Source organism: Rhizobium nepotum 39/7, from assembly GCF_000949865.1.
GTDB lineage: Bacteria > Pseudomonadota > Alphaproteobacteria > Rhizobiales > Rhizobiaceae > Agrobacterium > Agrobacterium nepotum.
In genome coordinates this window covers 56,383-112,468 of the sequence record NZ_JWJH01000002.1, presented here as the reverse complement: position 1 = coordinate 112,468, position 56,086 = coordinate 56,383, and the positions used below count along the sequence as shown (strand labels likewise).

General features: G+C 59.5%; 53 protein-coding genes and 1 other annotated feature (2 of these 54 running past the window's edge). Of the genes, 19 read left to right on the top strand and 34 right to left on the bottom strand.

Annotated elements, in window-relative coordinates; genetic code table 11:
- Positions 1-566 carry the 3' portion of a guanylate kinase gene (gene gmk / locus RS75_RS02130; protein WP_045016890.1) on the top strand. It extends 100 nt beyond the left edge of the window, so 566 of the gene's 666 nt are visible here — the last part of the coding sequence; its start codon lies beyond the left edge, outside the window; the stop codon is at positions 564-566.
- A 14-nt stretch (positions 567-580) separates the two neighbouring features.
- Here the strand turns inward: gmk and RS75_RS02125 are convergent, their stop codons facing one another.
- The 8 genes from RS75_RS02125 to RS75_RS02090 form a co-directional block, all read right to left on the bottom strand.
- A complete protein-coding gene (locus RS75_RS02125) occupies positions 581-1,030 on the bottom strand; it encodes a type II toxin-antitoxin system VapC family toxin (RefSeq protein WP_045016888.1) in 450 nt (149 codons plus the stop codon).
- Positions 1,023-1,277, bottom strand: a complete 255-nt coding sequence (locus RS75_RS02120; protein WP_045015831.1) for a type II toxin-antitoxin system Phd/YefM family antitoxin — start codon at positions 1,275-1,277, stop codon at positions 1,023-1,025. Before RS75_RS02120 ends, RS75_RS02125 begins: the two co-directional genes overlap by 8 nt.
- Before the next feature lie 90 nt (positions 1,278-1,367).
- Positions 1,368-2,198, bottom strand: a complete 831-nt coding sequence (gene rsmA / locus RS75_RS02115; RefSeq protein WP_045016886.1) for a 16S rRNA (adenine(1518)-N(6)/adenine(1519)-N(6))-dimethyltransferase RsmA — start codon at positions 2,196-2,198, stop codon at positions 1,368-1,370.
- Positions 2,198-3,220 carry a 4-hydroxythreonine-4-phosphate dehydrogenase PdxA gene (pdxA, locus tag RS75_RS02110; RefSeq protein ID WP_045016884.1) on the bottom strand — a complete coding sequence of 341 codons (1,023 nt, stop codon included), beginning with the start codon at positions 3,218-3,220 and terminating at the stop codon, positions 2,198-2,200. The genes rsmA and pdxA overlap by 1 nt, the downstream gene beginning before the upstream one ends.
- A 20-nt stretch (positions 3,221-3,240) precedes the next feature.
- Positions 3,241-4,188 carry a SurA N-terminal domain-containing protein gene (locus RS75_RS02105; protein WP_045016881.1) on the bottom strand — a complete coding sequence of 316 codons (948 nt, stop codon included), beginning with the start codon at positions 4,186-4,188 and terminating at the stop codon, positions 3,241-3,243.
- Positions 4,189-4,487: 299 nt separating this feature from the next.
- Positions 4,488-6,869 (bottom strand): LPS-assembly protein LptD, encoded by a 2,382-nt coding sequence (locus RS75_RS02100; RefSeq protein ID WP_045016880.1) that lies wholly within the window; start codon positions 6,867-6,869, stop codon positions 4,488-4,490.
- On the bottom strand, positions 6,869-7,957 hold the full coding sequence (lptG, locus tag RS75_RS02095; RefSeq protein WP_045016878.1) for an LPS export ABC transporter permease LptG: 1,089 nt from the start codon (positions 7,955-7,957) through the stop codon (positions 6,869-6,871). The genes RS75_RS02100 and lptG overlap by 1 nt, the downstream gene beginning before the upstream one ends.
- Positions 7,954-9,123: an LptF/LptG family permease gene (locus RS75_RS02090; protein ID WP_045016876.1), complete on the bottom strand. Its 1,170-nt coding sequence runs from the start codon at positions 9,121-9,123 to the stop codon at positions 7,954-7,956. Before RS75_RS02090 ends, lptG begins: the two co-directional genes overlap by 4 nt.
- A 314-nt stretch (positions 9,124-9,437) precedes the next feature.
- Between RS75_RS02090 and RS75_RS02085 the strand changes: the two genes are divergently transcribed.
- Both RS75_RS02085 and RS75_RS02080 read left to right on the top strand, forming a co-directional pair.
- The gene (locus RS75_RS02085) at positions 9,438-10,931 is read left to right on the top strand and encodes a leucyl aminopeptidase (protein WP_045017298.1); all 1,494 of its coding nucleotides are present in this window, start codon (positions 9,438-9,440) and stop codon (positions 10,929-10,931) included.
- 26 nt (positions 10,932-10,957) lie between these two features.
- On the top strand, positions 10,958-11,407 hold the full coding sequence (locus RS75_RS02080; protein WP_045016875.1) for a DNA polymerase III subunit chi: 450 nt from the start codon (positions 10,958-10,960) through the stop codon (positions 11,405-11,407).
- A 115-nt stretch (positions 11,408-11,522) separates the two neighbouring features.
- Here RS75_RS02080 and RS75_RS02075 read toward each other — a convergent pair whose 3' ends face one another.
- Positions 11,523-12,449 carry a Gfo/Idh/MocA family protein gene (locus RS75_RS02075; RefSeq protein WP_045016873.1) on the bottom strand — a complete coding sequence of 309 codons (927 nt, stop codon included), beginning with the start codon at positions 12,447-12,449 and terminating at the stop codon, positions 11,523-11,525.
- A 310-nt stretch (positions 12,450-12,759) separates the two neighbouring features.
- Here RS75_RS02075 and RS75_RS02070 point away from each other — a divergent pair, with 310 nt between their 5' ends.
- Together RS75_RS02070 and RS75_RS02065 are read left to right on the top strand one after the other, a co-directional pair.
- Entirely contained in the window at positions 12,760-13,971 is a 1,212-nt protein-coding gene (locus RS75_RS02070; protein WP_045016871.1) for a GGDEF domain-containing protein, read from the top strand.
- 109 nt (positions 13,972-14,080) lie between these two features.
- Positions 14,081-16,018, top strand: coding sequence for an EAL domain-containing protein (locus RS75_RS02065; protein WP_045016868.1), 1,938 nt, complete (start codon positions 14,081-14,083; stop codon positions 16,016-16,018).
- Positions 16,019-16,085: 67 nt separating this feature from the next.
- On the opposite strand, the gene RS75_RS02060 is transcribed toward RS75_RS02065, so the two are convergent.
- Both RS75_RS02060 and RS75_RS02055 read right to left on the bottom strand, forming a co-directional pair.
- Positions 16,086-17,969: an ABC-F family ATP-binding cassette domain-containing protein gene (locus RS75_RS02060; protein WP_045017297.1), complete on the bottom strand. Its 1,884-nt coding sequence runs from the start codon at positions 17,967-17,969 to the stop codon at positions 16,086-16,088.
- Positions 17,970-18,039: 70 nt separating this feature from the next.
- Positions 18,040-19,086, bottom strand: coding sequence for a GGDEF domain-containing protein (locus tag RS75_RS02055; RefSeq protein ID WP_045016865.1), 1,047 nt, complete (start codon positions 19,084-19,086; stop codon positions 18,040-18,042).
- 257 nt (positions 19,087-19,343) lie between these two features.
- Here RS75_RS02055 and RS75_RS02050 point away from each other — a divergent pair, with 257 nt between their 5' ends.
- Positions 19,344-20,039 carry a glutathione S-transferase family protein gene (locus RS75_RS02050; protein WP_045016863.1) on the top strand — a complete coding sequence of 232 codons (696 nt, stop codon included), beginning with the start codon at positions 19,344-19,346 and terminating at the stop codon, positions 20,037-20,039.
- Between the two features lie 101 nt (positions 20,040-20,140).
- Positions 20,141-20,563 carry a nucleoside-diphosphate kinase gene (gene ndk, locus RS75_RS02045; RefSeq protein WP_003502118.1) on the top strand — a complete coding sequence of 141 codons (423 nt, stop codon included), beginning with the start codon at positions 20,141-20,143 and terminating at the stop codon, positions 20,561-20,563.
- A 97-nt stretch (positions 20,564-20,660) separates the two neighbouring features.
- On the opposite strand, the gene RS75_RS02040 is transcribed toward ndk, so the two are convergent.
- Positions 20,661-21,173 carry a hypothetical protein gene (locus RS75_RS02040; protein ID WP_045016861.1) on the bottom strand — a complete coding sequence of 171 codons (513 nt, stop codon included), beginning with the start codon at positions 21,171-21,173 and terminating at the stop codon, positions 20,661-20,663.
- A complete protein-coding gene (locus tag RS75_RS02035) occupies positions 21,170-21,721 on the bottom strand; it encodes a CGNR zinc finger domain-containing protein (RefSeq protein ID WP_045016859.1) in 552 nt (183 codons plus the stop codon). The genes RS75_RS02040 and RS75_RS02035 overlap by 4 nt, the downstream gene beginning before the upstream one ends.
- 62 nt (positions 21,722-21,783) lie before the next feature.
- On the opposite strand from RS75_RS02035, the gene RS75_RS02030 reads away from it, so the two are divergent.
- Entirely contained in the window at positions 21,784-22,680 is an 897-nt protein-coding gene (locus RS75_RS02030) for a branched-chain amino acid ABC transporter permease (protein WP_045016857.1), read from the top strand.
- Between the two features lie 9 nt (positions 22,681-22,689).
- Here RS75_RS02030 and RS75_RS02025 read toward each other — a convergent pair whose 3' ends face one another.
- The 5 genes from RS75_RS02025 to RS75_RS02005 all read right to left on the bottom strand — a co-directional run bounded on the left by RS75_RS02025 (position 22,690) and on the right by RS75_RS02005 (position 26,940).
- Positions 22,690-23,157, bottom strand: coding sequence for a molybdenum cofactor biosynthesis protein MoaE (locus RS75_RS02025; RefSeq protein WP_045016854.1), 468 nt, complete (start codon positions 23,155-23,157; stop codon positions 22,690-22,692).
- A gap of 4 nt (positions 23,158-23,161) precedes the next feature.
- Positions 23,162-23,416, bottom strand: a complete 255-nt coding sequence (gene moaD, locus RS75_RS02020; RefSeq protein ID WP_045016852.1) for a molybdopterin converting factor subunit 1 — start codon at positions 23,414-23,416, stop codon at positions 23,162-23,164.
- Complete coding sequence (gene pgsA / locus RS75_RS02015) at positions 23,416-24,003, bottom strand: CDP-diacylglycerol--glycerol-3-phosphate 3-phosphatidyltransferase (RefSeq protein ID WP_045016850.1); 588 nt, start codon at positions 24,001-24,003, stop codon at positions 23,416-23,418. The genes moaD and pgsA overlap by 1 nt, the downstream gene beginning before the upstream one ends.
- Positions 24,004-24,103: 100 nt before the next feature.
- Positions 24,104-26,155 (bottom strand): excinuclease ABC subunit UvrC, encoded by a 2,052-nt coding sequence (gene uvrC, locus RS75_RS02010; RefSeq protein WP_045016848.1) that lies wholly within the window; start codon positions 26,153-26,155, stop codon positions 24,104-24,106.
- Positions 26,152-26,940, bottom strand: a complete 789-nt coding sequence (locus RS75_RS02005; protein WP_045016847.1) for an SDR family oxidoreductase — start codon at positions 26,938-26,940, stop codon at positions 26,152-26,154. Before RS75_RS02005 ends, uvrC begins: the two co-directional genes overlap by 4 nt.
- 347 nt (positions 26,941-27,287) lie before the next feature.
- On the opposite strand from RS75_RS02005, the gene RS75_RS02000 reads away from it, so the two are divergent.
- The gene (locus RS75_RS02000; protein ID WP_045016845.1) at positions 27,288-27,944 is read left to right on the top strand and encodes an outer membrane protein; all 657 of its coding nucleotides are present in this window, start codon (positions 27,288-27,290) and stop codon (positions 27,942-27,944) included.
- Positions 27,945-28,060: 116 nt separating this feature from the next.
- Here RS75_RS02000 and RS75_RS01995 read toward each other — a convergent pair whose 3' ends face one another.
- The 4 genes from RS75_RS01995 to RS75_RS01980 all read right to left on the bottom strand — a co-directional run bounded on the left by RS75_RS01995 (position 28,061) and on the right by RS75_RS01980 (position 30,221).
- On the bottom strand, positions 28,061-28,657 hold the full coding sequence (locus RS75_RS01995; RefSeq protein ID WP_045016843.1) for a glutathione S-transferase: 597 nt from the start codon (positions 28,655-28,657) through the stop codon (positions 28,061-28,063).
- Between the two features lie 32 nt (positions 28,658-28,689).
- Positions 28,690-29,463 carry a ribonuclease T2 family protein gene (locus RS75_RS01990; RefSeq protein WP_045016841.1) on the bottom strand — a complete coding sequence of 258 codons (774 nt, stop codon included), beginning with the start codon at positions 29,461-29,463 and terminating at the stop codon, positions 28,690-28,692.
- A 135-nt stretch (positions 29,464-29,598) separates the two neighbouring features.
- Positions 29,599-29,988, bottom strand: coding sequence for a type II toxin-antitoxin system HicB family antitoxin (locus RS75_RS01985; protein ID WP_045017296.1), 390 nt, complete (start codon positions 29,986-29,988; stop codon positions 29,599-29,601).
- Positions 29,989-30,035: 47 nt separating this feature from the next.
- A complete protein-coding gene (locus RS75_RS01980) occupies positions 30,036-30,221 on the bottom strand; it encodes a type II toxin-antitoxin system HicA family toxin (protein ID WP_045017294.1) in 186 nt (61 codons plus the stop codon).
- Positions 30,222-30,469: 248 nt separating this feature from the next.
- Between RS75_RS01980 and RS75_RS01975 the strand changes: the two genes are divergently transcribed.
- A complete protein-coding gene (locus RS75_RS01975) occupies positions 30,470-31,417 on the top strand; it encodes a lysylphosphatidylglycerol synthase domain-containing protein (protein ID WP_045017291.1) in 948 nt (315 codons plus the stop codon).
- A gap of 4 nt (positions 31,418-31,421) precedes the next feature.
- On the opposite strand, the gene RS75_RS01970 is transcribed toward RS75_RS01975, so the two are convergent.
- Complete coding sequence (locus RS75_RS01970; RefSeq protein WP_045016839.1) at positions 31,422-32,285, bottom strand: 23S rRNA (adenine(2030)-N(6))-methyltransferase RlmJ; 864 nt, start codon at positions 32,283-32,285, stop codon at positions 31,422-31,424.
- Positions 32,286-32,313: 28 nt separating this feature from the next.
- Here RS75_RS01970 and RS75_RS01965 point away from each other — a divergent pair, with 28 nt between their 5' ends.
- Together RS75_RS01965 and RS75_RS01960 are read left to right on the top strand one after the other, a co-directional pair.
- Positions 32,314-34,533, top strand: a complete 2,220-nt coding sequence (locus RS75_RS01965) for a molybdopterin-containing oxidoreductase family protein (protein ID WP_045017289.1) — start codon at positions 32,314-32,316, stop codon at positions 34,531-34,533.
- Between the two features lie 66 nt (positions 34,534-34,599).
- Complete coding sequence (locus RS75_RS01960; RefSeq protein WP_045016837.1) at positions 34,600-35,217, top strand: NUDIX domain-containing protein; 618 nt, start codon at positions 34,600-34,602, stop codon at positions 35,215-35,217.
- Between the two features lie 17 nt (positions 35,218-35,234).
- Here RS75_RS01960 and RS75_RS01955 read toward each other — a convergent pair whose 3' ends face one another.
- The 5 genes from RS75_RS01955 to purM form a co-directional block, all read right to left on the bottom strand.
- Complete coding sequence (locus tag RS75_RS01955) at positions 35,235-35,633, bottom strand: type II toxin-antitoxin system VapC family toxin (protein WP_045016835.1); 399 nt, start codon at positions 35,631-35,633, stop codon at positions 35,235-35,237.
- On the bottom strand, positions 35,633-35,872 hold the full coding sequence (locus RS75_RS01950; RefSeq protein ID WP_045016832.1) for a type II toxin-antitoxin system Phd/YefM family antitoxin: 240 nt from the start codon (positions 35,870-35,872) through the stop codon (positions 35,633-35,635). The genes RS75_RS01955 and RS75_RS01950 overlap by 1 nt, the downstream gene beginning before the upstream one ends.
- A gap of 110 nt (positions 35,873-35,982) precedes the next feature.
- Entirely contained in the window at positions 35,983-36,918 is a 936-nt protein-coding gene (locus RS75_RS01945; protein WP_045016831.1) for an omptin family outer membrane protease, read from the bottom strand.
- A 132-nt stretch (positions 36,919-37,050) separates the two neighbouring features.
- Positions 37,051-37,725 (bottom strand): phosphoribosylglycinamide formyltransferase, encoded by a 675-nt coding sequence (gene purN, locus RS75_RS01940; RefSeq protein WP_045016829.1) that lies wholly within the window; start codon positions 37,723-37,725, stop codon positions 37,051-37,053.
- Entirely contained in the window at positions 37,722-38,795 is a 1,074-nt protein-coding gene (gene purM, locus RS75_RS01935) for a phosphoribosylformylglycinamidine cyclo-ligase (RefSeq protein WP_045016827.1), read from the bottom strand. The genes purN and purM overlap by 4 nt, the downstream gene beginning before the upstream one ends.
- 295 nt (positions 38,796-39,090) lie before the next feature.
- Here purM and RS75_RS01930 point away from each other — a divergent pair, with 295 nt between their 5' ends.
- The 4 genes from RS75_RS01930 to ppx all read left to right on the top strand — a co-directional run bounded on the left by RS75_RS01930 (position 39,091) and on the right by ppx (position 44,808).
- Entirely contained in the window at positions 39,091-40,248 is a 1,158-nt protein-coding gene (locus RS75_RS01930; RefSeq protein ID WP_045016824.1) for an AI-2E family transporter, read from the top strand.
- 2 nt (positions 40,249-40,250) lie between these two features.
- Positions 40,251-40,991: a DnaA regulatory inactivator HdaA gene (hdaA, locus tag RS75_RS01925; RefSeq protein ID WP_045016822.1), complete on the top strand. Its 741-nt coding sequence runs from the start codon at positions 40,251-40,253 to the stop codon at positions 40,989-40,991.
- A gap of 98 nt (positions 40,992-41,089) precedes the next feature.
- The gene (locus tag RS75_RS01920; RefSeq protein ID WP_084686375.1) at positions 41,090-43,288 is read left to right on the top strand and encodes an RNA degradosome polyphosphate kinase; all 2,199 of its coding nucleotides are present in this window, start codon (positions 41,090-41,092) and stop codon (positions 43,286-43,288) included.
- Positions 43,285-44,808 carry an exopolyphosphatase gene (gene ppx / locus RS75_RS01915; RefSeq protein ID WP_045016819.1) on the top strand — a complete coding sequence of 508 codons (1,524 nt, stop codon included), beginning with the start codon at positions 43,285-43,287 and terminating at the stop codon, positions 44,806-44,808. Before RS75_RS01920 ends, ppx begins: the two co-directional genes overlap by 4 nt.
- 128 nt (positions 44,809-44,936) lie before the next feature.
- Here the strand turns inward: ppx and RS75_RS01910 are convergent, their stop codons facing one another.
- The 6 genes from RS75_RS01910 to RS75_RS01885 all read right to left on the bottom strand — a co-directional run bounded on the left by RS75_RS01910 (position 44,937) and on the right by RS75_RS01885 (position 51,408).
- Entirely contained in the window at positions 44,937-45,284 is a 348-nt protein-coding gene (locus tag RS75_RS01910; RefSeq protein WP_045016817.1) for a hypothetical protein, read from the bottom strand.
- A 195-nt stretch (positions 45,285-45,479) separates the two neighbouring features.
- Positions 45,480-45,827 carry a YunG family protein gene (locus tag RS75_RS01905; protein WP_045016816.1) on the bottom strand — a complete coding sequence of 116 codons (348 nt, stop codon included), beginning with the start codon at positions 45,825-45,827 and terminating at the stop codon, positions 45,480-45,482.
- Positions 45,828-45,989: 162 nt separating this feature from the next.
- Positions 45,990-47,348: an esterase-like activity of phytase family protein gene (locus tag RS75_RS01900; protein WP_045016813.1), complete on the bottom strand. Its 1,359-nt coding sequence runs from the start codon at positions 47,346-47,348 to the stop codon at positions 45,990-45,992.
- A 122-nt stretch (positions 47,349-47,470) separates the two neighbouring features.
- Entirely contained in the window at positions 47,471-48,499 is a 1,029-nt protein-coding gene (locus RS75_RS01895) for an adenylate/guanylate cyclase domain-containing protein (protein ID WP_045016811.1), read from the bottom strand.
- A 394-nt stretch (positions 48,500-48,893) separates the two neighbouring features.
- Positions 48,894-50,054, bottom strand: a complete 1,161-nt coding sequence (rnd, locus tag RS75_RS01890; protein ID WP_045016810.1) for a ribonuclease D — start codon at positions 50,052-50,054, stop codon at positions 48,894-48,896.
- A gap of 82 nt (positions 50,055-50,136) precedes the next feature.
- Positions 50,137-51,408 carry an MFS transporter gene (locus RS75_RS01885; RefSeq protein WP_045016808.1) on the bottom strand — a complete coding sequence of 424 codons (1,272 nt, stop codon included), beginning with the start codon at positions 51,406-51,408 and terminating at the stop codon, positions 50,137-50,139.
- A gap of 179 nt (positions 51,409-51,587) precedes the next feature.
- On the opposite strand from RS75_RS01885, the gene aspS reads away from it, so the two are divergent.
- From aspS to RS75_RS01870, 3 genes are all read left to right on the top strand, one after another.
- Positions 51,588-53,375 (top strand): aspartate--tRNA ligase, encoded by a 1,788-nt coding sequence (gene aspS / locus RS75_RS01880; RefSeq protein ID WP_045016805.1) that lies wholly within the window; start codon positions 51,588-51,590, stop codon positions 53,373-53,375.
- A gap of 360 nt (positions 53,376-53,735) precedes the next feature.
- Positions 53,736-55,841 (top strand): methyl-accepting chemotaxis protein, encoded by a 2,106-nt coding sequence (locus RS75_RS01875; protein ID WP_045016803.1) that lies wholly within the window; start codon positions 53,736-53,738, stop codon positions 55,839-55,841.
- Between the two features lie 75 nt (positions 55,842-55,916).
- Positions 55,917-55,972 (top strand) — a sequence feature (sul1 is cis-regulatory element that is thought to sense ions involved in sulfur or methionine metabolism; They are found in Alphaproteobacteria).
- A gap of 74 nt (positions 55,973-56,046) precedes the next feature.
- Positions 56,047-56,086: the beginning of a SulP family inorganic anion transporter gene (locus RS75_RS01870; protein WP_045016801.1), read on the top strand. It continues 1,442 nt past the right edge of the window; the window shows 40 of its 1,482 coding nt (coding positions 1-40); its start codon is at positions 56,047-56,049; its stop codon lies beyond the right edge, outside the window.

The following is a 56,086-nucleotide window of genomic DNA, read 5'->3' as shown; positions in this document are numbered from 1 at the left end:
ACCTGCTCGACAAGGACAAGAATATCAGCCTGTCCGTCAGCGTGACAACGCGTCCGCGCCGGCAGAGCGAGATCGAAGGCATCCACTATCACTTCATTTCCAAACGCGACTTCGAGCGTCTGCGTGACAGTGACGAGCTTCTGGAGTGGGCCGAGGTTCACGGCAATTTTTACGGCACGCCGCGCGAGCCGGTGGAAGTGGCGATGGCGGCCGGACGCGACATGCTGTTCGACATCGACTGGCAGGGCGCCGAGCAGCTTCAGGACAAGATGAAGGCGGATGTCGTTTCGATCTTCATCCTGCCGCCGACCATGACCGAACTGCAATCGCGCCTGCACCGCCGCGCCGAAGACACCGAAGCCGTTATCCAGACTCGGCTCATCAATTCCCGCGCCGAAATCGAGCATTGGCGCGACTATGACTACGTCATCCTCAACGACGACCTGCAGGCGGCCTTCGAAGCCGTCGAGGCGATCGTCAAAGCCGAACGCGTCCGCCGCGACCGCCGCCACGGCATGTTCGATTTCGTGCGCGAACTGCTTGCGGAAGAGCCGCAGCTCGGCTGAACACCGTTTTTGTTCTACTTCTGGAGTGACGACGGCAAATCGACTTGAATTCCCAACGGAAGGAAGTGCTTCAAGTTTTCGGTTATGACAGTCAGACTATAGACCTGAGCGGTGGCGGCAATGATCAGGTCGCCAAGCCCGGGATGACGGCCTTTGCTGTTTGCCATATCTTCCATCGCGCCCGCTATACGGGCAACCACGATATCCATTGGTAGTATTCGATCCCCGAAGTTTTCGGTCAGCGCGTTTAACCAGTCATTCAGTCGTTTGGCGCGACCGACCGCGCCTTTGCGATCAAGATATCCTATTCCCTTTTGGATTTCCGCAACGGTCATTGCTGACAGATAAAGTGCATAGGCCTCGCCTTGCACATGGAACCATGCGCGGGTGGCTTCGGAGGGTGTAGGTTTGTCGGGGGCAAGCCGGGATATGATATTGGTATCGAGCAGAAAGCCGTTACTCAAAATCGATTTCCCGCATGGTCGATGGATTGCGCGCCAAATCCACACCGCCTGGATAGGTCAGCAGAAAATCCCCGAAATTGGGGCGCGGCGTCTTCAGCGCCTTTTTTGCGGCTTCGGCCGCCTCAACGGAAACGAGCACCGCGGCCGGTTTGCCGTGACGTGTGATCGTCACGAACTCGCCTTTCGCTGCTTCATCAATCAGTGTGGCAAAACCGGCTTTTGCTTCGGCGACGCTCATGCTCGACATGTCTGCCTCCAAAAATGACCATATATGGACACAATAGTAGACCGCAGGCTTGCAAGCAACCGATGTCGTAACCGTCTGCCCAACCTGACCTTACAGGCAATTGGCCAGCGTCACGAATTCCTCGACCGAGAGCGTTTCCGCCCGTCGTGTCGCGTCGATGCCCGCTTTTTCCAGCAGGGTTTCACCCCCGAGGCTCTTCACGCTCTGGCGCAGCATCTTGCGGCGCTGGCCGAAGGCGGCTTCCGTTACCTTTTCGAGCTTGGAGGCATCGCAGGGCAACGGCTTTTCCCTCGGCAGCAGGTGCACGACGGTCGAGGTGACCTTAGGCGGCGGGCTGAAGGCTTGCGGCGGGACGTCGAAGGCCATTTCCGATACCGTGCGCCAGCCGGTGAGAACGCCGAGGCGACCGTAATGGTTGTCGCCTTCTTCCGCCACGATGCGCTGGCCGACTTCCTTCTGGAACATCAGCGTCATGGAGAGCCAGAAGGGCGGCCATTCCTTCGGCAGCAGCCAGTTGACCAGTAATTGCGTGCCGACATTGTAAGGCAGGTTGGCGATGATCCGCACAGGCTCGCCGGCCGGAACCAGAGCCTCGAAATCGGTCTTCAGCGCATCGCCCTCGATGACTTCGAGACGTCCGGGATAATGCGCTTCGATTTCCGCCAGCGCAGGCAGGCAGCGGCTGTCCCGCTCAATGGCGATCACCTTCTTGGCGCCGAGCGAAAGAATGGCGCGGGTAAGGCCACCGGGACCGGGGCCGACCTCTATCACCGTGACGCCTTCGAGCGGTCCGGCCGTTCTGGCGATCTTCTGGGTGAGATTGAGATCGAACAGGAAATTCTGCCCGAGCGACTTCTTCGCATCGAGCCCGTGGCGCTGGATGACATCGCGCAGCGGCGGCAGTCCATCTATTGCGGCCATTATGTGTTGACCTTGCTGCGAAGGGAAATCTCCGCCGCCATCTTCAGTGCGGCGACAAGGCTGGTCTCGCTGGCAATGCCCTGGCCGGCAATGCCGAAGGCGGTGCCGTGGTCGGGCGAGGTGCGGATGAAGGGCAGACCGAGCGTGACATTGACGGAATCATCAAAGCCGAGCGCCTTGGCCGGGATGAGCGCCTGATCGTGATACATGCACACGGCGACATCGTAGCGCCTGCGGGCGGCATCGTGAAACATCGTATCGGCGGGCAGGGGACCGAAAGCGTCGATCCCGTCTTTCCGCAATCTCATGGTCGCGGGGTGAACCACGTCGCGGTCCTCGATCCCGAGCGCGCCGTCTTCACCCGCATGCGGATTAAGCCCGGCAACAGCCAGACGCGGCGCCTCAATGCCGAATTTCTGCCGGAGATCCGCATCGATGATGCGGCAGGTCGCAACGATCAGCTCTTCCGTCAGTGCCGCTGGCACGTCTTTCAGGGGAATATGGATCGTCACCGGCACGACACGGACCTTGGGTCCGGCAATCATCATCACCGGCGTTACCTGCTTGCCGGTTAGGCGCAAGGCCAGATCGGCGAGAAATTCCGTGTGGCCGGGGAAACCGAAGCCCGCTTCGTAAAGCACGGATTTCGCAATCGGATTGGTGACGACGGCGGAAGTCTTGCCCTCGACAGTCAAGGCAACGGCGGTTTCGATCGCCTTGATTGTCGCATGGGCGGCTCCGACATGCGGCTGGCCCGCCTGAACCTCAAACCCGACGGGAAGGGGAAGGACGGGAAAAGCACGGTCGAACAGGCCGACGGCGTCCGCTGGATTGCAGGTCTCGATATTGACCGGGATACCGATCAGCGCCGCACGGCTCGCCACCACATCGGGATCACCGATGAAGATGAAGGGCGCTACGCCGTTCTCCCGGCGTCTGGCCCAGGCGGCGATGGCGATATCGGGGCCGATACCGGCTGGGTCTCCCTGTGTCAGGGCAAGCGGCAGGGATGCATGTGTCACGGAAAGGCCGGGCTCTCGTATCAGGTGTTGACGATCTGCGCCTTCTTGCGCAGTTCATCCATATATTTCTTTTCGTTGGGGTTCTCGCCGTCCTTGGCCTTCATCAGGTCTTCGGACTTGAACACCATTTCCGCCGCATAGTCGTCCGAAACCTGACGCTGCTTGCAGATCGCCAGATATTCGACGCCCTTCTCGGTCACGCGCGTTCCGGTGGTGCCGCCTTCCTTGGTCTTTTCCACCAGCGCCTTCCAGTCATCCGGCAGCTCAGGCGCCAGCATCCGGCCGAGATCCTTGATCGCGACGTCGCGCATGGTCGCGGCGAAGGTCATGGCCTGCTCGCAGCCGGGATAACGCTTGCGCGAGGCTTCAGCCTCGGCCTTGCGCTTGCCGGTAATGGCGTTGCGCTTCGATTCGGGGATGACGAAGATCACCTGCTGCAGGAAATATTCCGTCACGACCGGCTTGTCGCCGCGCTCTTTCAGGCGGGTGACGAGATCCTGCGTCGACATCTTGCCGCGCGCGCCGTAACGGGCGTTCACGAGACGCGGCCAGCTCATCTGCACGGCGATGAAGGATTTGAAATGATCGGCGCCGACACCGGCCTTGGAAAGGACCTGCGACAGCTGCTCCGGTTTCATCTTGTTGTTGCCGGCAAAGCGCGCGAAAGCCGCATCGACTTCTTCGGTGCTGACAGACATTTTCACCCGGCCGATTTCCTCGCGTTTCAGCGCCTCGTCGACCAGCTGCTCGCGCGCCTTTTCGTTGAGATTGCCCGACTGGCGCTGCAATTTCAGAAAGGCGACACGCTTTGCAATATCGTCATTGGTGATGGGGGTCTTGTTGACGACGATCTTGACCGTGCTGTCGGCGAGGGCCTGGCCGGTATAGGGCAGAACGGCCATGGGAACGGCGAATATCGCAAAGGCGAACGCAGCGCCACGCAAAGCCGTCTTTCCGAAATTCATCATATCCTTCTCCCTTTCGTCGGGCAGGGTCCTGTTCCCCGTCCCGGCAATCTGTTCTGTCTGGCGATGGGGAGTAATTCCGCACCCTTGGTCTTTCAGACCCACATTTGTCCATCCGCACCGCGAATTTGCCACGTATATATCATCGCGATCTGCAAAACGGCAATGTCGGTCTGTTGAAAGAAAACCCGATACGGTTTTTACACCGGCAGGACACTGGCGCGATGTTGCGGCAAAACCGTGACTTTTACTGTTCGAATAGCAAAAAGGCAGGCCGTGATGCTGTGGGCCTGCCTTTAAACTCAGTAATTGTTCGGCTTCCAGCCGATATCCATGTCGGCCCAGTCCTCGTTTGCAGAACCGACGCTGACATCGCCGAGCGTACGGAACGCCAGTCGGGCATTGACCGACCAGTCATTGGCGGCCTGGCGGCTGGAATTGATATTGCCCTCGTCGGAATAGCTGACCGTCAAGATCGTGCATTCATCCTGATAGGCGATGCCAATACGGCGCTCGGCGGCAAATTTTCCGTTCAGATCGTAGTTGATCGAGCCGAACAGCGACCAGTTGTCGTCCATGCGCAGCGAACCGGAGGCCTGAACGATATCGCGGTCTTCGTTGTAGCCGTATTTCGGCTGTTCCTTGACCTGCGTATAGCTGAGCTTGCCCGTGATGCGGCGATCCGAATAGCTGATGCCCGTTTCCGACCGGTTGATGTCGAAATCGTCCTTGTCGAGACGGATGCTGGACGAAAGCGACAGGCCGATCGGTGCATCGAAAGCAGCCATGGCGACGTAATCCGAACGGTCGGATTCGAGGCCGGAATCGGCGCCGGCATTGACGAGATCGTAGGAGGCGAAAGAGTTGTCGCCCGCCAGATGGAACGACTGGCCGGCAATGGCGCGAATGCCGTAGCCATTGTCGAACGTGCCGTTATAGCGGAAGCCGATATTCGCGCGTGTGCCGCCCTCGATCCGGTCGAAACCGGAGAACTTGTCGCGCTCGAACAGATTGGTCGCATCGAACACGAAAGCCTGCGCATCCTCGTTGGGGAAACGACCGGCATATTGCTCGTTCGGACGCACGAATATCTGCGCGATCGGCTCGATCACATGGCTGCTGTTCAGCGCCGTGAAGAGCCAAGGGTAACGCACTTCGATCCCGCCTGTCACCATGCCGCGCAACGTCGCATCGTCACGCATCATGCCGTCATAGGCATAGGAAGTGCCACCCGAGGTGAAGCTTGCCGGAGACATGTCCGTCCAGAGCGCGTCGCCGCGCGCCGCAAGGATCGGTGTGATCTGCAGGCCGCTGTCCATCGTGAAGGTGCGCTTCCACTCGGCTTCGGTGGAAAGACGCGTATAGTCGCCTTCAAGTCCGTTGAAGCGGGGATAGCCGCCCATCGCATAGGAATCCTGCGTCACGCGGGTGATGCTGGTGAAGTTGGTCGTCAGCGAAAGTTCGCCGCCATAAATCGGATCCGGCACGAAGTAGCGGTAATCCATCACCGGATGGACGATCGCCTGCTTGCGTTCCTTGAGTTCGGAATTGTCCGTATCCTGAACGTTGAAATAATAACCGCGGGCATCGAAGCTGTTTCGCTCGCCCATGCCGCTCAGATAGATCTGGTTGGTCTGGACGTCGTTTTTATAGCCCTTCAGATTATAGGTGCGCGAAAAGTTGTTGTCCGTCTGCACCATAGCGTCCCAGCCGAACGCCCAACGCGGATTGATGCTGAAGTTGCCCTTGCTCGCGATCATGCCGCGCTCGTCGTTCAGCGCGTCGCTGGTGCCAGCGGTAAACGTATCGGAGGATTGCTGGCTGATGCCGGCAATCGTCAGCGTATGCATGCCGGTCTCGAAGCGCTGACGCAATTCCGCCTGCAGAAGCAGACCCTGCGTCGTGTAATAGGTCGGCGTGACGGTTACATCCGATGTGTCGGAAAGAACCTGGAAATAGGGCACACCGATGCCGAAACCGAGATTGCTGGTAATGCTCATCTGCGGGAACAGGAAACCCGACTTCCGCTTTACCGTATTATCAGGAACGGTCAGGAACGGCACATAAGCGATCGAATGGCCGAAAAGCTGCAGACGCGCTTTTTCGAGCCGGATCGTATGGGTCTTTCCATCCTGAATGACGCGCTCCGCTTTCACCTGCCACAGGGGCGCCTTTTCGGGGCGCTCGGCGCAGGGCAAACAGGCGGTATAGACGCCGTTGTTGAGGACCATCCGGTCGCCTTCGAGCCGTTCGGCGCTCTCGCCCGCAATGCGGGTATTGTCCGGGGTCTCGACGCGCAGCGCATTGACGAAGCCCTGACCGAAATCGTCGGTGACATCCATCTCGTCGGCATAGATCTTGTTGCCGCCTGGCTCTATCAGTTCGATATTGCCATGGGCGATCACGCGGCCGGTCTGCTGATTATATTCCACTTGCTGGGCCACCATGCGGTAGCCCGAATAGTGCATGCGAACCACGCCCTTCGCGATGACGCGCTGGGCGTCGCGATTATAGGTCAGTTCATTTGCCGTAAGCAGGAGTTTCGAATCGTCTTGGCTTCCGGGCGCAAGCAAGCCACCCTGGCCGAAAGCGACCGGGCTGGATGCCAAATATGCGCACACAGCGGCACCTGTCAGAAGGGCCGTCCAAAGCCGCCTGATATTCCCGCGGTCATATACCGCCACTAGCCGTCCTCCTGATGAAGCAGAATGGTTGCCCCCAAAGCCAACGCCACGACGACTGGAACCCAGACCGCGACGGTGGGAGGGACAACGCCACCACTCCCGAATGCCCTTACGAGCACGGTTACTACATAAAGCACGAAGCCGGAAACGATTCCACCCAGAATCACGGAGCGCGATTGGGCGAAGCGGCTGAACTTTAATGAAACGGTCGCGGCGATCAAGGTCATCGCAACCAGAAGCAGGGGCGTCGATAGCAGGAAATGATACTGCGTCTCAAGCGCTTTTGAAGACAGTCCAAAAGACTTTGCAACTTCGATCTTGTGGGAAAGATCAAAGAAAGCAACGGTTTCCGTCTGCGTCATACGTTCCTGGACGAATTCTCGTCTCAGATTGGTACTGATCCGCGTGCTCTCTTGCCGAACTGGCACATGTCCGGCGCGGGTTTCCGTAACCCCGTTAAGAAGCCAGTAACCATCTTCCAACTTTGCCGACTTCACGTCCTGCCGCGAGACGATGTTTCCGTCCTTGTCGAGGTGGATCAGAACCACGTCGAGAAGCAGCCTGCCATTGTCCTCGAAGCTCTTGGCGCCAATGATCGTATCCTGGCCGCCGCTTGATTGGCGCATCCACGGAATGATGTCCTGCTGACGGCCGCCGCTGCCTTCGTTACGCCAGCCGGCCTCCATCGACAGCGACCGGTTCTGGCCCCATGCCGCGATAGGGTTGAGGACGACGACGGAGAGGACGCCGAGAATGACCGCTCCGAAAACGAAGGGAAGGATGAATTGCCAGGCGGAGACGCCCGCCGCGCGCGTGACAACCAGCTCGTAACGCCGGTTGAGCGAGATCAGCGTCGTCATGCCGACGAAGAGGGCGATGAAAGGAACGGTCTGCTGCAGGATCAGCGGCAGGCGAAGCGCGGTCAGGCCGAGCGCGCCCGGCACCGAATAGCCCGGCACGCCGGACATGCGCCGCGCCGTCTCGCTGAAATCGGCGAGATAGATGATCGACGACACGCCGAGCAGGAACCAGATGGCCGTGATCAGGTATCGTTTGAGGAAATACCGGGCGAGGGTGTTGAAAATCACGTGTTGCCGCTCCCGGTGCTGCGCGCCAGCCGGCTGGAGAAAACACGGCGTATCCGGCCTGCCGCATCCGCGATGACATTCGGCATTCTCGGCTTGCGGCCGGTGAGCAGAAAGAGGGCGGCAGCGCCGCCGCTGAGACCCGGCACGGCATAGACCAGCGGAATGAACGCCGCGCTCTGCTTGACCTGATTGGTGACGTAAAAACCGAGCCAGCGCAGCATGAACGCTGTCACAAGTGCTGCGACCATCGGATGCATGCGCGCTTCGCGATGCGAGCGCGCGTCGGCGGCGATGACCAGCGAGATCAGCGCAAAGGCGAAGGCGAACATCCAGTCCGAGAGGCGCTTGTGCAACTCGCTGCGGAAGCTCTCCGGAGACCGCTTGTAGCTCGCATTGTTCTCATCGGGCGAGAGAAGGAAACCGAGGCTGGCATCGCCCGGAGAAAGCGACGGTTCGGAATCCTGCTTTTCCGACATGGTCGAAAGGTCGAAAGCGTAGGACAGGAACTTGACCACCGATACCTTGCCATCGGGCGTCTTCTGCTGCACCTCGCCGTCGCGCATGGTCAGCGACGTGCCGCTTTCATCGATCATGCCTTCCTTGGCGTAATAGATGAGATCGAAATTCGGATCGCGGCGGTCGGCGACGAACAGGCCCTTGAGGATACGGCCCTGCCGCTGGGCGATCTGCACGTAAAGGCCGTCCTGAACGGCGCGGAAGGTCTTTTCCTCGATCACCGAGGACAGGAGGTCGGCATAGGCAGCCGCCACCATCTGTCGGGCCGAGCTGCGGGCAGGCGGCTCGATGAAGTTGGTGATGGTGAAGGAAAACGCGCTTAGAACCGCGGCCAGAATGAGAACCGGGCGAAACATGATCGAACGGGGCGATCCGGCCGCGTCGATGATGGCGAGCTCCGAATCGTTGTTCATCGCCGTGAATGTCTGGGTGATGCCGATGACGAGGGCGAAAGGCAGGACGACAGGGATCAGCGTCGGCAGGATCATCGTGGCGAGCGCCATGAAGGAGCCCATCGACTGGCCGGTATCGGTGACGAGATTGATTCTCTGGAGAACCTGGATGGTCCAGATGATGGCCAGCACCGGCAGCAGCGCGACCAGAAACATCTGCGTTGTCCGCCGCAGGATATAGTTCTCGAGAAGCTTCATACTGCCCTTGTCGACATTGTTTTTCCGCGTGGTAGCCCGCCGGATTTCAGCCTATCTAATCGCATCGTTTGCAATTGGCTATTCCGGCTCGCTCACAAATATGTTTTGCGCGACGATTTTTCCACTGCCTGTGTCTTTTTGTGGAACAAGCTGTCAGTTTCATGACGCAGCTGAGCATTCCGCAAAAATACCTTTCCTTTAAAGAATATGGCCCTTTAAAGAATGCAGACTTTGAAAAATGTAGGGTTGCGCCGGGGGCCGAAAAGGCCATGATCGTGCGCATCATGCAAGTCGTCCACGAAGAGCAGGAAAACATGTCCGCCAAATTCGATATTTCTTTCGCCAATTCCGCCTCGCTTGAAAATGCCCTTGCCGTTGTGCTGCAAGCCTCGGGTGAGGCGCAGGCCGCAGCCGGTCAATCGGAGGCCGATCCGGACGGCGTGATTGCCAGGGCGGCAAAGATTTCGGGCTTTTCCGCAAAGTCGATGGCAACGCTCGACGTGATCGCGCCGCAGGGTTCGAGCGCCGACAGGCTGCTCGTCATCGGTCTCGGCAAGCCGGCGAAACTCAACGCTCATGACTGGCTGCGCGCCGGCGGCACCGCCGCCGCCAATTTCAGGAAGGCGGACAAGGTCGCCGTCTACCTCGATGCTCCGGGCGTCGAGGTCGGTGCGCAGGCGGCTGCGGATTTCGCGCTTGGCCTTCTGCTGCGCGGCTACAGTTTCGATGCCTACAAGACCAAAAAGAAATCCGACGACGAAAAGTCGCCGAAGAAAGTCGACGTCGTCATCGTCACGGCAGCCCATCAGGAAGCGGAAAAGGCCTTTGCCGTGTCCGAGGCTGTGGCGGGCGGCGTTATTCTGGCGCGCGACCTCGTCAACCTGCCGCCGAACGTTCTCGGCCCCGTTGAATTTGCCGAAAAGGCCGATGAGCTGAAGAAGCTGGGTGTCGAAGTCGAAATTCTCGGTGAGAAGGAGTTGAAGAAGCTCGGCATGAATGCGCTTCTCGGCGTGGCGCAGGGTTCTGCGCGTCCGCCCCGGCTTGCGGTGATGCAGTGGAATGGCGGCTCCAAGAAGGATGAGCCGATCGCCTTTGTCGGCAAGGGCGTCGTTTTCGATACCGGCGGCATTTCGCTGAAGCCCGGCCTCAGCATGGAGGACATGAAGGGCGATATGGGCGGCGCTGCGGCCGTGACCGGCCTCATGCATACGCTTGCTGCGCGCAAGGCGAAAGCCAACGTCATAGGCGTCATCGGTCTGGTGGAGAACATGCCTGATGGCAATGCCCAGCGTCCGGGTGACATCGTCACCTCCATGTCCGGCCAGACCATCGAGATCATCAATACCGACGCCGAAGGCCGGCTGGTTCTGGCCGATGCGCTCTGGTACACCAAGGAACGCTTCAGCCCGAAATTCATGGTCAATCTCGCCACTTTGACGGGAGCGATCACGGTTGCGCTCGGCAATCTCCAGGCCGGTCTTTTCTCCAATGACGACGAGCTGGCCGCGCGTCTTTCGCAGGCGGGTGACGTGACGGCCGAAAAGCTGTGGCGCATGCCGCTCGGCAAGGATTACGACAAGATCATCGATTCCAAGTTTGCCGACATGAAGAACAGCTCCGGCCGTCTGGCGGGCTCCGTCACCGCCGCGCAGTTCCTCAAGCGTTTCGTGGGCGAGACGCCGTGGGCGCACCTCGATATCGCCGGCACTGCCATGGGATCGCCGCTGACCGAGATCAACCAGTCCTGGGGATCGGGCTACGGTGTGCGGTTGCTGAACGAACTCGTTCGCGCCCATTACGAAGATTGACGCGACCGGAGCTTAAAAGTCTGCGGATGACTGAAATTCTGTTCTACCATCTGACGGAATCGAAGCTGGAGGATGCGCTGCCGCCTTTGCTCGAAAAATCGCTGGAACGCGGCTGGAAGGTCGCGATCCAGACGGTGGACGAGGAGCGGCGCGATTTCCTCGATGCGCATCTGTGGACCTTTCGTGACGACAGTTTTCTGCCGCACGCTACGGACACCTCCTCTGCGCCGCAGAGCCAACCGATTCTTTTGACCGCGTCGGATGCGAACGGCAACGAGGCCAATGTCCGCTTTCTGGTCGATGGCGCGGAACCACCGGCGGTGGAAGGTTATGAGCGCATCGTGTTCATGTTCGACGGATATGACGCCTACCAGCTCGAAATGGCGCGAAATCACTGGAAAAGGCTGAAGACCGAAGGTCATGCCCTGACCTATTGGCAGCAATCGCCGGAAGGCCGCTGGCAGAAGAAGGCCTGATCGCGGCCAACCAGCAGATATTGCCTGTGGGCAAAGGCCCAAACAAATAAGGGCGCGGCTGTTTCGTCAGCCGCGCCCTTTTTGATGTAATTCCGCCGCAAAGCGTTTCGGTGTCTCAGTCGTAGAAGGAATCCACGAATTTGTGGCGGCCGAGCAGGAAGGCGTCGGCCACATGGGTCAGCGGCGCAAGATCGACATCCGAGCGACCGGCCTTGATGATTTCCGCGAAACGCGCGTAAAGCGCCGGATATTCCCGCTCCGGCTCCGACAATGCCGGCTCGCCGTTGATCGACAGCTTCGCGCCACCCTCCGAAAGCACCATCTGTCCGGCCGCCGTTTCGGCAACGATATCCCAGCTCTGCTTGCCGGTCTGGCGCCAGTCGAATTCGGCGTGCACGGGCATTTTCGTCACGTCGGAGAAATGCAGCTCGGCGGCGATCGGGGCGTCGCGGTTTTCCGGAAACTCGAGCGTCGCCTTGGTCAGGAACAACGCGCGGGGCAGGATATGGGTGATGATGGACAGCGCGTTGATGCCCGGATCGAACACACCGAGACCGCCCGCCTGCCAGATCCATGCCTGGTTGGGGTGCCAGTGGCGCACATCCTCTTTCCAGATGACGTGCACGCTGTCGATTTTTGTCGAGGCCAGAAACGCCTTTGCAGCTTCCACGCCAGGTGCATAACGCGAGTGCCAGCTGGCAAACAGCGAAAGGCCCTTCGAATCCGCGAGGCGGACGAGATCCTGAACTTCCGAAAGCGTCGCGCCCGGCGGCTTTTCAAGGAAAACATGCTTGCCGGCATTCAGCGCCGCGTAAGCAGCCTCGTAACGGTATTGCGGCGGCATGCAAAGCGACACGGCGTCGATATCCTTTACCGCCTCCAGCATGGCCTCGATGGTGCTGTAGGAAGCGACGCCATCCACGGTGCCGTGGCGGCTGGCCGTGCAGATCAATTCGAAATCCGGATTGCCTGCGATGGCGGGAAGGTGCTGGTCGCGAACGATTTTGCCGACGCCGACGATGGCAAGCTTGGTGGCTGACATGGAGTGGAACCCGTTTAAGTGATGCGTGGGATAAAGTGTGATTTTACAAGTTTTTAGCAGAATCGCTCGAAGGAGCAAGGCGATCGTCCTTGCCGCCCCGTTCTTTTTTCGTGGTGCGCTACATCCTGATAGAACGTGGTGCGCCTGTTCCAGAACTGTGTAACGTTTGAATTTTACGAATATTTTCTGAAATTAAAAGCATTGTTTTTCGTAAATCAGTGGTTTTAATGGCAGAATTTTAAGTTATTATGGAGGAATATTCGCATGTAACTTTAGGTTTTGCTTGATTTCGATTTTGAAGAGCAAGTGCATGGTAGTTTTACTTAAGGATGATCGTTCGTCTGGCTTCGTTCGGAAAATCAACGAAAGCAATCATCAGTTCAATACATACGGTTTGATTTTCGGCGTCGCCGTCTACAATCTATACCTGTTCGTCGATACGAAACTGGTGCCGGAGATACTCTGGCTGGATGTGGTCGTCCGGTTGTTCGTCGTCACGCCGCTTTTGTTTCTTTATTTTCCCGCGCGCTATTATGCGGTGAAGGCGCGTCCGGATGCGATCGTGCATGAGGTTGTTCACGCGTTCGGTTGCATGCTTGTCGTTGCGTCGCTGATGTTCGTTTACGCCAAAGCGCAGACCTCGATGGCGAGCGAATATTACATGGGCATCGTCACCGTCATTCTTTATATGAACACGGTGCATCGCAAATCGTTTCTGCTCTCGGTCTTGGGAACGGTCGGTTGCCTGGGCGTTTTCATCGTCGGCATGCAATATGTGACGGTTACGAGCGAGGTGGCCAAGCTGCCGGCGATCATGTGCTCGGTCGGTGTCAGCATCGTTTCGCTGTTTGCGGCCTATCGCATCGAGCAGGTCGAACGGCGGGACTATCTGGCGTCGCTGCGCGAGAAGATGTTGCTGCAACGGATTCAAAACGCCAATCAGGAACTTCAGCAGCTTTCGAACACCGACCAGCTGACCGGGATTCGCAACCGCCGCAGCTTTGACGAGGCGGCGCGCGAGGCTTCCGGCGGCAATGGCAGGCCGCGGGCGCTTATCCTTGTCGATGTCGACTATTTCAAGAATTACAATGATTCAGAAGGGCATGTGGCTGGCGATGATTGCCTGCGCATGATCGCCGGCAAACTGCGCGGCGCGCTGCGCAAGGATGACGACAGGAGTTTCGTCGCGCGCTACGGCGGCGAGGAATTCGTGGTTTTGCTCGATAATTGCGGCGTGTCCGCAGCGCTTGCCGTTGGTGAGAGGCTGAGACTGGCTGTGTCCGAGGAGGCCATAGCCCACCCGAACCGCCCTGACGGGCGGACGATTGCCACAGTCAGTCTGGGCGTGGCGGTTTCCACCGACGGCAGGGAAATAATATACGAGATGTTGAACCAGGCCGACGTGGCGCTTTACGAAGCGAAGCGTCAGGGGCGCGACCGGCTGGTGCTTGCCTCCGGGCATCCGGGAGCGCTCGCTGCTCCAACGGATATCGTCGGCGTCGAAGCCGCGTCTGCAATATAGGCCGGCCGGAACGGTTGGCGATGTGTTTCGTCCTGCGTCAAAGCAGGATTTGTAAAGACCAGGCACCGGAACTCCGGTGCCTGAAAAATAATGACCGGGGGTTCTGCAGATGATGGAATTGATCGCCGCCCAAGCGGCCGCGTCGGCCGCCGAGCTTCCATTTCTGTTGCTCCAGGCAGCCGCCGTCGTCGGCATGGTATCCGTGCTGATCCTTCTGCGGCGAAACATAGCGCTCGATGATCCGCGTTATAAAATCTATTACGGCATCGTCTTTGGAGCGACCGGCTTTCTCTTGACGCTGCTGGTTTCCGAATTCATCAAATTGCCCTCCAAACCCTATATCCGTTCGGACCTGCTGTTTCTGGCCGGCGTATTGGGGTCCTGGCAGGGCGGGTTGATCAGCCTGGCGCTTATCTCCGCCGGTCGCCTTCTCTTCGGTGGCGTCACCCTGTTTTGGGCCGCCTTTCTGGATATGAGCGTCATCTCGGTTTTCGGGATTGTCATGTATGGCTGGATGCGCAGGCGCAGTCTCACCCAACTCGGAATTCGGGATATTTTCGGAGTTTTCGCCGTCAGGATTTTTGCAGCGTTGCTTGCCATTTGTTTGTTGTTCGGCTTGGGCATGGTGGACCAAACGCTGTTTTTAAGCGGCATCGGCCGCCGCACTGTCGGCGCGGTCGTCGGCCTGCCGATGATCGTCTGTCTGTTTCTTTTACTGCGCGGCGAGGCGCGGGCGCGTGAAGAGGTCAGGAAACGCGAAGCTGCGGCGCTGACGGATTCGCTGACGGGCCTGCCCAACAGGCGCGCCCTCAAGGATCATATCGAAACGGCGACGCGGCGGGAGCCGGCTGTTCCGCATGCTCTGGTTCTCATCGAAATCGTCAATATTGCCGACATCGCTGCCTGCGAGGGCGAAGACTGGGGCGATCTCTTCTGGCCAAGGCTGGCGCAGGAGGTCTGCGACGAGGATAACGGCCTGCTGTCAAAGGCCAATATGCCGCGCAGCTTCATGTTCGGCGACACGACGCTTGCAGTCGTCATCGAGGGGGTCGCGCTGGAGAGGTCGGAAAGTGCGAGGCTCATGATGCGTCTCCACGACGGGTTAAGTGCGTTTTGCCGGTCCACGGAAGCGGGTCCGGCGCCGCATCTGAAAATCGGTGCGGCTAATCTGGATATGCTCTCCCGGCAGAACGTGGCCTCTTTCCTCAGGCACCTTAGCCTGGCGCTGAAAGGAAGCGAAAATCCGGTGCAGATTTTCCCTTTTTCCTTCGCCGAGAAAGCGACACGGGACGAGGGTGTGCGGCAGATGCTGGTCAACTGGATCAAATGCGGCACCCCGCCAATATATTATCAGCCGAAATTCGAAATGCACAATCGCCGCATGATCGGCGCGGAAGCTCTTTTGCGGGCGGTCGATGCGCGCGGACAGCCGCTATCGCCCTATTATGTGCTGGAGATTGCCGAGCGGCACCGTCTGCTGGTGGAGTTCGAGTGGTCGACGATCGAAGCCGTGGTCCGCGACCTCAGCGGTCTGCGGGGTCTCGATCCGGACTTTCATCTGGCGGTGAATGTTTCCGCCTCGTCTCTTGCGACTACACATTTCGGAGACCGGGTCGTGTCGTTTTTGAACGAGATGGCGGTTCCGGCGCATCGCCTGTCGATCGAGGTGACGGAGATGAGCAGGATACCGGCGACCGACATCGTGCAGCACAATTTCGATAGGCTGAGCGAAGCGGGCGTCCGGCTGGCGCTGGACGATTTCGGCACCGGTTATGCGGCGCTTACCCTGCTTGCGCGGTTCCCCTTCGAGGAGGTCAAGATCGATCACTGGATGACGTCCCGGCTCGGACAATCACGGTTCAGGGACGCCATCGCGCTCGCCTTCGAAAGTGCCGAGCGCTATGGCGCGAAGCTCGTGACCGAGGGCATAGAAACGGAGGAGCAGAGCAGGCTCCTCATGCAGATGGGCATCCGCTTCGGCCAGGGATATCTTTATTCTCCCGCCGTACCGCTGGAGCGGTTGCAGCCTCGCAGGGAGTGCGCCTAGCACAGCGACGGGGAAACTCAGGTTCGTCCGACTATCGTTCCGGTTTCCGCACCACCATCGCCACGCATCACTGCGCCATCGCATCCTCATATTCGCTTGAAAGCAGCAGCCATTGCTCTTCCGCGTCCGAAAGTTTGCTGGCGGCCTCGCCGCGCTCTTTCACTTTCAGCGCGGCCTTGGCGGGTGCTTTTTCGTACAAGGCAGGATCCGCCAGTTCGGTGTCGAGCGCCTGAATCATTTTCTCAAGCTTCGTCGTCAGGGATTCGATTTCATTGATCTTTTTCTTCAGCGGGGCAAGCTGGGCGCGTTTTTCGGCATTGGCCTTGCGCTGGTCGGCTTTCGACGTCTGGTCGGCGGCGGCCTCCGTCTTCTCTTCCTTCTTTTTGCCGGAAGAAACGACGAGGTCGCGATATTCCTCCATGTCGCCTTCGAAGGTCTTCACCGTGCCGTCGGCCACCAGCCACAGGCGGTCCACGGTCGCCTCGATGAGGTGCCGGTCGTGGCTGATGAGGATGACGGCGCCGTCATAGTCGTTCAGCGCCTCGATCAGCGCCCGGCGGCTGTCGATGTCGAGATGGTTTGTCGGTTCGTCGAGGATGAGCAGGTTGGGCGCGTGAAAGGCCGCAAGCCCCATCAGCAGCCGGGCCTTTTCGCCGCCGGAGAGATCCTTCGCCGCCGTCGCCATCTTTTCCGTTGCAAGGCCCATCTGCGCCACCCGCGCCCGCACCTGTGCTTCCGACGCCAGCGGCATCAGCTTGCGCACATGTTCGACTGGCGTTTGGTCCGGCACGAGATCTTCGAGCTGGTGCTGCGCGAAGAAGCCGATCTTCAGTCCGGGAGCAATGCGAAGGTCGCCCGCCTGCGGGGCAAGCCGGCCGGAGATGAATTTCGCGAAGGTCGATTTGCCGTTGCCGTTGGAGCCGAGCAGAGCGATGCGGTCGTCATTGTCGATCCTGAGATTGAGCTGCTTCAGGATGGATTTGCCCGGCTCGTAGCCCACGGCACCGCCATTGATGGCGACGATGGGCGAGGCGGGCTGCTTTTCCGGCTCGGGGAATGTGATCGGCTGGACGTGATCCTCGATCACGGCGGCGACGGTGCCCATGCGCTCCAGCGCCTTGATACGGCTTTGCGCCTGGCGCGCCTTGGTGGCCTTGGCGCGAAAACGGTCGATGAAGCTTTGCAGGTGCTTGCGCGCGGCGTCGTTCTTGACCTTCGCCTTCATCTGCAATTCGTCGGCCTCGGCCTTCTGCCGCTCGAACTGGTCGTAACCGCCGCGATAGAAGGTCAGCTTCTTCTGGTCGAGATGCACGATGGAATTGACGGCATTGTTCAGGAGATCGCGGTCGTGGCTGATGATGATCACGGTATGCGGATAACGGCGGATGTAATCTTCCAGCCAGAGCGTGCCTTCGAGGTCGAGATAGTTGGTCGGCTCGTCGAGCAGCAGGAGATCGGGTTCGGCAAACAGCACGGAGGCAAGCGCCACGCGCATGCGCCAGCCGCCGGAGAAGGAGGAGGCGGGGCGAAGCTGCGCCTCGTGATCGAAGCCGAGACCGGCAAGAATGCTCGAGGCGCGGGCTTCCGCCGAATGCGCGTCGATATCGACGAGCCGCACCTGGATTTCGGCGATCCGGTGCGGATCGGTTGCGGTTTCCGCCTCGGAGAGAAGCGCGCTGCGTTCCTTGTCGGCGGAAAGCACGATGGAAATCAGCGATTCTTCCGTTCCCGGCGCTTCCTGCGCCACCTGGCCGATGCGCGCCAGTTTCGGGATCGTTACCGAACCGCTTTCCGCCGAAAAATCGCCGGTGATGACCCGGAACAGGGTGGATTTGCCGGCGCCGTTGCGGCCGACGAGGCCCACCTTCACGCCAGCCGGAAGCGTTACGCTGGCATGGTCAAGAAGCAGGCGCCCGGCGATGCGGGCGGAAAGATCGGTAATCGTAATCATGGCGCCGTTTTGGCCGAACTGCGTGGCCAAGGCAAGAGCGCCCGCGCCACACCGCAGCAGATATGCAGCTTCAACAGCCGAGCTGTGCCAGATAGCTGCTGCGGTTATGCTGCGCGAGGTCTCGGGAGTAGCCGATGACGCAATTGCGCGTGCCGCAGCGGGCCGATAGCAAAGCGAGTTCGGCATGGCCGAAAAACTCTGCGGATGTGGCGGTGCCGTCCACCGCCGCGACGCCGATTGAAACCGTCAGATGCTCGCCGTCGCCTTCACTGGTGACGAAGCGCAGCGCCTCCACGTTTTGCCGCAACCGTTCGGCAATCGCTTCTGCGGTGTTTTGCGGCACGCCGGCAAACAGAAAGGCGAATTCATTGCCACCGATGCGGGCAAGGAAATCGTCCTTCTTGATCGTCTTGCGGAAGAGTGCTGCCAGCCGCCGCAGCGCCTTGTTGCCGGCGGTGGGGCCGTATTTGCCGTTGATCTCGCGAAAATGGTCGATATTGAGCAATACGAGAGACGTGGCGGACGCCGCCTGATCTCCTGAAAATAGGTCGCCGAGTTTCTCGAGGAAAGCTGCCCTGTTGGGAAGCGTCGTCAGGGCATCACGCAGGGAGCTTGCCTGAAGTTCGGCCCGGCGTTTCTCAACCTCGCGGATTTTCATCAGTCCCATGGAGATGAAATGCCTGAGGCTGGTCTGTTCCTCGTGAATGTCGCCCATCAATTGCGCAAGCCGCTCCGGTGCCCGCTGCTCACGGTGATTTTCCTCGGAAAGGCTGGTGATGAATGTTTCGGTGCGCTCAAGACCGGCTTCCAGCCGCGCGGAAATCTGCTTGAGCGTTTCGAAGGCCTCGCTCGCCATCTGTTCCGCCTCGATTCGGGAGAAACCGGGCAGATTGTGTCGCTGGCCGACAAGATCGATTTCGTGCTGTTGCGGCGCGTTGCCAAGGGCGAGAATATCACGCCCCATCGCCGGGTTATGTCCCGACAATATTTCATAGATCAGTTCGTAGTTGCGCGGCAGAGGCGCAATATTCATCTTGTCGATGAATTGCGCGATTTTGGTAAAGACGAGACCGTTTCTTGCATATTCGCGCTTCTTATCGCCCGCTGATGTCGTCACTTACAGCCCCAATACCGATAGATTGCTCTGATGCACCGGCAATAACCGATTGTTGAATGTTGTTGTTCTTACAAGCAACGGTTTAAAATAGACTGAATCTGCGGAAATTTTCGTCAGCATAAGGCGTAAATTTCCCTTGTCGGGGAGGTCTGTGCGTCCGAAGCTTTTTTGATCGATAGTATGACAATTCATGATTTGATTTCAGACGATGACCGTTTTTATATCGCTTAGTCGATCCTGCAGAAGAAGGTGCATCCATGACGACCTCCAGAACCTTATATTCCCTATGCGGAAGTGATATTTCCCGGCCGTTTTCTCCCCATTGCTGGAAAACCGTGCTTTCGCTGGCGCATAAGGGGCTGGATTTCGAGGAGCGCCCCTTGCCCTTCACGGCGGTTCCCACGGTCGAGAACGGATTTTCGAAAACCGTGCCGGTCCTTCGTGACGGTGACCGGCTGGTGAGCGACAGTTTCGAAATCGCGCTTTATCTCGACGAGGCTTACCCGGAGCGGCCGTCGCTGTTTAACGGGGAGGGCGGCAAGGCGATGGCCCGTTTCGTCGAAAGCTGGTCGCAGACGGTGCTTCATCCGGCCATTGTCCGTATCGCCGTGCTCGATATCCACAACATGCTGGACGAACCGGATCGACATTATTTCCGCGACAGCAGGACAAGGATGCTTGGACGGCCGCTGGAGGATGTGGTGGCCAACCGCGAGGCGGAAATTGCAGCCTTTCCGGCGCTGCTGGCGCCGATCCGCCGCATGCTGAGCTTCCAGCCCTTCATCGGCGGCACATCGCCGCTATTTGCGGACTACATCGTTTTCGGCGCGCTGCAATGGGCGAGGATCACCACCGGGGCGGATCTGTTTTCTGAAAACGATCCGGTTCGGGACTGGTTCGAGGGTTGCCTCGATCTTCACGATGCGAGAGGCCGCAGTGTGACAGCGGCGTGAAATGTCTGCCGCCATTGTCGCAATGTGGTTGATCCCCCTTGTTTTCGGGACTTTGGGCGGGTAAAGACCGCCCACTTTCTCTATAAAAAGGAAACGGACACATGGCGATTGAACGCACATTTTCGATGATCAAGCCGGACGCAACCAAGCGTAACCTGACTGGCGCGATCACCAAGGTATTTGAAGATAACGGCCTGCGCATCGTCGCCTCCAAGCGCGTCTGGATGAGCAAGCGCGAAGCTGAAGGCTTCTACGCCGTTCACAAAGAGCGCCCCTTCTTCGGTGAACTCGTTGAAGGCATGACCTCCGGCCCGACCATCGTACAGGTCCTGGAAGGCGAAAACGCCATCCTCAAGAACCGCGAAATCATGGGCGCGACCAACCCGGCCCAGGCTGCTGAAGGCACCATCCGCAAGTCCTTCGCGCTTTCCATCGGCGAAAACTCCGTTCACGGTTCCGACGCTCCGGAAACCGCCGCACAGGAAATCGCCTACTGGTTCGCCGAAACCGAAATCGTCGGCTGATTCAAAATATCAACGGCTTGAATCGCCCTCTCAGGCGATTGCGTGAAGCCGCTGAAAAGACTCGATGAAACGGAGCCGAAAGGCTCCGTTTTTTTGTTCAGGATGCGGGGCAATCCTGAATGGGCCGCATGTCCACCGTGCCATCCGGTTTGAACACCTCCGGATTGGGCGTGTACAGCGGCCCGACCGTCAGCGGTTTGGCGGGAAGAAGCGACTGGTCCGTATCGGAGCGGATCGTGGTCTCTATCGTTTGCAGAAGATCGCCCTCCGGCCCTTTGATGCGGATGACGACCCTGTAGGGCCGGTCCTGCTTGATGCACTCTACCGGCGGGCTTTGAACGGTGATCTTCTCGTCTGTCGGAAAAATCTTCTCCCGGGTCGTCAACTCAGCGCCGCCGCGGGGATTTTCGAATGTCGCCTCCACCGTACTGCCATCGCGGATGGGAGCGACGCGCTGCAAGGTCACGAGATAGGTGGCGATTGCCACGCGGTAGTTGAAGACGAACATGCGGCCCGAAATCTTCGCGACCTCGCGTGGTTCGTCACGCTGGCAAGCGGAAAGGCCGAGCATCGCCGTGATCGCCAGCAATGGAAGGGCAATTCTGTTCATGTCCGCGCCTCCTTCTGCCGGTGATAGTGCCGGCTGGCTTTCCGCCGGTTGCCGCACACCGTCATGTCGCACCAGATCCGGCTCCGGTTCTTGCTGCGGTCGATGAATAGCCAGCCGCAATTGCCGCAAATCCGCAGCCGTTCCCGTGTGTCTGCCGCCAGCAGCGACAGGGCGGAATGGGCGGTCGCATTGCCGAGGCTTTCAGAGAGCGGAAACGACCGCAGCGCCGTGCCGCAGGCGAAGAGAAGCTCCGCCAGCCCGCCGTCATCATTGCCGCCACTGGCGATCGAAGAACGGAAATAACCGTCGATAGCCTCACGGAGTTCAAGAAGAACCGGCCGCTCTCCGGCTTCCGGCGCGGTGAGGGCGGGAAACCGGTCGCGCTCCGCACCTAGCCGTGTCGACGCCTCCGCGAATGCGACAATCTGCTCGGGTTCAGCAAAACGGTCGAGTGATTTTGTGGCGTCCGAGCGCAGGATGACGCTATTGGCGACATCAAGCGCCAATGCGCCGCCGGCGAAACGATGCTTTGTCCAGCGAAATGTCATGCCGTATATTATAACTGTCAAAACCATTTTTAACAGTTATAATATTTGTGGGAGGACGGCACGTGGCTTATTTCCTGCAACAATTGCTGAATGCCGTGCCGGTCGCCTCGCTTTATGCGGTTCTGGCCTTCGGCTACGCGATCGCCTTTTCGGTCACGAAGCGAGCCGATGTTACCTATGGGGCGATTTTCGCATTCGCCGGGCAGACCTGCCTGCTGTTTGCCGATTTCGGCTGGAACCGGCTGTGGCTGGTCTTGCCCGCAACGCTTGCTCTTGGGGCAGGCATGGGTCTGTTCGGCGGGCTGTGGGCGGCGGCCTTCGTCGGCAGGGCGGTGATGCGGCCGCTGGCGAAGGCTTCTCCGAATGCGGTGACCGTCGCGTCCATCGGCGTGCTGATCGCGCTCACCGAAAGCGCCCGCCTGACTGCTGGAACCCGCCAGCTCTGGCTGCCGCCGCTTTTGTCCGAGCCGGTGCGTTTCTGGGCGGATGGCAACTTCGCCGTTACGCTCACGCCGATGCAGATGCTCAACACGACAGCTTTTTGCCTGCTCGTTGTTGCAGGCGCACTTTATTTGCAGCGTTCCAGTTTCGGCAGGCGCTGGAGGGCCGTTTCGGACGATCCGGTTGCAGCCTCGTTCTGCGGAGTGAATGCGGGCAGGGTGTTCCTCGTGTCCTATTGCGCGGCAGGCCTCGTCGCTGCCATCGCCGGCGTGCTGGCCACGTTTTATTACGGCACCATGGATTTCGGAGCGGGTCTGGTGTTCGGCCTGAAGGTCGTGCTGATTTCGGCGGCGGGCGGTTATGCAAGCCCGCTCGTCTGTGCGCTGGGAGCCGCCGCCGTCGGTTTTGCCGAAACCCTGTGGGTCGGCTACGGCCCGGTCGTCTGGCGAGATGCGGCGGTTCTGGCGCTGCTGGTCGGTTGGCTGATCGTTATGCGCAGCAGGGTGGAGCCGCCTTGATACGAAGCTTCACCGCCACTTGTCCCTGGCGGTGTCGTCGGTTGCCTTTGCCGCAACCCAGTCACCCGTTGTCCCATCCTTGCCGTGTTCCTTCTTCCAGAATGGGGCGGACGTCTTGAGATAGTCCATCACGAAATTTGCGCCGTCGAAGGCGGCCTGCCGGTGGCGTGCGGCGGCGATGACGAGGACGATGTTCTCGCCGGTGGCGATCTTGCCGTGGCGGTGGATGGCGGTGAGGCCGAGAAGGCCGAAACGTTCGATGGCGAGTTCGGCGATACGGATTATTTCCGCCTCCGCCATGCCGGGATAATGTTCGAGTTCCAGCGCCGCGAGCGTGCCGCCATCGTCGCGGCAAAGGCCGGTGAAGGCCACCACCGCGCCTATGCTCTTGTCGCCTTCCGTCAGCCGGCGGGTTTCTTCCGCAGCGTCGAAATCCTGTGGCTGCACCCGGATTGTCGGCTTGACGGCTGACTGCATCCGCTCATCCCCCCGTCATCGGCGGGAAGATGCCGATCTCGCGCGCGCCAACGATGCTTTCGTCATGCTCGACATGTTCCTGATTGACGGCAACGCGGATCACATCCGGAAATTCGAAGGCGGCTTCGTAGTTTTCGCCACGGGTCGAAAGATAGGCGATCAGCCCACCGGCGGTGGTAACGGAGGAGGGAATGTCCAGCTCCTCCTCGGCCGTGCCGATCTTTTCGCGAACCCAGGCGAAATAAACGATCCGTGCCATCATTCTTCGTCCACGATGTGCTTGAGACCCGCCTTGAAGTAATCGTAACCGGTATACATCGTCAGCGCTGCGGCGAGCCAGAGAAGCGTAATTCCCATCTCGGTCGTGTAGGGCAGAACCTTGTCGCCCGCAGGGCCCGCGAGAAGAAAGGCGATGGCGACCATCTGGATGGTGGTCTTCCATTTGGCGATGCGGGTGACGGGAACGCTGACCTTCAGCGCCGCCAGATATTCACGCAGGCCCGAGACCAGAATTTCGCGGCAGAGAATGGTGATGGCGGCCCAGAGCGACCAGCCGGCAATCGTACCGTCAGCCGCCATCAGCAGCAGCACAGAGGCGACCAGCAGCTTGTCGGCGATCGGGTCCAGCATGCGGCCGATATTGGAGGTCTGGTTCCAGATGCGGGCCAGATAGCCGTCGAGAAAATCGGTCAGCGACGCGACGATGAACAGCCAGAGCGCCGTCCAGCGTGCGAAATCCGAGCTTTCCAGCTTCCCCTCGACGTAAAAACACAGAACGATGATCGGAACCGCCAGAATGCGGGCATAGGTGAGGAGATTGGGGATGCTGTATGCGCGCGAAGCCATGGGAAACCTGTCAATCGAAGATAAACCTTGATGCCGTCCCTGAGGGGTAGCGTCAACACGTGATTATGTTTTTTTAGCAGTTCGTCACGACAGCGCGGCGTCAATCGCCACCACTCTCGTGGAAGTGATTGTAGATTTGCCGCGCCACCGCCTCGGAAATGCCGGTGACCGCCATCAGATCGTTGAGACCGGCGCGGGAAACCGCCTTCGCCGTGCCGAAATGCTGCAGCAGGGAGCGCTTGCGTCCGGGACCGATCCCCGAGATTTCATCCAGCGGATTGCGCACCATTTCCTTCTTGCGCCGCGCCCGGTGTGAGCCGATGGCAAAACGGTGCGCCTCGTCGCGCATGCGCTGTATGAAATACAGCACGGGATCGCGCGGCGGCAGGGAAAAATCGCTGCGGCCATCCGCGAAGAAACGCTCGCGGCCCGCCTCGCGGTCCACACCCTTGGCGACACCGATGGCGATTACGCTGTCGCGAATGTCGAGTTCGTCCAGAATGGCGCGCACAGCCGTCATCTGGCCCTGTCCGCCGTCGATCAGGATCACGTCCGGCCAGGCGGGGAAAGGCATGTCGGCGGCTTCCTCCGGCGTCGGCGTCAGCGTCTGCCCGCGGTCGGGCTTGCCCTCTTCTTTCAACAGGCGCGAGAAGCGGCGGGTCATCACCTCACGCATCATGCCGAAGTCGTCACCCGGGGTGATGTCGGTCGATTTGATGTTGAACTTGCGGTACTGGTTTTTGACGAAGCCTTCCGGCCCCGCCACCACCATGCCGCCCACGGCATTGGTGCCCATGATATGCGAGTTGTCGTAGATCTCGATCCTTCGCGGCACAAAGGGAAGGCCAAAGGTCTCCGCAAAACCCTTCAGCAACCGCGCCTGTGAGGATGTTTCCGCCAGCTTGCGTCCATGCGCCTCGCGCGCATTGGCAAGAACATGGTCGGTAATATCCTTCTTCTCGCCGCGCTGCGGCACGCTGATCGTGACCTTGTGCCCGGTTTTTTCGCCAAGGGCGGCGGCCAGCAGTTCCTCTTCTTCCACCGTTTCGGAAAGCAGGATTTGCTTTGGAACCGGCTTGTCGTCGTAAAACTGTGCAAGGAACGCGTTGAGGATTTCCGAGCCGGGCAGCGACGGGTCAGCCTTCGGGAAATAGGCGCGGTTGCCCCAGTTCTGGCCGGTGCGGAAAAAGAATACCTGAATGCAGGATATGCCGCCCTCGTGATGAATGGCGAAGACATCCGCTTCCTCGATGCCGGCGGGGTTGATGCCCTGATGGCTCTGGACGTGCGACAGCGCCGCCAGCCGGTCGCGATAGACCGCAGCGCGTTCGAAATCGAGATCCTCGGCTGCCTCGTTCATCTGCCGCGCGATTGCGGTCTTGACGCTCTGGCTTTTGCCGGACAGGAAATCCTTGGCTTCCTTGACGAGTTCCGCATACCCCTGATCGCTGACCTCATGCGTGCAGGGGCCGGAACAGCGCTTGATCTGGTAGAGAAGACAGGGACGTGTGCGGGTTTCGAAAACGCTGTCGGTGCAGGTGCGGATCAAAAACGCGCGCTGCAGCGAATTGATCGTGCGCCCCACGGCCCCGGCGGAGGCGAACGGTCCGAAATAATCACCCTTGCGCGCCCGCGCACCACGATGTTTGAAAATCGCCGGCGCACGATTGTCGGCGGTGATGAAAATATACGGAAACGATTTGTCGTCACGCAAAAGCACATTAAAGCGCGGTCGCAAGCGCTTGATGAGGTTAGCTTCCAGGAGAAGCGCCTCGGTCTCCGTGCGGGTGGTGACGAATTCCATATGGGCGGTCAGCCGCACCATCTGGGCGATGCGGTTGGAATGCACGCGGCCCTGCGCATAATTGCCGACACGCTTCTTCAGCGAGCGCGCCTTGCCGACGTAGAGAACGTCGTTCGCCTCGTTGAACATGCGGTAGACACCTGGCGAGTTCGGCAGGTGTTTGACGAATTCGCCGATCAGATCCATGCCCTTCAGGCCGGATTCGTTTTTCCAGCCAGCATTCCAGTCCATGCCGACAACGTCGCGCGGGGCCTCGACCGCATCCGTTACGGCAAGGCTTGCATCGTCGTCCTCGTCATCGGTTTCATCGAAGAGAATACCGCCGTCAGGCAGCTTCTTTCCGTTCATTCAGGTATCTCCGCCACGTCAGGGGTTTCCCAGCCAAGATGCTGGCCGCCATCGAGCGCGATCATTTGTCCGGTGATCGACGGCGTGTCGAAAAGAAAGCGAATCGTCCGCCCGAACTCGTCCGGGGCAGGACCACGCTTTAATATAAGGCCGTCGATCTGCGCCTGAAAGTCCTCGGGCGTCTGTCTTTCGCTTTTGAAGGAAGGGCCGGGCCCGATGGCGTTGACGCGAACGCGCGGCGCAAAACTCTGCGCCATCGTCCGCGTGGCCGTCCAGAGCGCGGCTTTTGAAAGCGTGTAGGAATAAAACCGCGGCGTGAGCGCAAGCACGCGCTGATCGATGATGTTGACGATCAGCCCGGATTTATCCCGAGGCAATTGCTGGACGAAAGCGGCCGCAATGAGGGAAGGGGCCCGCACATGCACGGAAAAATGCGCATCGAACACCGCCGGATCGGGCGAATCGGCCGAATCATCCAGAAAAACGGACGCATTGTTGACGACGACACCGATGGGGCCGAGTGCCGAAGATGCCTGTTCGACAAGCGCCATCGTCGGCGACGATTGTGTCAGATCCGCCTGAACGGCAACGGCTTTGCCGCCTTTTTGCCTTATTTCATTAGCGAATTCCTCGGCTTGCGCCATCGAGGCATTGGCGTGGACGGCGATCGCAAAGCCATGGGAGGCCAAATCCGTAGCGATCGCCCGTCCAAGCCGGCGGGCGGCACCCGTTATCAAGACTGTCTTCGGTATATTTTCTTTCACAGCGGACCTGCATTTGCTCATACACGCCCTATTTGCTGGATATAATCGCAAATCGCAAGCTGTCCGTTGGCGGTAAAAGAATTGCGTTGGTTTTTACTCACAATGTAATTTCGATTTAATTTGAATATAACTAAGTTTAAATTCGATCTATTGGAAATTAAGTTTCCGGTAGGGTTAATAAAACCCTTGTGGCAATTAGGCAACGTCTAATTCTAGTCACGTCTCTGCCCCAAACAATTCACATTTTGGCTCTTTGATCTCCGCATTCTCCCATCAAATTCAGTTTCCAGAGGGGCGATTAACCCGACGAATTTACCGCGTCTAAAAACAATGTTTTGAGTACGGCGCGGTCCTGAAAGGAGAATAACATGCGTATTTTCGTAGCAACCATTATGGCTTCGACCATGGCAGCCGCCGGCTTTTCGGCTGCTCACGCCGCTGACGCCGTAAACGAAGTGCCGCAGGCACCGGTGTCCTACGACCAGCCCGCACCGGTCAAGGATTGGTCCGGCGCTTACCTCGGTGGTACGGTCAACTATGACTGGGGCCGTTTCAGCTCCAGCAACGACGGTCGTGACGCCAAGGGCGCTGGCGGCGGTCTCTACGGCGGTTACAACTGGCAGAACGGCCAGATCGTTTACGGTGCCGAAGCCGACGTCAACCTTGGTCGTGAGCGCGGTTCCGCCGGTACGGTTGCCGGCAACGCCATCGAAGGCAAGCAGGGCGTCAACGGCTCTCTGCGTGGCCGCGTCGGTTACGACATGAACCCGTTCCTGCTCTACGGTACGGCTGGTCTTGCTGTCTCCGACAACAAGGTAAGTGACGCGACCTCCAAGGACAGCGCCACCGCCCTCGGCTACACCGTCGGTGCCGGCGTTGAAGCCATGGTAACCGACAACATCACCGCCCGTCTGGAATATCGCTACAGCGACTACCAGAAGAAGGACTACGGTCTCGACTCCGGCGCGTTCTCGCGTGGTTTCGACGATCATTCCGTCAAGGCCGGTATCGGCGTAAAGTTCTGATCCTTTGGGTCAGTAAAAGAAAAGCCGGGGTTAGCGCCCCGGCTTTTTTTGTTTTTGCGGTATGAGACCAGAATAAATGCCCGGCGATCAGGCCGGGCATCGGTCTCGCATTCGCGTCAGGCAGCGGCCTTCATTTCCGTATAGGCTTCGAAACGTTTGCCGAATGTCTCCGGCCACCCTGTCAGCGCCTCGTGGCCCTCTGCCCATTCGCCCGCAAAACGCAGATCGAGATAACCGATCAGGGCGGCAAGGGCGAAATGGCCGCCATGCAGCTTCTTGCCGGTTTTCGGCAGGTTGGCGTTCAGATGATCGAGGCCCTTCACTGCCTTTTTCCACTGCTTGTCGATCCACGGCTGGTGGACCTTGTCTTCCGGGCGGGAACGACGCTCGTAGACGATGGCCAGCAGGCAATCCATGATGCCGTCGCACAGCGCCTCCAGAATTTCCACTTCCGTGCGCTTGCCGTTCTTTTTCGGGTAGAGCTTGCCGCCCGAAAGGCGGTCGAGATAGTGCATGATCGCCACGCTGTCATAGACAGAGCTGCCATCGTCCAACAGCAGGACCGGAATTTTGCCGAGCGGGTTGTTGTCGATCAGCGTTGCGGGTTCGGCATTGGTGTCGACGACCACATTGGTAATGTCGATGCCGAGATGGCGGGCAGCCATGCGCACCTTGGCGGAGTAGGGGGAGGTGACGGAATAAAGCAGTTCCATTGTCGGGTCCTGACGTGTGTTGGCGTGTGGGGTTAGCGAATGGGAACGATTTCGGTAGCGCTGGCGCGGCAGCCCTTGCGATCAAGCTCGGGGCAGTCGCGGAATGTCATGTCCTTGTTGAGGCAGATGCGAACCTCCTCGAGACGTTTTCCGTCGCAGCTGATCGAGATCCCGCGTTTCGACATGCCGGGATTGGCGTCGGTGAAGGCGGTTTCGATGGCGTCGGCAGACAGGGGCACACCTTGCGCGCCCGAGGCAATCTTCTCCGGCAGTTTAACCGCTTCGAAGGCGGCCCGCGTCGCCGAGAAATAATCCTTCTGCGAAAGGCCTGAGCAGGAGCCGTGTTTGCGCCACTGATGGCCGATCAGGCCCATGGAAGGCATGATGTCGAACATCGCGCGGCCGATCGCGTCGGGCACGCGGTCCGGTTCGCCGCTCGTGCAGAATTCGGGATAGCCGTTTTCGTTTTGCGGCCAAAGCCCGTGCACGACGAAACCGTAACGCCGGTCGCTGCCGCATTGCTGGCGATTGCCGGAGCCTTCGGAACTGGCGCAAAACGCCGGCGACCAAGACAGCGAGAACACATAAAAATCGAACCCCGTGCCACGCGACACCGGATCTTTGCGCGCGTCGCGCCGGGGAGTGCCTGGCTGCGAATTGTCCGCCCGGGAATTGCCGGCGGGTTGCTGTTGGGATTGCGTCGGCCGGTCGGTGGCGGAACCGGTCGGAGCCGGATTTTCCTGCGCAAACCACAGAGCCGCAAGCGACAGAAGACCCAAGGCGATGAAACCGGCATAACGCTTCATTCCGTGCACGTTCTCCGGAGAATGGACGACCTCATATTCGCCGGCAGGCGACGACACGGTCTTACATCAACTTGTGAACGGGGCAAACGTTGTTTCGTGCAGCCCGCCCAACCTTGTCCATAATCTATAATCTATTCAGCCGCCCATCTGTGCGATGCGCCGCGCCATCCAGTTGACGTAACTGGTGCGCGTCATTTTGCGTCTGGTAGATTCCCTGTCGATAAAATCAAGAACGTCAGCGTCAAGCATCATGTTGGCACGCACGGGCTTTCCCGCGGGACGAATGAGCGGCACGCTCGTCAACATGCTGCCGGCAGGCACGGGCACCTCTTCGAGGGCGCTGGGTTCCGCCAATGGCGCATTGTCCCGTTCCATCTCAAGCGCGTAGTCCCTTAAGGCTTCTTCGGCGTTGAGAATTGCTTCGTCTATGGTTTCACCCATGGCGACGACACCGTCCATATCCGGAAAGACCACGCCGTAAGCGCCTTTCTCGCCGTCTATAAGTGCGGGATATCTGACAGTCATTTTGCGATTCCATATGTCGTTGAACAGTGGCAATTCAAGATAGGGCGTCAAGCGGCCCACCCCGCCTTCTTCGCAATGGAACCGGCAACGCCGGAACTGAGTTTGCGATGCCTTGGCACTTGCACAAAACCCTTCTCCGGGTGGAGGTAGATATCGTGAGCGGCTCCGTGCCGGTCGAAGGCCCAACCTTCGTCTTTCAGCCGTTTGATAATTTTAGCAGCGTTTGTTTCCATCGCAGTTCCGCTGTGCATATATTTGCACCGGCAATCAGAAAGTCAATTTATATCGTGCATATATTTGCACGATTACAGCCTTGTGAACGTCAGTTACCAACCGCACGGGACACCAGCGACAGATAACGGGCAATTTTTTGTGAAAAGGTTGAAAGCTTCGCCGCATAACGAATAGAGTCGGCCGAATCTTCTGCGGGAGCGGAAATCGGGTTGGGGTGAAGCCGGAGGAAATTGGCGGGCATGACCGCATGACATTGAAGAAATACATCTGGCCCGTCATTGGTGTGGCGACGATCGGTTTTTCGGCCTGGTTGCTCTATCATGAGCTGCGAGGGCTTTCACTCGATGATCTCTGGGAAAGTCTGACGGCCATCCGCGCGCGCGACTGGATGTGTTCCGGCCTGTCGACGCTTGTGGCCTATGCCGCCCTTGCCGGTTACGACCGCATTGCTCTCCAGCATCTCGGCCGCAAGGTGAACTGGTTCTTCATCACGCTCACCTCCTTCACCACCTATGCGCTTTCCCACAATGTCGGCGCATCCGTATTCTCCGGCGCCGTGGTGCGATACCGGGCCTATACGTCCAAGGGGTTGAGCGTTGCCGAAGTCGGTGTGCTCGTTGCCCTTTGTTCCTTCACCTTCATCATCGGAACGATCATGCTGATCGGTCTGGTACTGCTTTACGAACCTGATATTACCGAGCGCTTCACCGGCATCCTGCCCGTCGAGGCGTCGACGACCACCGGCATCCTGTTGCTCGTCATTGTCGGACTTTATGTACTCGGCAGCTTGCTGAAGCTTAGACCGCTGAAAATCCGCTCGTTTTTCCTGCCCTATCCCGTACCGAAACTGGTGGCGCAGCAGCTCGTCATCGGTCCGATCGAGCTGATCGGGGCGGCGGGCATCATCTATTTTGCGCTGCCGGAAGCGGGAAATCCGGGCTTCATGATCATTCTCGGGATTTTCCTGATTTCCTTTTCAGCGGCGCTGATCTCGCACGCGCCGGGCGGCCTTGGCGTGCTGGAGCTGGTCTTCGTCACCGGCCTGCCGGATATGAACCCGGCTGACGTGATTGCAGCGCTTTTGGTTTTCCGGCTGTTCTACCTCATCATTCCGTTCATCATCGCCCTGTTCGTGATCCTGTTTTTCGAACGATCGCAGCTGACGCAGGCGCAGAAGCGGGAAGGGTTGAGGTAACCCCTCAATCCTCTTCCGGCTTTTCCTCGCCACGCAGCCAGAAGGCGCGGTGCGAGGCGTATCTGTCCTGCGCCATCACAGTCTTCAGGAACGGCAGCAGCGTGTGCAACTCGTCCTTCAGCGTATAGGGCGGGTTGACGACGATGAGGCCGGAGCCGCTCAGGCCCTCGAGCCGGTCGCTTTTGACGGAAAGCTCCACACATAGCATTTTCGGAATGTCGAAAGATTGCAGCCGCTCGTGGAAGTCCCTGATCGGTGCGCCTTTTTTCAGCGGATACCACAGGCAATAGGTGCCGGTGGAGAAACGCCGATAGGCCTTGTTCAGGCCATCGGCCAGGCGCTGATATTCGTTTTCAAGCTCGAAAGGCGGATCGACGAGGATGAGGCCGCGCTTTTCCTTCGGCGGCAGATGCGCACCGAGCGACAGCCAGCCGTCCAGCTCCGTCACGCGGGCCTGAAAATCGCCCTCGAACAGACGCGACAAGGCGCGTGCGTCGTCCGGATGCAGTTCCATGGCCGAAAGCCGGTCCTGCGGGCGGAACAGCATGCGCGCGACTTTCGGCGAGCCGGGGTAGAATTGCATGCCGCCATGCGGGTTAAGCTCCCTGACGACGGAAAGATAGGGTTCCAGCAATTCGGCGATGGGGGCCGGCAGGTCGGCATCCATCAGCTTGCCGATGCCGGTCTGCCATTCGCCGGTCTTCTGGGCCTCTTCCGAGGACAGGTCGTAAAGCCCGATACCGGCATGGGTGTCCAGCATGCGAAACGCCTTGTCCTTGTTTTGCAGGTAGCGGACGAGGCGGGCGAGAACGGCGTGTTTGAGAACATCCGCGAAATTGCCTGCGTGGTAGATGTGGCGATAGTTCATGGATGTCTCTCGCTTGCCGATGGTGATGATGAATATTCTTGATGGACGTCACTTCGGCCTTTTTGCCGCATCGATGATGCAATATAGAAAAGACATGAACGTTGCGACCCCGATTTCCGCTAAAAACGCCACCCCGAAGGCCGAAGGTGCCACGCGCACCGGCCATACGGTCTGTCCGCACGACTGTCCGAGCGCCTGCGCGCTGGAAGTCGACATCAATGCCGATGGCCGTATCGGCCGCGTGCGCGGCGCCAATGCCAATACATACACCGCCGGCGTCATCTGCGCCAAGGTGGCGCGTTACTCCGAGCGCATCTATCATCCCGGCCGTCTTTTGACCCCGAAGCGCCGCAAGGGCGCGAAAGGTGCGGGCGACTGGCAGGAGATTTCCTGGGAAGCGGCGCTGGACGAGGTGGCCGACGCCTTCGTCAAGGCGGAAGCTCGGCACGGCGCGGAAGCCATCTGGCCATATTTCTACGCCGGAACCATGGGGCAGGTGCAGCGCGATTCCATCGAGCGTCTGCGCCATGCCAAAAAGTACTCCGGCTTTTTCGGATCGATCTGCACCAACATGGCCTGGACGGGTTATGTGATGGGCACGGGCGCGCTACGAGGTCCCGATCCGCGTGAGATCGCCAGGGCCGACATCGTCGTCATCTGGGGCACCAATGCGGTTGCCACTCAGGTCAACGTCATGACCCATGCGGTCAAGGCCCGCAAGGAACGCGGCGCAAAGATCGTGGTCGTCGATATCTACGACAATCCGACCATGAAACAGGCGGATATGCGCATCGTCCTGCGGCCGGGCACGGATGCGGCGCTCGCCTGCGCCATCATGCACATCGCCTTCCGTGACGGTTATGCTGACCGCGACTACATGGCGCGCTTTGCTGACGATCCGGCCGGGCTGGAAGCGCATCTGAAAACAAAGACGCCGCAATGGGCGTCCGAAATCACCGGCCTTTCCGTCGAGGAGATCGAGGATTTTGCAAGGCTTGTCGGCACGACGAAAAAGACGTTCTTCCGGCTGGGCTACGGTTTTGCCCGCCAGCGCAACGGCGCGGTCGCCATGCACGCCGCTCTTTCGATCGCGACGGTTCTCGGCTCCTGGCAATATGAGGGCGGTGGCGCCTTCCACAATAACGGCGATATCTTCCGGCTCAACAAGTCGGAACTGATGGGGACGGCTTACGCCGACCCCGACGTGCGCCAGCTTGACCAGTCGCAGATCGGTCGTGTGCTGACGGGCGACGCCGAAGCGCTGCGCCATGGCGGCCCGGTGACGGCGCTGCTCATCCAGAACACCAATCCCGTCAATGTCGCGCCCGAGCAGCGGCTGGTGAAACAGGGCTTCCTGCGCGACGATCTTTTCGTTGCCGTGCATGAGCAGTTCATGACGGAGACGGCAGAGTTGGCCGATATCGTGCTGCCGGCCACCATGTTCCTCGAACATGACGATATCTACCGCGCCGGCGGCCAGAACCACATTCTGCTCGGCCCCAAACTGGTGGAGCCGCCGGAAACGGTGCGCACCAATCTCTTCGTCATCGAAGAACTGGCGAAGCGTCTTGGTATCGATCATATGCCGGGCTTCGGCCTTTCCGCCCGCGAGCATGTCGATCATATGCTGAAAGTCAGCGGCTGGGGTGATTTCGATACGTTGGCCGAGGAAAAATGGATCGATGCGCAGCCCGCTTTCGAGGTGGCGCATTATCTCGAAGGCTTTGGTTATGGCGACGGAAAATTCCGTTTCAGCCCCGAATGGGCGACGGGGCCGTCTCCGAATAAACCGCCGAAAAACATCGGCGTGATGGGGCCGGTTTCGCAATTTCCGAAGTTCCCGGATCAGGTCGACGTCATTGAAACCGCCGACGGGGACCATCCCTTTCGGCTGGCGACATCGCCGGCGCGTAACTTCCTGAACTCCACTTTCGCAGAAACGAAAACCTCCGTGCAGAAGGAAGGCCGTCCGGAATTGATGATCTGTCCCGAGGACGCCACCCGCAACGGTATCGCCGATGGTGATATCGTGCGCATCGGCAATGGCCGCGGCGAAGTGCGCCTCCATGCCAAAATCGTGGAGGGCGCCAGGCCCGGCGTGCTGATCGCCGAGGGGTTGTGGCCCAACAAGGCGCATCTGGACGGCGAGGGCATCAATGTGCTGACCGGTGCCGATGCCGTCGCCCCCTATGGCGGCGCTGCTTTCCACGACAACAAGGTGTGGCTCCGCCGTCACGATGAAGCCTGAAAGGGTTGATATTGCACCGCAACAAGGGCAGGCTGAAAACTTCCGCGACAGGCAAGGGAATATCCGGTGACACAGACGCAAGTGAAAGACCTTCCGGCCGACATTGACGCCGGCAGGGTCCTGTTGGTGGAAAAAGAAACGGTGTGGAAGGGCTTCGTGCATATGCAGAAGCTCGTTTTCGACCAGCGCATGCCGGATGGCAAGACGATCCGTATCGTGCGGGAAGTCCATGATCACGGCAGCGCCGCCGCCATCCTGCTTTACGATGTAAAACGCGACAGCGTGGTGATGGTGCGCCAGTTTCGCCCCGCCGCCTTCGTGAACGGCGATCCAAGCTTCATGATCGAAGTGCCAGCGGGACTTCTCGATGACGACAACGCGGCCGATGCCATTCGCCGCGAGGCAATGGAAGAATCCGGCTACGCGGTCGAAAAGGTCGAATATCTGTTCGACATGTATGCCAGCCCCGGCACGCTCACGGAAAAAGTCAGCCTCTTCGTCGCCCACATCGATCTCGACGTGCAGGCGGGAAGCGGTGGTGGGCTGGAAACCGAAGGCGAGGATCTGGAGGTTCTGACCTATGGCCTCGACGAGGCCTTCGCGATGATCGCGTCTGGCGAAATCACCGATTCCAAGACGATCATTCTGCTGCAATGGGCGATGTTGAACCGGGCGCAGCTCTGAACGTTCACGGTAACGCGTTATACGAAGGCGACGTTTTCCAGCTTTGCTGCCGCCGCAAGCTTTCTGTCATGTGTTGCGAGAGGCGCATTTTGCGAAACCGCGAGTGCCAGATAGGCGGCGTCATACGCGGAGAGGGAGTGTTTTTGCGCCAGGCGGATGATCGACACATGGTCGGCGCTTGACGACAGCGTGAGCGGCAGGCTTGCAAACCGCATGAGAATGACAAATATCTCGTCCGGGGTAATACGCTTGCGACGTTCGGCAGAAAGCAGGATGTTGCGCAACTCGTGTGACAGAAGATCCGGCGCGAAAGCATCTTGCGTTTCCAGCCGCGACAGTGCTTCGTCGGCAACTGCACCATCTTCGTCAGGCAGGAACCATGCCGCGACAACCGATGCGTCCACGACGAAAGCCATTATTTGCGGCCTTCGTCTTTCCACGCCTTTATCTCATGCGCAGTCGTCTTTTCCCGCTGAGACCGTTCTGTCCGCATTGCGGAGATGAGATGCCGACGCGATTGAGGATCGCTCGCCCTGACGAGACGCGCCACAGCTTCGTTTCCACGCGCAATAACGACCTCTTCACCCGCCTCCACTCTGACAAGAAGCTCCGAGAGGTGCGTTTTGGCTTCTCCGACTTTGATTGTTATTGTCATGGAGCGATAACCTCATCCACATATCATAGCGATAATAGGCGTGCTGTGAGGGTTGGTCAATGACTTGGCCAAGTGCGCCACGTCGATGCATCTTTCGGCTGGCGGTTGGTTCAGAACCGGCCTTTGACACCAGCCCCGATGAAAATCGCCTGCAAGTCGCCACCACCAGCATTTTTTTCCGACGAAAGGTTCCCGGCGCCTGCGCCGCTATAGTGGGTGTCTCCACGCCCGAGACCGGTATATTCGTAGGAGCCGTCGAGATAGATCGAGGCGTTCTCTGTCAGGTCATAGGCAACGCCCGCCTTAACCCCGAACATGCCGGCAACGTCGAACTTGTCGGTGAAGCGCATTTCGCGCAGCCAATGATCGTCCGTCGCCTTGCCATAAACCATCGCGCCGCCTTCGAGGCCGGCATTGAGCGACCAGTTGCCGAACTTCTGGCCGCCGGTCAGATTGCCGTAGAAAACCGGGATTTGCTGGCGGTAGGTGATCCCCTTGAGGCCATCCTTGTATTTGCCTGCGAAATCACGGGGGGAGAAAATGCTGTAGACGGCATTGCCGCCATAGGCGGACCATTGCACATCCGTGTAGCGGAAGCCGACGCCGGCGCTGAGATATTGCTGCGGGTCGTCCAGCAGCATGCGATTGAGTTCGAGACTTCCCGAAAAATAATGGTCGAGCCTGGTATCGTCATGCTGGGAGCGATCGCTCCAGCCGTTCTTGGAGCCGTCTTGATAGAACGGCCACTGCCAGTCGTAATCTGTCATGTAGCCATCGCCTTCGAAGCCGACACGGCCTTCTGCCTTCACCCGCCAGCCGGGCGCAAGCTCAAGCCCGAGCGAACCGCGTAGCGCCATGGCGTTCTTCGTTTCCCATTCGAGTTCGCTTATTTTGCGATTGCCGATATGGACGGTTTCGGTCGCTCTGAGATTGAGAACACCAGCATCCAGCGACGCGGTGATGCCACCTTGTTCGGCGGCGAGCGGCAGGCTGCCGCTCATCAGCAGGAGGGCCGAAAGCGGCAGGGAAAATCTCGAAAATAGCATAATCGCTCCTGAATGACCGGAGGGCCTGAAACGCTGGGCCGTTGTGGGCATTAGAGACGATTATGGTAAATGATCGGTTTATTTTGTGAGAAGTACCACTTTAGGCATTTTTGTACTTTAGTGTATTCTTTATCAGAAAGCGGAAATCAGGCTGGAATACTCAGATTTACTTGTGTCGCTGCTGGAGACGGTTTTGCCGCCTTCCATCCGCACCTTGCCTTCCGCAAGCTGCTTGAGGGCCAGCGGATAGAGCTGGTGCTCGACGGTGAGTATCCGTGCCGCCAGCGTCTCGGCCGTGTCGTCGGAAAGAACCGGCACCGCGCCTTGAGCGATCGTCGGGCCTTCGTCCATGCCTTCGGTGACGAAATGCACGGTGCAGCCGGAAATCTTCATGCCGCTGTCGATGGCGCGCTGGTGGGTGTGCAAGCCGGGGAAAAGCGGCAGCAGGGAAGGGTGGATATTGATGATGCGGCCTTCATAGGGGGCGATGAAATCCCCCGAGATCAACCGCATGTAACCGGCAAGGCAGATGATATCAGGCGCAATCTCGCCAAGTGCCGCGAGTATCGCGCCCTCATGCTCGGCCTTGCTGGCATAGGTCTTGCGCTCGAAGACCAGTGTGGGAATACCGAAGTCCCGCGCCTTTTCCAGTCCGCCCGCTGACGCCTTGTCCGAGATCACGCAGGCGATTTCAGCGGGAAAATCCGCCGCCTGACAGGCCTTGGCCAGCGACACCATGTTGGAGCCGCCGCCGGAAATGAAAACGACGACGCGTTTGCGGCCAGACGGGAAGGCAGCGCTCATCATAGGCCGAGAGCGCCCTTGTAGATCGTGCCGTGCGCGCCCTCTTCGCGGGCAACCATGCGGCCGAGCGGGAAAACGGTCTCGCCTTCCGCCGTCAGGGCGTCGGTGACCTTGGTGGCATTTTCAGCCGAAACGACCACGATCATGCCGACGCCGCAATTGAAGGTGCGCAGCATTTCCTTGGCTTCGACGCCGCCCGTTTTTGCAAGCCACGAGAAGACGGCCGGAACCTTGATCGCGTCGAGATCGATCTCGGCGGCGAGATGCTTGGGCAGAACGCGCGGAATATTTTCGGGAAAACCACCGCCGGTGATATGCGCCAGCGCCTTCAGCGCACCGGTCTCGCGGATCGCCTTCAAAAGCGGCTTCACATAGATGCGGGTCGGCGTCAGCAGCGCTTCGCCGAGCTTCTTGCCGTCGGCGAAGGGGGCAGGGGCGTCCCAGTCAAGACCGGAGACCGACACGATCTTGCGCACCAGCGAGAAGCCGTTGGAATGAACGCCGGAGGAAGAAAGCCCGAGAATGACGTCGCCTTCGGAAATGTCGCCGGCCGGCAGAAGCTGGCCACGCTCGGCAGCACCGACGGCAAAGCCTGCAAGATCATAGTCGCCATCGGAATACATGCCGGGCATTTCGGCGGTCTCGCCGCCGATCAGTGCACAGCCGGATTCGCGGCAACCGGCGGCAATGCCGGAAACGATGGCCGCACCCTGGTCGGGGTCCAGCTTGCCGGTCGCGAAATAATCGAGGAAGAACAGCGGTTCGGCACCCTGCACGACGAGATCGTTGACGCACATGGCGACGAGATCGATGCCGACGGTGTCATGAAAATTCGCGTCGATGGCGATCTTCAGCTTGGTGCCGACGCCGTCATTGGCGGCCACCAGAACCGGATCGGTGAAGCCGGCCGCTTTCAGATCGAACAGGCCGCCGAAGCCGCCGATTTCACCGTCCGCGCCGGGACGCCGCGTCGAGCGCACCGCCGGTTTGATCTTTTCGACCATCAGGTTGCCGGCGTCGATATCCACACCCGCATCACTATAGGTAAGACCGTTCTTGCCCGACTGGCTCATGGCTCTCGTCTCCGCTGGTTCCTTTGGCGTCGCCATTCGCACGGGACGGGGCCTTATGCAAGGGTTTGAGTGGCAAAAGCTCCGGTTTTTAACGGCTTTGCGACGGTTTGACGTTTTGTGTGCCTTGGGCCTCTCGACGGCGATATGCGCAGCGTAGACTTGAAAACCCGTCGTCGTTGCGCCGACCTGACACCTGTGCTGTCGATCACTGCCGGCCGGCGGTCTTGACCATGTGCATACGCGCATCCTATTTCCATGATGGGCGAAGACGGCACGGCGATAAAAGGATAAACGGATGCAACCCCATGTAAGCGGTATGAACCTGCGCCGGCAGGTGTTTTTCTGGATCGGCGTGCTTGTCGTCTTTGTCCTTTTCCTGATGGTCTTCAGCTCCATTCTCCTGCCTTTTGTGGCGGGCATGGCGGTTGCCTATTTTCTGGATCCGGTGGCCGACTGGCTGGAGCGGCGCGGCCTTAACCGGTTGATGGCGACCGTCGTCATCCTCGTCTCCTTCGTGTTGATCTTCGCGTTGTCGCTCATCATCATCATTCCGCTGATCGCCGCCCAGGCCTCGGAATTCATCACGCGCGTCCCGCAATATATCTCGTCGTTGCAGCAGCTGATCGCCGGCGCGGATACCAATCTTCTGCCGGACTGGGTGAGCAACCAGATCGATGCCGTGAAGGAGAATTTTTCCAAGCTCTTGACCGAAGGCGCCGGTTTCATCGGCACATTGCTGGCGCAGATATGGAATTCCGGCAAATCGCTGATCGATGTCATGTCGCTTTTGGTCGTCACGCCCGTCGTCGCCTTCTACCTGCTGCTCGACTGGGACCGCATGATCGACAAGGTCGATAGCTGGATACCGCGCGACTACGTGCATACCGTCCGCCAGATCGCCCGTGATATGGACAGGACGATTGCCGGTTTCGTGCGCGGGCAGGGGTCGCTCTGCCTTATTCTGGGCGTCTATTACGCCGTTGGCCTGTCGCTGGTCGGCCTTAATTTCGGCCTGCTGATCGGCCTTTTCTCCGGCCTCATCAGCTTCATTCCCTATATTGGTTCGATGGTCGGCCTCATCCTTGCCGTCGGCGTCGCCATCGTGCAGTTCTGGCCGGATTATATCTATGTGTTTCTGACGCTGGCCGTGTTCTTTTCCGGCCAGTTCATCGAAGGCAACATCCTGCAACCGAAGCTCGTCGGCAAAAGCGTCGGCCTGCATCCGGTGTGGCTGATGTTCGCATTGTTCGCTTTCGGCGCTCTTTTCGGTTTCGTCGGCCTTCTGGTCGCCGTGCCGGCGGCGGCGGCCGTTGGCGTGCTTGTCCGCTTCGCATTGTCGCGGTATCTTGAAAGCGATCTTTACCATGGGCACGCCGCCAACCTTCCCTGGGAAGCCAACCTTGCCTTGGAAGAAAGGGAAACCTCCTCCGACAAGGCGGATGGTCAGGGCTGACAATGACTGACCAAATCAAAAACGACAATGCCCGGTCGAAGGCCGAGCAGCTGACGCTCGTATTCTCGCACCAGTCCGCTTCCGGAAGGGACGACCTTCTCGTGTCCGCCTCGCTCAAGGCCGCCGTCAGCCTCGTGGATGAATGGCCGAACTGGCCATCACCAGTGGTGGTGCTGGCCGGGCCGCCGGGTTCGGGAAAATCGCACCTCGCCAATATCTGGAAGAATATCAGCGGTGCCAGGGATATCCATCCGCAAACCGGCGCGGATGCCGCGCGCGCGGCCGAAACCGGACCGGTGCTTTTCGAGGATGCCGACCGCCGCGGGTTTGACGACACCGAACTCTTCCATGTCATCAACAGCGTGCGCCAGCATGGCACCACGCTTTTGATGACCAGCCGGCAATCGCCGGCCGCATGGCCGGTGACGCTGCCGGATCTGCGCTCGCGCCTGAAAGCCGTGACGGTGGTGGAGACGGGCGAACCCGACGAGGGGCTTCTGGCGCAGGTGCTGGTGAAACTCTTCGCCGACCGGCAGCTTTATATGGATGACAAACTCATAGGCTATATCGTCAACAGAATGGAGCGTTCGCTCGATACGGCACAGACGATCGTGGACCGGATCGACAGGCTGGCACTGGCGCGTGGAACAAGGATAACCCGTCCGCTGGCGGCGGAAGTCCTCAACACGATGGGCGATACGGCGGCCGATGGAGCAACGGATAGCGGGCTGGAGGTCGATTGACTGTCACAGTTCCGTCGTCAAACTGTTATACGGGCAAGAGGGACGATCGCGGGATGCAGCAGGATCACGGGACGGAAGGTCAGGGGATGGTACAGGACATGGACGCTATTGTGCAGGACGACTTCAACAAGGTTCAGCCGGTGACCGAGGGCGAGAGCCTCTGGGACAGCCCCGCGCGCTTTATCAACCGCGAATTCTCCTGGCTTCAGTTCAATCGCCGTGTTCTCGAAGAAACGCTGAATACGGATCATCCGCTGCTGGAGCGGCTGCGTTTTCTGTCCATCTCCGCCGCCAACCTCGATGAATTCTTCATGGTCCGCGTCGCCGGCCTCGAAGGCCAGGTGCGCCAGAAGATCACGGTCCGGACGCCTGACGGCAAGACACCGGCCGAGCAGCTGGAAGACATTCTGAAGGAAATCGACAATCTGCAGATGGAGCAGCAGGCCTCGCTTGCCGTTCTGCAGCAATATCTCGCCAAGGAAGAAATCTTCGTCGTGCGGCCCGCAGCACTTTCCGATGCGGACCGGACATGGCTGGGCACCGAATTCGAAGAGCGGATTTTCCCGGTGCTGACGCCGCTATCCATCGACCCGGCGCACCCGTTCCCCTTCATTCCGAACCTCGGTTTCTCGATGGGCCTGCAACTCGACAGCGTCAACGGCCGCGAGCCGATGACGGCGCTGTTGCGTCTTCCAACTGCGCTCGACCGCTTCGTTCGTTTGCCTGACGACAAGAACGCCATCCGCTACATCACGCTCGAAGATGTGGTCGGCCTGTTCATTCACCGGCTTTATCCGGGCTATACGGTCCGGGGCTTCGGCACGTTCCGCATCATCCGCGACAGCGATATCGAGGTGGAGGAAGAAGCGGAAGATCTGGTCCGTTTCTTCGAAAGCGCGCTGAAGCGCCGCCGCCGAGGTTCCGTCATCCGCATCGAGACCGACAGCGAAATGCCGCAGTCGCTGCGCCAGTTCGTGGTGCACGAGCTTGGCGTGCCGGATAATCGCGTCGCCGTTCTGCCCGGCCTTCTCGCGCTCAACACCATTTCGGAAATCGTGCGGGCGCCGCGCGACGACCTGAAATTCGAGCCTTACAACGCCCGTTTCCCCGAGCGCGTGCGCGAACATGCCGGCGATTGCCTCGCCGCCATCCGCGAAAAGGACATGGTGGTTCACCATCCCTATGAAAGCTTCGACGTGGTTGTGCAGTTCCTGCTGCAGGCTGCGCGCGACCCCGAAGTGCTCGCCATCAAGCAGACGCTCTACCGCACCTCCAACGACAGCCCGATCGTTCGCGCGCTGATCGACGCGGCCGAAGCCGGCAAATCCGTCACCGCGCTGGTGGAACTGAAGGCGCGCTTCGACGAGGAAGCCAATATCCGCTGGGCGCGCGACCTGGAGCGGGCCGGCGTGCAGGTGGTGTTCGGCTTCATCGAACTCAAGACCCATGCCAAGATGTCGATGGTGGTGCGCCGCGAAGACGGCAAGCTCAGAACCTATTGCCACCTCGGCACGGGCAACTATCACCCGATCACGGCTAAGATTTACACTGACCTTTCCTTCTTCACCTGCAACCCGAAGATCGCCCATGACATGGCGAATATCTTCAACTTCATCACGGGTTACGGCGAACCGGAAGAGGGTATGAAGCTCGCCATTTCGCCCTATACGCTGCGCGCGCGCATCGTGAAGCACATCAATGAAGAGATCGAACATGCCAAGCGCGGTGCGCCGGCGGCGATCTGGATGAAGATGAACTCGCTGGTCGATCCCGAGATCATCGATACGCTTTACCGCGCCAGTGCGGCGGGCGTGGAAATCGATCTCGTCGTGCGCGGCATTTGCTGCCTGCGCCCGCAGGTGGCGGGACTGTCGGACAATATCCGCGTCAAGTCGATCGTCGGCCGCTTCCTCGAACACAGCCGGATCTTCTGCTTCGGCAACGGTTTCGGCCTGCCATCCGACAAGGCGCTGGTCTATATCGGCTCGGCCGACATGATGCCGCGCAACCTTGATCGCCGTGTGGAAACGCTGGTGCCGCTCACCAACCCCACCGTGCACGAGCAGGTTCTTTCACAGATTATGCTGGGCAATCTCATTGACAACCAGCAGAGCTACGAGATACTTGCGGACGGAACGTCGAGGCGCATTGAGGTGCGTAAAGGCGAAGAACCGTTCAACGCGCAGCACTATTTCATGACCAACCCCAGCCTTTCCGGACGTGGTGAAGCCCTGAAATCCAGTGCGCCCAAATTGATTGCCGGGTTGATTTCGTCCCGCAAGAAACAGGCTGAATGACTCGATCAGAAGCACAGGGGCGGCTGACCGGCCTTGCCCCCGTTTCCGTCATAGATATTGGTTCGAACTCCGTTCGTCTCGTCGTATATGAAGGTCTTTCCCGCGCGCCCGCCGTGCTGTTCAACGAGAAGGTCCTCTGCGGTCTCGGCAAGGGGCTGGCCCTCACGGGCCGGATGCATGAGGAAGGCGTGAACCGGGCGCTGATGGCGCTGCGGCGCTTCCATGCGCTTTCCGAGCAGGCGCAGGCGCAAAAACTCTACGTGCTGGCGACAGCGGCGGCACGTGAAGCGGAAAACGGCCCGGATTTCATCCGTGAAGCCGAAGCCATTCTCGGTTGCGAGGTCGAGGTGCTTTCCGGAGAAAAGGAAGCGCTTTATTCCGCCTACGGCGTGATCAGCGGTTTCCACGATCCTGATGGCATCGCCGGCGACCTGGGCGGCGGTTCGCTCGAACTCATCGACATCAATGGCAAGAGCTGCGGCGAGGGCATTACCTTGCCGCTTGGCGGCCTTCGCCTGTCGGAGCAATCGGACGGCTCGCTCGAGAAGGCGGCGACCATTGCCCGCAAGCACGTCAAATCTTTCGCAAAACTCCTGGCGGCGGGCGAGGGGCGCACCTTTTATGCCGTGGGCGGCACATGGCGAAACATCGCCAAGCTGCATATGGAGATTACCGGTTATCCGCTGCACATGATGCAGGGATATGAATTGCCGCTGGCGGAAATGCTGAATTTTCTGGAGGAGGTCGTCGTCTCCCGGGATAGCAAAGATCCAGCCTGGCAGGCGGTCTCCAAAAACCGCCGTGCGCTTCTGCCCTTTGGCGCCATCGCCATGCGCGAAGTTCTGAAGGCGATGAAGCCATCGAAGATCGCCTTTTCGGCGCAGGGCGTGCGTGAAGGATATCTTTATTCGCTGCTGACGGAAGCCGAGCGGGATCTGGATCCGCTGCTGGTCACGGCCGACGAGCTTGCCATTCTGCGCGCCCGCTCGCCCGAGCATGCGCGCGAACTCGCGGACTGGAGCGGCCGCACCTTTCCGGTCTTCGGCATCGAAGAGACGGAAGAGGAAAGCCGTTACCGGCAGGCCGCCTGTCTTCTGGCCGATATCAGCTGGCGCGCGCATCCGGATTATCGCGGCTTGCAGGCGCTCAACATCATCGCCCACTCCTCCTTCGTGGCGATCACCCATCCCGGCCGCGCCTATATCGCGCTCGCCAATTATTACCGCTTCGAAGGGCTGAACGACAACGGCACCACTGAGCCGCTTGCCGTCATGGCGGGAAACCGCCTGCTTGAGCTCGGAAAGTTGCTCGGTGGCCTGCTGCGCGTGGTTTACCTCTTCTCGGCCTCGATGCCGGGCGTCGTCGATCACCTGAAATTCCGCAAATCCACCAATCCGGATGTGGATCTGGAGTTCGTGGTGCCCCACGCCTATTGCGATTTCGCCGGCGAGCGTCTGGACGGACGCCTGCAGCAGCTGGCGAAGCTGACGGGCAAGCGGCTGGCGTTTGTGTTCGAGTAGTGGAAAGAGACTGCCGCGATTGGGTCTCAATTGCGGTTCTGGCGCTTCGGGATATTCATGGGACGTGTGGCCGAAGGTAACGACCTCTGCGCTGTTGTGATCCTTGAATTTCCTGCTGAGCTTGCAGATCAGTCGCCCGAAACATCCGCAGCCGTATCTTTTTTCTTCCAGTAGTGGTCGGATATGCTTTGGGCATTCCGGATGATGTGGGCTGCGACTTCAGGATCTCCATCCTCGAATGTTTCCCGATCGGCTCCGCATAACAGCAGGAAAAGCTGTTGATGCGCGACAGCGGCAAAATAGTCATGAGGCGGTGGCGGTATTTCAGAGCCGATTGCCTGGAGTTCCTCGACGGCCTGTTTGCTGGCGCGCTCCAGCGCTGCATGAATGGTGGCCATCATCGACGTTTCTGTCCGTTCCAATATATCCTGAACTTGCCGTTCGGCGGGCGTCAGGACCGGGCAGCTCTCATTCATCGGACATCTCTCCTTGGGGTGCACCTCGTTTTGCCTGCCGGTATTATGCCATGGCCGATACTATGTCATGGATTGTGTCTGTGTTGGGAGGCGAAGCCGAAATTGCGGCATTGGAACCACAAGCGAAAAAGCCGGCAGACCGAAATCGGTTCGCCGCCGGAACAAGCCAGTCGTCACGCTATGGGCCGCTATTATTCAACCATGCCCCAGCGCCTTCCTTATACACGCGCTAAGATAGGCATATTGCAACGGCGTCGCCCTTGCCATCGCTTCCGTACGGGTAGCGGGCTTGTCCTGGTAACCGACTGGAATATCGAACTGGGCGAAGGTGAAGTCCCAACGCGTGCCGTCGACGATATTGTAGAAATGATCGCCGCCGCTGACGGCGGTTTTGGCGAGGTCGCCACCGAGAATGTCCTGCACCACAAGTGCTGTGACACCGCCTTGCCCCCTTGCGGGGTTTTCTCTCGACCACAGGCTGCTGGTCTCGATCGACCAGCTTTTCCTCAGGGCGTAATAAAGTCGTTCGGCATGGTCCTGCATGAGGGTCTTCCCTGTGTCGGAACCGGGTTCCGGGTCAGGCATGGTCGGCTGAGGAACGGAACGGAGCGCCGCGCATCCTTTTGAAGGCTGCATGGACGCTCCGCCTGTTGAGTTCGCGCCGATGCGCTGATGGTGCCGGAACGAATTCCGGCCCCGTTTTTCTTACTTCGCGTCGAGCAGTTCCTTGACTTCCAGCACGACGAACTCGTTGTCGTCAGCCTTGTCCAGCGCACGGCCGGCGGAGAAGGGCAGGTTGTTGTCGTTGCCGACGATGATATGTGTGGCGTCGACGCGGTCGACATTCTCGATGGTGACGAAGGGCATGTCGTAGTAACCGTTGCCGCCGCCCTGACGCTTCTTGTTATCAGGATCGGAGATCTTCAGCAGATCGATATAGCCGATCTTGCGCGCCGCCTTGCCGGCATTGGCGTCGTTGAATTCGATCTTGTAGATGCGCTTGACCTTGGAAGGCACGGCAAAGCAATTTGCTTCAGGCTTCTTCGGGTCGGCGCAGGCCTTGTCAGCGGTACCGGCGCCATTGTCACGCTCGATGACCAGCGCCGTACTCTCATCCAGCATGTTGAAGTCGCCGATGGCTTCGCCACCCTGCGCCAGCGGGTAGAGCCAGGTGCGGCCGGTCCACGCCTTCTTGGCGGTGTCGAGTTCGATGATCCGGAGTGCGGTCGAGCCGTCTTCGGTCTTTTCGACCTGACCTTCGGCCGTGTAAAGCGGGCCTTCCAGAAGGCCATAGAGCTTCGAGCCGTCCTTGGAGAGCGCCATGCCCTCATAACCGCCTGATCGTTTCAGGTTGAAAGCGGGCATCTTCTGCGTCGGGTTGCCGGGCAGCGCTAGGGTCGGATGATCCGGAGACTTCACCTCGATATCGCCGGCCTTGGTGGCGATGACGTCGGTCAGTTTGCCGTCACGGGTGAATTTCAGGATGTAAGGTCCGAATTCCTCGCCCACCCAGAAACCGTCGGCAACGGGCTGAATGGATTCGACGTCGAAATCGGCGCCCGTCAGGTAACGTTTGTCGGAACCTTCCATGACGATCGGGAAGGGTGCTTTTTTGTCAGGATCGGAAAGGAACACGGTTTCCAGCGCGTTGACCTTGCCGGCATCCCAGTCGAATTTGAGGTGGTGAAGCATCAGCATGGCGTCGCTGGAGTTGAGCTTCGAGCCGAAACCATTGTCGGAAAGGCTCCAGAAGGTACCGTCCGTCATCGTCTTGATGCCGGAGAAGCCCTGCATCGCCTGGCCGTTGAACGGCATGGAAAGGCCGGTTAGGCGCACGCCGTCCTTGCCGGGCACGGTGCCTAGACCTTCTGCGCGCTTGCGGTCGGCCGTGGTGAACTTGGCGGAGGTCTTGAGGTGTTCCGGCGCGTCCGCAGGTGCCGCGATGATGGTGTTGGCGGGCAGAATGGCGTGGGAGACCAGCTTTGCCGGAAACTCCTGTTCCGCCGCATAGGATGCGGTGGCCAGCGCGAGAATGGCTAAAGGTGCGAAAAGAGCGTGCTTCATGGTGGAGACCCCTCAATACCTGTTGAAGACAGGATTGAGGCGATAGGGGTGCCGTATGACAGGCAGGTGATCGCCGTTTGAAGCTTTGATGAATTTTGCGGACGGGTGGGAGCAAATCGCCCTTAGGCGGCAGGGGCCTGATATTGGCTGAGGGTACAAACGCCCAGCGTCTGGCCACGACCCTTGACCGCGTGTTCGCCGAGATATTCGCTGCGCACGCCCTTGGGAAGCACCAGCTGATGGGCAAGGTCGGCGGAAATCAGCACGGGATGGCCGAGCATCTTGCTCAGTGATTCGAGCCGTGAGGTCGTGTTCACGGTATCGCCGAAATAGGTGATCTTGTGGTGATCGACGCCGATTTCGGCGGTGATGACCGGTCCGCCATGAATGGCGAAGCGCAGACGCGGGACTTCGCCGAAGCGGGCAAGCCACATGTCGCGCTTATCCTCGATGGTCGCCTGAATATCGAAAACGCAGCGCACGCAGGCCGCCCGCCTGATCGCCATGTGATAGGGCCAGGTGATGATGGCGGCATCGCCGATATAGTCGTCGATAACGCCGCCGTGTTTTCTGACCGGCGCGGCATAGCTTGCGAAGATCTCGCCCAGATATTCCTGGGCCTTCAGGTCGCCGTGGGTTTCGGCAAAGGAGGTGGAGCCGACGAGGTCGATGAAGATGAAGACGCGGTCTTCGCTGACGGGGCGGCGGTAGCGACCCAAAATGAGGTCGATGAAGATGTCGCGGCCGAGAAGCTCGCGCACGCGCATGATGAAAACGATGATGCCGCAGACGATGAGGGTGAAGATCAGCGTCTGCACCTCGGCATGCACTGCCCGCTTCCATGTGCCGGGAAATATCCCGCTCGCCCAGAGGATCGTGCCGCCGAGCCCGAAGCCGCAAAAGACGAGGATGGCGTAGATGATGAGGCCGACCGCAATATAGACCGGGGTCGGCAATGCGCTGACCTGCCGCGACAGGCCGGGCAGCACGTAACCGCGCTCAAAGGCGAGAATAGGCGCGCAGGCGAACAACGCATAGGTAGCGCCGATGAGTGCGCCGCCGCCATATTCCAGAAACGCGTAGGCCACGCCGCTGCCGGCCACGGCAACGAAGAGCACCACGTAGTCCAGAATGGGCAGCAATTTTCTCATATCGGTTCTTGATCTCGGAAAGGAAGTTCCGCCCGTTGGGCGAAGCTTCTGTCGTTGTCATATGCGACATTAGTGTGGAAAATGCGCTGCAAAAAGTGACCATTCAGTAAGGTCACATGAAGGATTGGAAAGGCTGTTGCGCCGTTGCCGCAAAAGGGGTGTCGACGCCGTGTCACGCCGGAACTTGTCCGGTTTAAACCGAATCGTCGATGGCGCTTTGCGCGTTTTGGCGTGAAACGCTCTTGCCGATGGTCCGGGGATGCACCGTTTCAAGCGCAGGGAGTGGAATGCGTGCGGCCGCCAGCAGGATAGCGAATAACAAAACGCGGAAGCGTCTCGTGGAAAGGTCTCGAAGCGAGACGGTCTGCAAAGCGATGGGTGAAGGGGCGGGCGGTTACGGCCCGCTCGCCTCAACCTCCACGGCCTCGACCTTCTTGCCGGCAAAACGCAGTGCCACTTCGCCATTGATGAGTTTCAGGGCCACATCGCCGAAGAGTTCGCGCCGCCAGCCGGTCAGGGCCGCCACGGTAGCTTCCTCGCCCTCGGAGGCGATCTTGTCCAGATCCTCGCTGTTGGCGATGACCTTGGCGGCAACGCCGTGCTTGTCCGCCGTCAGCTTCAGGAGAACTTTCAGAAGTTCCACGGCAGCGCCCGAACCTTCCGGTGCGTGGCTGTGACGCGGCGCCTTCGGCATTTCCTCTTTCGGAAGAGCCAGCGCCGCATTCACGGTTTCGATGATGGCGGCGCCGGACGAGGAGCGTTCCCAGCCCTTCGGAATGGTGCGAAGCCGCGACAGCGCCTCGGTGTCCTTCGGCTGCTGCTGGGCGATCTCGAAGATCGCATCGTCCTTCAGGACGCGTGAACGCGGCACGTTGCGCGAACGCGCCTCACGCTCACGCCAGGCGGCCATGAATTTGAGGATGGCGAGTTCCGTGGGCTTGCGCAGGCGCGATTTCAGCCTCAGCCACGCATCGTCGGGATGCATGTCATAGGTGTCGCGCGATTCCAGAATGTCCATCTCTTCGGTCAGCCACAGCGAGCGGCCTTCACGCTCCAGCTGCGCCTTCAGCGCCAGATAGATGTCACGCAGATGGGTCACGTCGGCCAGCGCGTAGTCCAGCTGCTTTTCGGTCAGCGGACGGCGGCTCCAGTCGGTGAAACGCGAGGATTTGTCGATCTGTACGTTCTTGATCTTCTGGACCAGCTGATCGTAGGAGATCGAATCGCCGAAACCGCACACCATGGCGGCAACCTGCGTATCGAAGATCGGATGGGGGATAAGCCCGCCGAGATGATAGATGATCTCGATATCCTGCCGCGCGGCATGGAAAACCTTGACGACATCAGGGTTGGCCATCAGCTCGAAAAGCGGCGTAAGGTCGAGACCCTTGGCGAGCGGATCGACCAGCACTTCGAGCGTCGGGCTTGCCATCTGCACGAGGCAGAGTTCGGGCCAGAAGGTCGTTTCGCGCAGAAACTCGGTGTCGATGGTGATGAATTCCGATTTCGCCAGTTCCGTGCAGGCTTCGGCGAGGGCGGCAGTCGTTTCAATCATTGCAAATGGCCACTCGTGAAAATTATCCGTCTTACTTTCCCTTTGCCGCCCTCATGTCAATACAAAGCCCGCTTTTCCGGGCTCAGGGATCGTTTTTCTCAGGGAGTTTTGGCTCCGGCCCGTCATTTTTGGGCGGTGGCGGTGCGGCCAGCTTCTGAAAATAGGCGGATGTGCGCAAAAGCGAGCGGAACCGCCAGTTCCTCTCCTCCACCGGAACGCCCTCGCGCACCTGCAGCCGGTAGATGGTGTAGGCGATGAAGACGATCTGGATCGCGGCCGTATAGCTGAACAGCGCTTTCGGGCCGAACTGGTCGATCAGGACGGAGGCGAGAAGCGGCCCGACGGTTGCGCCCACCGACCAGAAGAACAATAGTCCGGCGGAAACCATCGCATGTTCGCCCTCCTTCGCATGGTCGTTGCCATGGGCGGAGCTCAACGAATAGAGCGGCAGGGCAAAGGCGCCGAAGACGAAGACGCCGATGATGTTGCTCCATTCATCCGTGCCGGCGAAGAAGGCGAGGAACAGGCCGACAATCACTGAACCGGCTGTCGTGGCAAGAATGATGATGCGGCGGTCGTAGCGATCGGAATAAACGCCGAGCGGATATTGCAGCACCACGCCGCCGATGATGCCGGCGCTCATGAAGGTGGCGATGGCGGTGACGGAAAGGCCGATCTGTTCGGCATAGATCGGGCCGATATTGCGGAAGGCCGCCATGCTGAGGCCGACGGCCACGCAGCCGACGACGGCAAGCGGCGAGATGCGCCAGACGGCAAAAAGATTGAAGGGGATCTGTTTCGGCGGGGCAGGGTTGGATTTGTCGGCAAGCGAGATCGGCACCAGTGAAAGTGTGAGCGCCATGGCGATTAGCGAAAACACCACCGGTCCGTCGATGCCGGCGATGGGTATCATATATTGGGCAAGCGTGACGGAGCCGAGATCGACGAAGCGATAGATGGACAGCGTGCGCGCCCGGTTGGAATTCGTCACCTGCGCATTGATCCAGCTTTCGATTGCGGCGAAAAGACAAGCGACCGCAATGCCGATGACGAAACGCATCAGCATCCAGAACAGCGGATGCAGGATGAGCGGCATGGCGATCGACGCGGCGGAGGCGACCGCTGCCATGGTGGCGAAGGTGCGGATATGGCCGATCCGGCGCAGAAGGCGCGTCACCGAAATGCAGCCCAGCGCGAAACCGATGCTGTAGGCGGCGCTGATGAGGCCGATGGTGCTGGCCGAAAATCCTTCCGACAGGCCGCGCAGCGCAATATAGGTTCCCTGCAGGCCGTTGCCACCGATCAGAATGCCGGCGGTGACGAGAAGCGGGATAAGAGGTTTGATCTGGCTCATTGCGGGCCGACTCGGTTTGGCGGGCTGGGTGAACCCTATCTAAAGCGAAGGCGGGGGAAAGGACAGGCGGAAGGCGACAATCTTGCGCTTTGCCTTGACAAATCAGGCTGGCCATGCGCTTTTCCGGCAAATTTCGACAGTGCCGCCCATCGGGCCACGACACGTTCCAGGATAAAAAAATGCATCGTTACCGCAGCCACACCTGTGCCGCTCTCCGCAAGTCCGACGTCGGCGAAACCGTTCGCCTTTCCGGTTGGGTTCATCGCGTGCGAGATCATGGCGGCGTTCTCTTCATCGACCTTCGCGACCACTACGGAATCACCCAGGTTGTGGCAGATCCGGACAGCCCGGCCTTCAAGATTGCCGAAACGGTACGCGGCGAATGGGTGATCCGCATCGACGGTCTCGTCAAGGCGCGCTCGGAAGACACCGTCAACAAGGGCATGGCGACCGGCGAGATCGAGCTATACGCTCAGGAAATCGAGGTTCTGGGCGTTGCCAGGGAACTACCGCTGCCGGTGTTCGGCGAGCCTGAATATCCTGAAGACGTTCGCCTGAAGTATCGCTTCCTCGACCTGCGTCGCGAAACCCTGCACAAGAACATCGTCCGGCGCACGCAGATCATCTCTTCCATGCGCAAGGGCATGGGCGATCTGGGCTTTGCCGAATACACGACGCCGATCCTCACCGCATCCTCGCCGGAAGGTGCGCGCGACTTCCTCGTGCCCTCGCGCATTCACGAAGGCCAGTTCTTTGCGCTGCCGCAGGCTCCGCAGCAGTACAAGCAGCTTCTGATGGTGGCCGGTTTCGACCGCTACTTCCAGATCGCTCCCTGCTTCCGTGATGAAGACCCGCGTGCAGACCGTCTGCCGGGCGAATTTTACCAGCTCGACGTCGAAATGAGCTTCGTGACCCAGGAAGATGTCTGGACCACGATGGAGCCGATGATGACGGCCGTGTTCGAACAGTTTGCCGAAGGCAAGCCGGTGACGAAAGAGTGGCCGCGCATTCCTTATGACGAGGCTATCCGCAAATACGGTTCCGACAAGCCGGACCTGCGCAACCCGATCGTCATGGAAGCCGTGACCGAACATTTTGATGGTTCGGGCTTCAAGGTCTTCGCCAGCATGATCGCATCCAACCCCAAGGTTCAGGTCTGGGCGATCCCGGCGAAGTCAGGCGGTTCGCGCGCATTCTGCGACCGCATGAACGTCTGGGCGCAGAGCCAGGGTCAGCCCGGCCTCGGCTACATCTTCTGGAAGGAAGAAGACGGCAAGGTCGGCGGCTCCGGTCCGCTTGCCAAGAACATTGGCGAGGAACGCACCGAGGCGCTGCGCACGCAGCTTGGCCTGGAAGTGGGCGATGCCTGCTTCTTCGTCGCCGGTGATCCCGCGAAGTTCTACAAGTTTGCCGGCGAGGCGCGCACCCGCGCTGCCGACGAGCTGAACCTGATCGATCGCGACCGTTTCGAAATGTGCTGGATCGTCGACTTCCCGTTCTTCGAATATAACGATGAAGAAAAGAAGGTCGACTTCGCCCACAACCCCTTCTCGATGCCGCAGGGCGGAATGGAAGCGCTGGAGGGTGACGATCCGCTTTCCATCAAGGCATACCAGTATGACGCGGTCTGCAACGGCTTCGAAATCGCCTCAGGCTCGATCCGTAACCAGTCGCCCGAGCTGATGGTCAAGGCCTTCGAAAAGGTCGGCCTGTCGCAGAGCGACGTGGAAGAACGCTTCGGCGGTCTCTACCGCGCCTTCCAGTACGGCGCGCCTCCGCACGGTGGCTGCGCCTTCGGCATCGACCGTGTGGTCATGCTTCTGGTCGGCGCCAAGAACCTGCGCGAAATCACCCTGTTCCCGATGAACCAGCAGGCGCAGGACCTTCTGATGAACGCGCCGTCGCCGGCAACGCCGACGCAGCTTCGCGAACTCTCGCTCCGCGTCATTCCTTCCAAGAAGGATTGATCCCGACCCATAAGGGTTTGAACAAAGGGCTGGCGGTAACGCCGGCCCTTTGTGTTTTTGCAACAAACGTGGCAATGCCGCTCGCGGTCCATGACCATGCCCGATTGTTTTGTTCATAATTGCAATCATAGACAGTATTAACGGCGTAGCCGTGTTAGGTGCCGACCTAAGACTCCTGGTATCTGGTTCTGAACGAATACAAAGGTGGGTTGCTGCCGATTCGCCTGCGGATGCGGCGCATTGTGGCCCCTAAAGCCTCCCGGTTGTCATAAAAACTTAATCAAACTGACAAATCCGGTAGAGGAGTTTTTAAGCCTTGTCCCTCATTTATCACCCGTCAGTTTCGCAAACGAGGGTTGCATGTTTTCGCTGGTTTCGACGTTCAAAATTGCGCATCGCGTATCGATGCTGGCGCTGGCTGCACTGTGCGGCATCGCGGTTATCGCGGGCATGCTGTTGTGGCAGAGGGAAATGGAGGCGCGTTATCGTGTCGCTGAAGACACCCTGATCCAGAGGGACGGCGTGTTGATGACGCTGGTGGACGGTCTGCATGAAAGCCGCCTGTACCAGAGGGACTTCCTGCTTTCCAGGGACATGAAATCCGTGGCGCAGTTCGACCAGACCATGGAGAGGGTTCACCAGTCTCTGAGCACGCTTGAAGGCAGCGCAACACCGCAGGCTCGCGCAGGGCTCGATGCGCTGGCGCGGGGCGCTGTCACCTATACCGAACGCATGACGGCGCTCGTTGCCAAAAACAGGGAGCTGGGCCTCACGCCTGCCGATGGCCTTGAAGGCGCAATGCGAAACGGCGTGCATTCCATCGAAAAACTTGTCGATGTCGTCGCCAACGCCGAGATCCGCGCCAGCATGCTGATGATGCGCCGGCATGAAAAGGATTTCATCCTGCGGCGCGACGAAACCTATGTGGCAAAACATGCCGCCGAGGTGGAGACCTTCAAGGCGCTGGTGAAGCTGGAGTACCGGCCGGGCGCCGAGCGCCAGCGCATCATGGATGCCCTGGAGATTTACACCGCCTCCTTCCGCTTTTATGCGCAGGCCGTGCTGGAGGAGCAGAAGGCGCGGGAAACGGTCGCCTCCGCTTATAATACGCTGCTGCCCGTCGTCGCGGATATTTCCGCAGCCTATCGGCAGGAGCGGAATGCCAGCGCGCTGAAGAACAAGACCGAGGCGGAAACGGCGGTTTCGATCGTCGTCGCGCTTATCGCGCTTGCCGTCGTGAGCCTTTTTGCCGGGGTCTATTTCATCGGGCGTTCGATAACCCGTCCGGCGACTTCGATTACCGGCGCGATGCGTCGTCTGGCCGAAGGTGAAACCGAATTCGCCGTTCCCGGCCTTCGTCGCAACGACGAGTTCGGCGCCATGGCGCAGGCGCTGGAGATTTTCCGGCAGGCTGCCATCGCCAAGACAGAGCTGGAGCACCAGGCGGCTGCGGCCCGGCAACGCGCCGAGGATGAAAAGGCGCGGTTCCAGCGCGAGGCGGAAGCGCAAGCGCAAGCGCGGCTGATGCAGGCGACCACCGGACTTGCAGCGGCGCTGCACCGTCTTGCCGCCGGCGATCTTTCCTTCGAGCTGAACGAGCCTTTCGCGCCGGATTTCGAGGCCCTGCGCCACGATCTCAACCAGACGATCCGCCAGCTGGATGCCGCCATGTCCGGCGTCGTACAGTCGAGCGTAGCGATTGACGGCGGCAGTCAGGAAATCAGTCAGGGTGCTGCCGATCTTGCCCGCCGCACCGAGCAGCAGGCTGCCTCGCTTGAAGAGACTGCTGCAGCACTTGATGAACTGACGGCGAATATCCGCATTTCGGCGGATCGTGCGGTGGAAGCCCGGGCGGTCGCCCACTCGGCCGACGAGGATGCAAACCGCACGGCCGATCTCGTCGTCGACACGATCATGGCCATGGAAAAGATCGAGCAATCGTCCGGCAAGATCGGCAGCATCATCAGCGTCATCGACGAGATCGCTTTCCAGACCAATCTTCTCGCTCTGAATGCCGGTGTCGAGGCCGCCCGCGCGGGCGAGGCGGGACGCGGGTTCGCCGTCGTTGCCCAGGAGGTGCGTGAACTGGCGCAGCGCTCCGCGAAAGCTGCCGCCGAGATCAAGGTGCTCATCCGCAACTCCAGCGTGGAGGTGAAGGAAGGCGCGCGTTTCGTGCGGGAAACCGGCGCCGCGCTATCGCGCATCGGCGGTTCGGTAAAGACGATCAACGATCATATCGAAGCGATCGCCGCCGCCACGAGAGAGCAGTCACTCGGACTTTCCGAGATCAACACCACCGTCAATCATCTGGATCAGGGCACGCAGCAGAATGCAGCCATGGTCGAGGAAAACAATGCCGCCAGCGCCATGCTGGCCGATGAGACCGCGCGTCTCAAGGCACTGGTCCACCAGTTCCAGTTGAGCGAGATGGACATGCAGGGGCGGAGCCTGAGCGAAGCGGCCTGATATATTTCCGGACATCGAAAAGCGGGCGCGCAACTTGCCGCCCGCTTTTTTGCTGTTTATAGGTGGGCTACTCACCACGGACCCGGTGAAATCCCGGGTGGCTCTTCTGGCCGCCGATCCGCCAGACAACGCAAAGCACCGACATTCTTTTTCAATCTACCGGACATGTCTCCGGCCGGTGCGTCATACTTTGCGAAAAAATCAAATGAACAGATTTCAGACTTACAGACGTGAGTGGTTTTCCA

Excerpts from the sequence above, each read along its gene's own strand:
- RS75_RS01985 (WP_045017296.1), bottom strand. The coding sequence starts at position 29,988 with ATGACTGTCAGATATCCCGCACTTATAGACGGCGAGAAAGGCGCTTAC.
- RS75_RS02040 (WP_045016861.1), bottom strand. The coding sequence starts at position 21,173 with ATGAACAGAATTGCCCTTCCATTGCTGGCGATCACGGCGATGCTCGGC.
- moaD (WP_045016852.1), bottom strand. The coding sequence starts at position 23,416 with ATGGCACGGATCGTTTATTTCGCCTGGGTTCGCGAAAAGATCGGCACG.
- RS75_RS02070 (WP_045016871.1), top strand. The coding sequence starts at position 12,760 with ATGGTAGTTTTACTTAAGGATGATCGTTCGTCTGGCTTCGTTCGGAAA.
- RS75_RS01980 (WP_045017294.1), bottom strand. The coding sequence starts at position 30,221 with ATGGAAACAAACGCTGCTAAAATTATCAAACGGCTGAAAGACGAAGGT.
- uvrC (WP_045016848.1), bottom strand. The coding sequence starts at position 26,155 with ATGAACGGAAAGAAGCTGCCTGACGGCGGTATTCTCTTCGATGAAACC.
- RS75_RS02035 (WP_045016859.1), bottom strand. The coding sequence starts at position 21,721 with ATGACATTTCGCTGGACAAAGCATCGTTTCGCCGGCGGCGCATTGGCG.
- RS75_RS02080 (WP_045016875.1), top strand. The coding sequence starts at position 10,958 with ATGACTGAAATTCTGTTCTACCATCTGACGGAATCGAAGCTGGAGGAT.
- RS75_RS02005 (WP_045016847.1), bottom strand. The coding sequence starts at position 26,940 with ATGAGCAAATGCAGGTCCGCTGTGAAAGAAAATATACCGAAGACAGTC.
- RS75_RS02000 (WP_045016845.1), top strand. The coding sequence starts at position 27,288 with ATGCGTATTTTCGTAGCAACCATTATGGCTTCGACCATGGCAGCCGCC.
- RS75_RS01995 (WP_045016843.1), bottom strand. The coding sequence starts at position 28,657 with ATGGAACTGCTTTATTCCGTCACCTCCCCCTACTCCGCCAAGGTGCGC.
- ppx (WP_045016819.1), top strand. The coding sequence starts at position 43,285 with ATGACTCGATCAGAAGCACAGGGGCGGCTGACCGGCCTTGCCCCCGTT.
- ndk (WP_003502118.1), top strand. The coding sequence starts at position 20,141 with ATGGCGATTGAACGCACATTTTCGATGATCAAGCCGGACGCAACCAAG.
- RS75_RS02065 (WP_045016868.1), top strand. The coding sequence starts at position 14,081 with ATGATGGAATTGATCGCCGCCCAAGCGGCCGCGTCGGCCGCCGAGCTT.
- RS75_RS01920 (WP_084686375.1), top strand. The coding sequence starts at position 41,090 with ATGGACGCTATTGTGCAGGACGACTTCAACAAGGTTCAGCCGGTGACC.
- RS75_RS01970 (WP_045016839.1), bottom strand. The coding sequence starts at position 32,285 with ATGAACTATCGCCACATCTACCACGCAGGCAATTTCGCGGATGTTCTC.
- RS75_RS01955 (WP_045016835.1), bottom strand. The coding sequence starts at position 35,633 with ATGGCTTTCGTCGTGGACGCATCGGTTGTCGCGGCATGGTTCCTGCCT.
- RS75_RS02060 (WP_045017297.1), bottom strand. The coding sequence starts at position 17,969 with ATGATTACGATTACCGATCTTTCCGCCCGCATCGCCGGGCGCCTGCTT.
- RS75_RS01905 (WP_045016816.1), bottom strand. The coding sequence starts at position 45,827 with ATGCAGGACCATGCCGAACGACTTTATTACGCCCTGAGGAAAAGCTGG.
- RS75_RS01950 (WP_045016832.1), bottom strand. The coding sequence starts at position 35,872 with ATGACAATAACAATCAAAGTCGGAGAAGCCAAAACGCACCTCTCGGAG.
- RS75_RS02050 (WP_045016863.1), top strand. The coding sequence starts at position 19,344 with ATGACGACCTCCAGAACCTTATATTCCCTATGCGGAAGTGATATTTCC.
- RS75_RS01945 (WP_045016831.1), bottom strand. The coding sequence starts at position 36,918 with ATGCTATTTTCGAGATTTTCCCTGCCGCTTTCGGCCCTCCTGCTGATG.
- purM (WP_045016827.1), bottom strand. The coding sequence starts at position 38,795 with ATGAGCCAGTCGGGCAAGAACGGTCTTACCTATAGTGATGCGGGTGTG.
- RS75_RS01965 (WP_045017289.1), top strand. The coding sequence starts at position 32,314 with ATGAATATTCTTGATGGACGTCACTTCGGCCTTTTTGCCGCATCGATG.
- RS75_RS01990 (WP_045016841.1), bottom strand. The coding sequence starts at position 29,463 with ATGAAGCGTTATGCCGGTTTCATCGCCTTGGGTCTTCTGTCGCTTGCG.
- RS75_RS02025 (WP_045016854.1), bottom strand. The coding sequence starts at position 23,157 with ATGCAGTCAGCCGTCAAGCCGACAATCCGGGTGCAGCCACAGGATTTC.
- RS75_RS01930 (WP_045016824.1), top strand. The coding sequence starts at position 39,091 with ATGCAACCCCATGTAAGCGGTATGAACCTGCGCCGGCAGGTGTTTTTC.
- aspS (WP_045016805.1), top strand. The coding sequence starts at position 51,588 with ATGCATCGTTACCGCAGCCACACCTGTGCCGCTCTCCGCAAGTCCGAC.
- rnd (WP_045016810.1), bottom strand. The coding sequence starts at position 50,054 with ATGATTGAAACGACTGCCGCCCTCGCCGAAGCCTGCACGGAACTGGCG.
- RS75_RS01895 (WP_045016811.1), bottom strand. The coding sequence starts at position 48,499 with ATGAGAAAATTGCTGCCCATTCTGGACTACGTGGTGCTCTTCGTTGCC.
- RS75_RS01910 (WP_045016817.1), bottom strand. The coding sequence starts at position 45,284 with ATGAATGAGAGCTGCCCGGTCCTGACGCCCGCCGAACGGCAAGTTCAG.
- pgsA (WP_045016850.1), bottom strand. The coding sequence starts at position 24,003 with ATGGCTTCGCGCGCATACAGCATCCCCAATCTCCTCACCTATGCCCGC.
- rsmA (WP_045016886.1), bottom strand. The coding sequence starts at position 2,198 with ATGGCCGCAATAGATGGACTGCCGCCGCTGCGCGATGTCATCCAGCGC.
- RS75_RS02085 (WP_045017298.1), top strand. The coding sequence starts at position 9,438 with ATGTCCGCCAAATTCGATATTTCTTTCGCCAATTCCGCCTCGCTTGAA.
- RS75_RS01975 (WP_045017291.1), top strand. The coding sequence starts at position 30,470 with ATGACATTGAAGAAATACATCTGGCCCGTCATTGGTGTGGCGACGATC.
- RS75_RS02120 (WP_045015831.1), bottom strand. The coding sequence starts at position 1,277 with ATGTCGAGCATGAGCGTCGCCGAAGCAAAAGCCGGTTTTGCCACACTG.
- RS75_RS01885 (WP_045016808.1), bottom strand. The coding sequence starts at position 51,408 with ATGAGCCAGATCAAACCTCTTATCCCGCTTCTCGTCACCGCCGGCATT.
- RS75_RS01900 (WP_045016813.1), bottom strand. The coding sequence starts at position 47,348 with ATGAAGCACGCTCTTTTCGCACCTTTAGCCATTCTCGCGCTGGCCACC.
- RS75_RS01875 (WP_045016803.1), top strand. The coding sequence starts at position 53,736 with ATGTTTTCGCTGGTTTCGACGTTCAAAATTGCGCATCGCGTATCGATG.
- RS75_RS02090 (WP_045016876.1), bottom strand. The coding sequence starts at position 9,123 with ATGAAGCTTCTCGAGAACTATATCCTGCGGCGGACAACGCAGATGTTT.
- RS75_RS02105 (WP_045016881.1), bottom strand. The coding sequence starts at position 4,188 with ATGATGAATTTCGGAAAGACGGCTTTGCGTGGCGCTGCGTTCGCCTTT.
- purN (WP_045016829.1), bottom strand. The coding sequence starts at position 37,725 with ATGATGAGCGCTGCCTTCCCGTCTGGCCGCAAACGCGTCGTCGTTTTC.
- RS75_RS02075 (WP_045016873.1), bottom strand. The coding sequence starts at position 12,449 with ATGTCAGCCACCAAGCTTGCCATCGTCGGCGTCGGCAAAATCGTTCGC.
- hdaA (WP_045016822.1), top strand. The coding sequence starts at position 40,251 with ATGACTGACCAAATCAAAAACGACAATGCCCGGTCGAAGGCCGAGCAG.